This window comes from Streptomyces rectiviolaceus (genome assembly GCF_039533825.1).
Classification (GTDB): Bacteria; Actinomycetota; Actinomycetes; order Streptomycetales; family Streptomycetaceae; genus Streptomyces; species Streptomyces rectiviolaceus.
Window position 1 is genome coordinate 16,717 of record NZ_BAAAUG010000078.1, and the last position, 56,629, is coordinate 73,345.

A 56,629-nucleotide genomic window follows, 5' to 3' on the forward strand; every position below is an offset into this window, starting at 1 on the left:
GCCCGCCGCGATGCCGAGGGCGGCGGTGACCATGGGCAGGGAGTACTGCGGCATGAGGGCGTGGTGCAGGCCGTAGTTGCCGCGGGCCACGGCCAGTTGGGCGGCGGCTTCGGACACGTCGCCGCGGCCCAGGGCGATGCAGGCGAGCCGCAGGGCCGCGCCGCCCCGCGGTTTGACGCTGAGCGCACCACGGCGAGCCGCCTCGGAGGCGTCGACCGCCTCGTCCCAACGGCCCAGCGAGTCAAGGGTCTCCGCCTTGTTGACCTGGACCCAGCTCTCGGTGTCCGTGAGTCCGTACTTCCGGCAGAGCGCGAGGCCCTGGTCGCCGACCTCGAGGGCCTCCAGGGACCGGCCGACGCCTTCGAGCACGGACGGCAGGTTGACGTGGATGTGCGGGATCCGGGAGACCAGTCCTGGCGGCTCGACGCACCGGTCCCTGACCGCGTACATCTCCGCGAATCCCTGCTCGACGTCGCCCGCGTCGACCAGGAGACCGCCGTAGATGAGCCGGGCGTTGAGTTCGATCTCCTCGGCCTTGACCATCCGGGCGTACTCGACGGCTCGTCGGGCCGCCGCCAAGGTCTCCGCACCTGGGTTGTGGAGCATGCCCCAGGAGGCGACGTTGGTGAGGACCTCGGCGTGCACCTCGGACGGCGGGAGGCCGCGGACCAGATCCTGGGCTGTGGCGATCTCCGCCCAGCCGTCGCCCCGGCCGAGCGTCGAGGTGAGCCGGGAGCGCTGGATCCAGAACCAGGCGGCGCGCAGGGGATCCTGCTCGTCCTCGAGGATCCGCAGGGCACGCTTGGTGATCTTCAGGGCGCGTTCCCGCTCCCCGCAGAGGCGTCCCGCGACGGCGGCCTCCGCCATGAGGTCGAGGTAGCGCAGCGGGGTGGTGGCGGGGTCGCAGCCGCAGGGAGGGTAGACCTCGGCGTAGTCGAGGGGGCGCAGTTCGAGGCGTATGTCCTCGGGGGCGTCGTCCCACAGCTCCATCGCCCGTTCGAGGAGGCGCAGTTGCTCGGAGTACGCATAGCGGCGGCGGGCCTCGACGGAGGCCCGCAGGACGGCGGGCAGGGCCTTCGCCGCGTCGTGCGCGTGGTACCAGTAGCTGGCGAGGCGGGCCGCGCGCTGGTCGGCGGCGACGAGTGAGGGGTCGGCTTCGAGGACCGTGGCGAAGCGGCGGCTGATCCGGGAGCGTTCACCGGGCAGCAGGTCGTCGCCGACGGCCTCGCGCACCAGGGAGTGCCGGAAGCGGTAGCCGTCGCCGTCGGGCGAAGGCAGCAGGATGTTGGCGCCGACGGCGGCCCGCAGCGCCTCGATCAGGTCGTCCTCCGCGAGCCCGGCGACCGCCGCGAGCAGCGGGTACTCGACGGTCGAGCCGCCCTCGGCGACGATCCTGGCGACCCGCTGGGTGTCCTCGGGCAGCTCCTCGACGCGGACGAGAAGGAGATCGCGCAGGGAGTCGGTGAGGCTGGCGCAGCTGTCGCCGTGCGAGGCGACGGCGAGCTCCTCGACGAAGAAGGCGTTGCCGTCCGAGCGGTCGAAGACGTCGTCGACCAGGGTCTGCGCGGGCTCGGCGCTGAGGATCCCCGCCATCTGCCGGGCGACCTCGACCTTGCTGAAGCGGGCGAGTTCGATGCGCCGCACCGTGCGCAGCCGGTCAAGCTCGGCCAGGAGCGGGCGCAGCGGGTGGCGGCGGTGGATGTCGTCGGCGCGGTAGGTGGCGACGACGACGAGGCTGCCGCTGCGCAGCGTGCGGAAGAGGTAGGCGAGGAGGTGTCTGGTCGAGGCGTCGGCCCAGTGCAGGTCCTCCAGGGCGATGACCACCGGGCGGTCGGTGGCGAGCCGCTCCAGGAGGCGGGCCGTCAGCTCGAAGAGGCGGGCCATGCCTTCCTCGTCGTGCTGGGCGTCGGTGCCGCGGCGGCGCTGCGGGGCCTCGCCCAGTTCGGGCAGGAGCCGGGCGAGCTCGCCCTCCTGGTCGGCGGCCGCGGCGTCCACCTCGTCGGGGAGCTGGCGGCGCAGCGAGCGCAGGGCGCTGGAGAAGGGGGCGAAGGGGAGGCCGTCCGCGCCGATCTCGACGCAGCCGCCGACCGCGACGACGGCGCCTTCGGCGCAGGCCGCCGCGGTGAACTCCTCGATGAGGCGGGTCTTGCCGACGCCCGCCTCGCCGCCGAGCAGCAATGCCTGCGGCTCGCCCGTGCCGGGGGTCTTCCCCTTGGCACGGGCGAGCGCGTCGTTCAGAACGCCCAGCTCATCGGCGCGGCCGACGAACACGGGGCTTACGGACCTGGTCTCCACAGCCGTGAGCATCGCACAGGGTGCGGGCGTCGCGGCAGCGGATATCCCGGGGGCCGATGCCTTCGCGCTCATCAGGCGGCCCGGGTGAAGCGGCTCCTGCGCCGGGTCGTACTCACCCGCCCCTCGGATTCATGGCGGGCCGAGCGGCGGTCGGCGCGCGCCGCCTTCGCCTCACGTGCCTCGCGCAGGAGGCGGCGGCGGTCGGCCTCGCGGATGAGTTCGGCGGCGCGGAGCTGGTGCATCTCGTACTCGAACATTTCGACTCCCTGAGCTGGTGTGACGTCCGGTGTCCGGCTTCGCTTTCTGCGATGCCTTTACTTTCGTCTGCCAGTCAGGGGTGGCACATCGGGAGAGTGCCGCATCTTGAGGGTGCGAGATGCCTTAGGGGGGTGGGAGAGGCCCTTAGGCCTCTCCCACCCCCCTAAGGCATTGAACGCCGGTGGGGCTGCGCTGCCATCAACTAGTCGACGGCAGTCCGTAGATCAGGTCCGAGTACTTGGCGATGGCAAGGAGCAGGCCGATGACGCCCAGGGCGACACCCGCCCAGGCCACCGACTTGATCCACGGTGCCTGCACCTGGTCGGGCGCGCCGAACGCGGGCCTGACCAGGACGACGAACCCGACGACCAGCGCGGCGAGCGCGAAGGCTCCGGCGATCAGCGCCGTGACCTGCCAGGAGTCGCCGTACAGGGCCTGGATCTGGTCGGCGACGCTCGCCGACTGCTTGGTCTCGAGCTGCCCGACGATGTTCGAGCGGGCCGCGGCGACCGTGCCGAGCCAGCCGCCGGACAGGCCGATCACACCGAGAGCGGCGGAGACGACGGCCGCGGCGCCCTGGAACACACCGCTGGACTTGGCCGGGGCCACCTCGTCGACCACGACAAGCTCGTCGGCGTCGTCGTCAGCCGCGTCGTCGACCTCGACGGCGCCCTCGGCAACGTCGGCCTTCTCCACCTTGACGGCGTCCACCTTGGTGGCGTCCGTGGCGTCCGTGGTGTCCGCGGCCTCCGTCTCTGCGGGCTTTGCGGCCGCCTCGGCCGCGCTCTCGTCCTCTGTCTTAGTTCCCATGCTCCGCACCGTACGGACGGAGTCTGAGAAGTTTCTTAACGAGCGGCGTCCCCACGAACCGGGCCCCCGGAACGCTCCGCCTCACGCGCCTTGCGCCACTCCGGCGCGAGCACCGACCACACCTCCATGTCGTGCCGCACCCCCTGCCACGGGAAGCACTCCCGCAGCACCCCGTCCTTGGTCATCCCGAGCCTCTTGGCCACCGCCTTGCTGCGGTCGTTCGCCGTGGAGACCATCCACTCCACGCGGTGCATGCCGCGCACGTCCACGGCCCAGTCGATGAGGACCCCGCTCGCCTTGGTGATCAGACCGCGCCCCGCGGCCGATGGCTCGAGCCAGACGCCGACCTCGCAGGACTCCGTGGCCGTGTCGAAGATCCGGAAGAGCACGCCGCCGACGAGCGTGTCGTCCAGCCAGATGCCGTACAGGCGCCCCGTGTCGGCGGCCTGCCTGTCGGCGAACATCTGGAGCAGTTCCCGCGCCGATGCGAGGTCCTTCGTCCGCACGGTCAGGGGCACCCACGGCGCCGCGTACTCCCGCGCCCGATCGATGTGCGTGAGGAACTCCTGCGCCTGCCAAGGCTCGATGGGCCTCAGCTCAGCGCCCTCGCCCAGCGATATCGCGAACATCCCGCTCCTTCGATCCGTCCGGCTCCACGGCCGGTGCGTCGTGCGTGTCCCGGTGCATCGGGATCCTCGCACTCACGACGGCCGTGTTCGAACGACATTCCGGCGGCTCGATGCTGATGCGCGGCAGCCAGCGGTCGAGGCCGCGCGGCAGCCACCAGTTGGCGCCGCCCAGCATGTGCATCAGGGCCGGCACCAGCAACGTACGCAGGACGAACGCGTCGAGCGCGACCGCCGCCGCGAGGCCGATGCCGAACATCGCGATGACCCGGTCGCCGCTCAGGACGAAGGCGAGGAAGACCGAAATCATGATCACGGCCGCGGAGTTGATCACGCGGCTCGTCTCGGCGAGCCCGACCCGCACGGCCCGCCGGTTGTCGCCGGTCTCGAGCCACTCCTCGTACATCCGGCTGACCAGGAAGACCTGGTAGTCCATGGAGAGCCCGAAGAGGACGGACACCATGATCACGGGAAGGAAGGGTTCGATCGGTCCTGCCGCGCCCAGGCCGAGCAGCTCGCTCCCCCAGCCCCACTGGAAGATCGCGACGACCACCCCGAAGGCCGATGCCACCGCCGCAACGTTCATCGCCGCGGCCTTCAGGGGGATGCCGATGGACCGGAAGGCGAGCAGGAGCAGGACGCAGCCGAGGCCGATGACCACGCCCACGAAGAGCGGCAGCTTGCCGACGATGATCTCCGCGAAGTCGTCGTAGCTCGCCGTGACGCCGCCGACCTCCAGGTCGAGCGAGGTGTCGGCCTCGGCCATGGGAAGCACGTCGTCGCGCAGCCGGTCGACAAGGTCGCTGGTCCGCTCGGACTGCGGGGACGAGTCCGGTACGACGGTGATGTGGGCGGCCGTGCCGTCGGCGTCGTACGTGACGGGGCTGACGGAGGCGACGCCCTCGGTGGACTCGAGCGTGGGGACGAGGTTGGTGAGGGCGAGCCGGTCGCCCGCTCCCCCGACCTCGGTGACGAGCGTGAGGGGGCCGTTCACGCCGGGGCCGAAGCCGTCCGCGAGCAGGTCGTAGGCCTGCCGCGTGGTGGCCGACGCCGGGCTGTTGCCCTGGTCGGACGTGCCCAGGTGCAGGGAGAGCGTGGGCAGGGCGAGCAGCGCCATCACGGCGATGGCGACGCCGCCGAGCAGCTTCGGGTGCCGCTCCACGAAGGCGGACCAGCGGGCGGCGAGCCCGGTCGGCACCTCCGGGGCCGGGCCGTGCTCGGCGAGGGCGCGCCGTTCACGGCGGCTGAGCGCGCGCGGGCCGATCCAGGCCAGGAGGGCGGGGAGCAGGGTCACCGACGCGGCGACCGTGAGGAGCACGGTCAGCGATCCGGCGATCGCGACGCCGTTGAGGAAGCTGAGCCGCAGGATGAGCATGCCGAGCAGCGCGATGCACACGGTGGCGCCCGCGAAGACGACCGCGCGCCCGGTGGTGGCGACCGCGCGTTCCGCGGCGACGGCCACCGGCAGGCCCTGTTTGAGGCCCTTGCGGTGTCTGGTCACGATGAACAGCGCGTAGTCGATGCCGACGCCGAGCCCGATCAGGGTGCCCAGCATCGGGGCGAAGTCCGCGACGGTCATGAAGTGCCCGAGGAGCACGATGCCCGCGTACGCGGTGCCGACCGACACCAGCGCCGTGGCGATGGGCAGGATCGAGGCGGCGAGCGAGCCGAAGGCGAGGAAGAGCACGACGGCGGCGACGGCGACCCCGACGATCTCGGCGGTCTGCGCGCTCTTGGACTCGGTGAGGCCGACGGCGCTGCCGCCGAGCTCGACGTCAAGGCTGTCCGATTCGGCGGCCTTCGCGGTGTCGACGAGGGCCTGTGCGTCCGCCTTGTCGATGGCGTCGGCCTGCTCGCGGAAGGTGACGGTCGCGTACGCGATGCGCGCGTCGTCACTGATCTGTGCGGAGCCCTGTTCGTCGTACGGACTGCCGACGGAGGCGACCGCGGGCATGTCCTCGATCTTGTCGAGGGTGTCGGTCATCGTCTGTTCGACGTCGGCAGCGCGCACCGTCGTGCCCGCCTCGGTCCGCCAGACGACGGTGTTGCTGTCGCCGCCGAGGCCCTCGAAGCCTTCGTTCAGGAGCTGGGTCGCGCGGCCGGACTCGGTGCCGGGCACGTCGTAGTCGTTCGAGTACGAGGATCCGGCGACGGCCGCGGCGGTCGCCGCGCCGCCGAGGGTGACGAGCCAGAGCAGTACTGCCAGGAGGCGGTGCTTCACACACCACCGTGCGAGTGCTGCCACTGACCGGCTCCCTGATGTGGTTCGTGGATCTTTATCGGGAACAGTCTGGAATGAACTGAACAGCCCGCAAAGAACGCATGAGCGATGACATAAACGCCAGAGGTACTTTGACAGGAGCTGGAGATCGTTGGTCCGGTTCGTGGCTTTCCTCACAAGGGCACAAGAGGTGTGCGAGGCCCCATCGGGACCTCGCACACCCTGGGAACCGGTGGTTCAGCCCGATACGCTCGCGCGTCCGTTCTCTATGTGTCCCATCAGACGACGCCGGAAATCAGGCTCACCCGCCGCCGTCACCTGAACGTCGTACCAGCCGTGCTCGTCGTCCGTGTGCCAGGCGATCGTGCGGCTGCCGCCCCCCTTGACGCGGACGACTCTGGTCCGCTTCCTTACGTCGCCCTCATCCACGTATCCGACGGGCTTGACGGTGAAGACGAGTTCCTTGCGGCCCCGATTGGCCAGTGTGACGTGGATCTCGCGACGGGTGATCGCGGAGGCGAGCTGTGCGCTGCCGTCCTTGCCGCCCGCGAACTCGCGCCTAAAGCCGTTCGGCCCCGTGATCGTGAAGGCGTACGCGTCCTTGGCCACCGGAACGGTCCAGGAGCCCTCGCGCGCGACGTCCTGGTGCTGCGGGACCGCGAACTCACCGGCGTACGGATAGAGCGCGAAGTGCGCGCTGGAGCGGCCGCCGTTGCGCAGCCGCACCGAGAGAGCACCGCTCTCGCCCGGCTTCACGTACGCGTCGGGCTGGTAGGGCAGCGGGCGGGCGCGGCGGGTGCCGGGCTCCTGGACCGGCATGGACTGCTTCAGGGGCGGCTGCGGTGACCAGCGGCCGCTGAACTCCGGGATGGCGCCGGGCTTTTCGACCTCGGGCTGCCGGTGGCCGCGCTTGAAGTCGAAGGCCCCGGTGAGATCGCCGGTCACCTTGCGGCGCCAGGCACTGATGTTGGGCTCCTGCACGCCGGTCCACTTCTCCAGGAAGCGCACGACGGAGGTGTGGTCGAAGACTTCGGAGGAGACGTAGCCGCCGATGGTCCAGGGCGAGACGACGAGCATGGGGACGCGCGCGCCGAGGCCGGTGGGCTTCCCCTCCCAGCGCTCCTCCTTCGCCTCGTCGCTGTCGCCGCCGGGCACGGGCGGCGGTACGTGGTCGAAGAAGCCGTCGTTCTCGTCGTAGTTGATGAAGACGGCGGTGCGGCGCCAGACCTCGGGGTGGGACGCGAGCGCGTCGAGGACCTTGTAGACGATGGTCGCGCTGTGGATCGGCGAGGAGACGCTGGGGTGCTCGGAGTCCAGGGCGGACGGCACCAGATAGCTCACCTTCGCCAGCTTGCCGCCCGCGACGTCCTTGGCGAACTCATCGGCGAGCTTGCCGGTGGGCACGCGCCGCAGGCCGCGCTCGAAGAGTGACTTCTCCGTCTTGGTGAGGGTGGCGACGCCCTCCTCAAGGGTGGCGAGCAGCTTCTCGCGCTCGGCGTCGTCCTTGGCGTCGCGCACCTTCGCGTAGAACGCCTCCATGAAGGTGAGGCCGGTCTTGGCGAGGACCTTGCGGGCGATGGCCTTGAAGGTGGTGAAGAACTCGATCTGGTTGTCGGTGAAGTTCTCCCACTCCGTGTACGTCTGCCAGCTCACGCCCGCCTTCTCCAGGCGCTCGGCGTACGTCCCCCAGTCGTATCCGGGGTGCTTGCCCTCGTCGTACGCGTCGTTCTCGACGGCCCGCTTGCCGTTCGCCTCGAAGCCGGTCTTCCCGCTCCACAGGTGGTTGCGGTTGGGGCTCGTGGAGGTGTGGATGGACGAGTGGTAGGCGTCGCAGACGGTGAAGGTGTCGGCGAGTTCGTAGTGCAGCGGGATGTCGTCGCGCGTGTAGTACGCCATCGTCGCGGCGGTCTTGGCGGTGATCCAGCCGTCCATCCAGCCGTCGTGCCAGGCCTTGGCGCCGCCGCTCCAGGAGTGGTCGAGGGCGCCGATGTACTGCAGGTCCTTCTTCTGCGCCGCTGCGGCCTCGCGGACGGGGAAGGGCATGACGGTGCGCAGCACGCCCGGCTGCTCGAACACAGACTTTCCGCCCGGGAGTTGGACGGCGTTGCGGTCGCCGAAGCCGCGTACGCCGCGCAGGGCGCCGAAGTAGTGGTCGAAGGACCTGTTCTCCTGCATCAGGATGACGACGTGCTCGATCGAGTCGAGCCCGCCGCTGCCGGGTTTGTGCCGGTCCTGTGCCAGTGCCTGCTGCAACGACGGCGGCAGGAAGGATCCGACGGCGGCGGCGCCGAGTGCGCCACCGCCGACTGCCATCAGCCGCCTGCGCGAAATCTCCGGGGACACGTAACGACCTCCAGTCGACGGCCAATGGTTCTCTGCTGATCCATTGACCTCTCGGCCGGGACGCTAGTGAAGTCTGGTTTCCCTGTGAAGACTTGGGGACGAAGTCGACGTGAACGGATGTGCGGGGCATCGGACGCCGGTGCTCAGGAGCCGATCCGCAGTCCCGCCCAGAGGGCCACCGTCGACGCCGCGAGCGTGGCCGGCACGGTCAGCGCACCGAGGCGGGTGAAGGTCCCCAACTCGGCGTCCGTGCCGTGGTCGTGCAGGATGCGGCGCCACAGCAGGGTGGCGAGCGAGCCGACGTACGTCAGGTTCGGGCCGATGTTGACGCCGATCAGCGCGGCGAGGACGGGGCCGGGGCCCGCGGGGGCGACGGCGGGCAGCAGGGCGAGGATCGCGGGCAGGTTGTTGATCAGGTTGGCGAGCACGGCGGCGACGGCCGCCACGGCCAGCAGCGCGGGCAGCGACGCGCCGTCGGGCAGGAGCCACTCGATCCCGGAGCCGAGGCCGTTGTCGACGACCGCCTTGACGACGATGCCGAGGGCGAGCACGAACAGGCAGAACAGCGGGCTCGCGGAGCGGACGATTCCGGCGGCGGTCGTACGTTTGCGCAGCAGCGCACGGACCGCGAGCACCGCCGCCCCCGCGAGGGCGGCCCACAGGGGTTCGAGGCCCGCGAGGGAGGTCACGGCGAACCCGGCGAGCGTGAGCCCGAGTACGACCAGGGTGAACACCGGGACGTCGGTCGGCTCGGTCTCCTTGGGCTCAAGGGCGCCCGCGTCCAGATCGGCCGCGAAGTACCGCCGGAACACCGCGTACTCGATGCCGATGGCGACCAGCCACGGCAACGCCATCAGGAAGGCGAACCGCGTGAAGGTCAGCCCGCTCGCGGTGAGGGCGAGGAGGTTGGTGAGGTTGGAGACGGGCAGCAGGAGCGACGCCGAGTTGGCCAGGTGGGCGGTGGCGTAGACGTGCGGGCGCGGCCTGGCCCCGACGCGCGCGGCGGTGGCGAACACCACCGGGGTGAGCAGCACGACGGTGGCGTCCAGGCTCAGCACCGCGGTGATCGCGGCGGCGACGCCGAAGACCCCGCCGAGCAGCGCCCGGGTCCGTCCACCGCAGAGCCGGGCGACAAGATCCCCGGCGGCGGCGAAGAGGCCGTCGTCCGCGCAGAGTTGAGCGAGCACGAGCACGGCCGCGAGGAACCCCACGACCGGCAGCAGGCTCTGGACCTCCGCGAGCGCGTGCCGCGGCGAGACGGCCCCGAGCCCCACGACAAGCGCGGCAGCGGGCAGCGCGGCGGCGGCCTCGGGCCACTGCCGGGGCCGTATGACGGCGAACGCGAGCACGGCTAGCAGCAGGCCCACGGAGAGGATCTCGGCGGTGACGGTGTTCAGGGGGACGCTCCGTGGCCCGGGTGGGGCGTGGTTCGGCGGGACGGATGCTCCCCATGGAGCAACGACTGACAGCGCCCCGCCCACCTACTCGATCGCTCCGGGGCAATCGGGTGGGCGGGCGGGAAAGATCCGCCGCGAAGCGGCGGTTCAGGCCGGCGCACGCGCAGGGCGGCGCCCCCGCGAGAGGTGCGCCGCCCTGGATCCCGTACGAGCCGGAGGGGCTAGCCCTCCACGCCCAGCTTCTCCAGGATCAGTTCCTTGACGCGGGCCGCGTCGGCCTGGCCCCGGGTCGCCTTCATGACCGCGCCGACCAGCGCACCGGCCGCCGCGACCTTGCCGCTGCGGATCTTGTCGGCGATGGCGGGGTTGCCCGCGATCGCCTCGTCCACGGCGGTCGTCAGGGCGCCCTCGTCGGAGACGACCTTCAGGCCGCGCTTCTCGACGACCTCGTCCGGCGTGCCTTCGCCGGCCAGGACGCCCTCGAAGACCTGACGGGCCAGCTTGTCGTTCAGCTCACCCTTGGCGACGAGCTCGGCGACCCGCGCGACCTGCACCGGCGTGACCGGCAGCTCGTCGAGCGCCTTGCCCGTCTCGTTGGCGTTGCGGGCCATCTCGCCCATCCACCACTTGCGCGCGGCAGCCGAGTCGGCGCCCGCCTCGATGGTGGCGACGATCGGGTCGACCGCGCCCGCGTTCAGGATCGACTGCATGTCGTGCTCCGAGACACCCCACTCCTCGCGGAGGCGGTTGCGGCGCACGCGCGGCATCTCCGGGAGCCCGGCACGCAGCTCCTCGACCCACGTACGGGCCGGGGCGACCGGGACGAGGTCGGGCTCCGGGAAGTACCGGTAGTCCTCGGCGTTGTCCTTGATGCGGCCCGACGTCGTGGAGCCGTCCTCCTCGTGGAAGTGACGGGTCTCCTGGACGATCGTTCCGCCGCCGTTCAGGACGGCCGCGTGGCGCTGGATCTCGAAGCGCGCCGCACGCTCGACGGAACGGAGCGAGTTGACGTTCTTCGTCTCCGAGCGCGTACCGAACTCCTCGCGCCCGTGCGGGCGCAGGGACAGGTTCACGTCGCAGCGCATCTGGCCCTTGTCCATGCGGGCCTCGGAGACGTCGAGCGCCTTGATGACCTCGCGCAGCTCTGCGACGTACGCCTTGGCGACCTCGGGAGCCCGCTCGCCCGCGCCCTCGATCGGCTTGGTGACGATCTCGATGAGGGGGATGCCGGCGCGGTTGTAGTCCAGGAGCGAGTGCGACGCTCCGTGGATACGGCCCGTCGCGCCGCCCACGTGCGTGGACTTGCCGGTGTCCTCCTCCATGTGGGCGCGCTCGATCTGCACGCGGAAGACCTCGCCGTCCTCCAGCTGGACGTCCAGATAGCCGTTGAAGGCGATCGGCTCGTCGTACTGGGAGGTCTGGAAGTTCTTCGGCATGTCCGGATAGAAGTAGTTCTTCCGGGCGAAGCGGCACCACTCGGCGATCTCGCAGTTCAGCGCGAGACCGATCTTGATGGCGGACTCGACGCCGATCTCGTTGACGACCGGCAGCGCGCCGGGCAGTCCGAGACAGGTCGGGCAGGTCTGGCTGTTGGCGCCCTGCTTGAGCTCGGTGGAGCAGCCGCAGAACATCTTGGTCTTGGTGCCCAGCTCGACATGGACCTCAAGGCCCATGACGGGGTCGTACGTCGCGAGGGCTTCCTCGTACGACACCAGGTCAGTCGTGACAGTCACGGTGAAACTTTCCCTCTCAACCCAGCAGGACGTCGTCGTCGCCGAGCTTCTTCAGCTCACGAAGGAGCAGAGCGAGGCCGGTGGCGATGGCGGCGGCGGAGACAGCGGCGTCGATGAGCCGGAGCGTGTCGTTGTCCTTGCGGGCCATCCGGGCCTGCTTGACGACGGAGACCGCGCCGAAGGCGGTCGTGGCGATCGACAGGTACGCGCCGGGCTTGGACTTCTTGAAGCCCTTGGCCTTGGCAGTCATGGGACTCACAGTGACGGTGCCTCCTCAAGCAGCGGGTGACCCCACCTTTCCACGAAGGCGGCCTCTACGGCAGCGCCGACCTTGTAAAGGCGGTCGTCCTTCATGGCCGGGGCGATGATCTGCAGTCCGACGGGCAGGCCGTCCTCCGGCGCGAGGCCGCAGGGCAGCGACATGGCGGCGTTGCCCGCCATGTTCGACGGAATGGTGCACACGTCCGCGAGGTACATCGCCATCGGGTCGTCGGCGCGCTCGCCGATCGGGAAGGCGGTGGTCGGCGTCGCGGGCGAGACGATCACGTCGACCTGCTCGAAGGCCTTCTCGAAGTCCTTCGTGATCAGCGTGCGGACCTTCTGGGCGCTTCCGTAGTACGCGTCGTAGTAGCCGGAGCTCAGCGCGTACGTGCCCAGAATGATGCGGCGCTTGACCTCGTCGCCGAAGCCCGCCTCGCGGGTCAGCGCGGTGACGTCCTCGGCGGACTTCGTGCCGTCGTCGCCGACGCGCAGGCCGTAGCGCATGGCGTCGAAGCGCGCGAGGTTCGATGAGCACTCGGAGGGCGCGATCAGGTAGTACGCGGAGAGCGCCAGGTCGAAGGACGGGCAGTCGAGCTCGACGATCTCGGCGCCGAGCTCCTTGAGCAGCGCCACCGACTCCTGGAAGCGCTGGACGACACCCGCCTGGTAGCCCTCACCGGCGAACTGCTTGACGACGCCGACGCGCATGCCCTGTACGGAGCCGTTGCGGGCCGCCTCGACGACCGCCGGGACCGGGGCGTCGATGGACGTGGAGTCGAGCTCGTCGTGCCCGGCGATGACCTCGTGCAGGAGCGCCGCGTCCAGGACCGTACGGGCGCAGGGGCCGCCCTGGTCGAGGGAGGACGAGAACGCCACCATGCCGTAGCGCGAGACGCCGCCGTAGGTGGGCTTGACGCCGACCGTGCCGGTGACGGCCGCGGGCTGGCGGATGGAGCCGCCCGTGTCGGTGCCGATGGCGAGGGGGGCCTCGTACGACGCGAGGGCGGCGCTGGAGCCGCCGCCGGAGCCGCCGGGGATGCGGGTGAGGTCCCAGGGGTTGCCGGTGGGGCCGTACGCGCTGTTCTCGGTGGAGGACCCCATGGCGAACTCGTCCATGTTGGTCTTGCCGAGGATGACGACGTCGGCTGCCTTCAGCTTGCGCGTGACGGTCGCGTCGTACGGCGGGATCCAGCCCTCGAGGATCTTGGAACCGACCGTGGTCGGAATGCCCTCGGTGGTGAAGATGTCCTTGAGGGCGAGCGGGACGCCGGCCAGCGGGCCGAGCTTCTCGCCCTTCTCCCGCTTGGCGTCGACGGCGCGGGCCTGCGCGATGGCGCCCTCGCGGTCGACGTGCAGGAAGGCGTGGACCTTCTCGTCGACGGCCTCGATGCGGGCGAGGTGGGCCTCGGTGACCTCGACTGCCGTGAGCTCGCCGGAGGCGATCTTGGCGGCGATCTCGGCGGCGGTGAGCCTGATGATGTCGATCTTGCTGTCCGTCATGGTGGGTTAGTCCTCCCCCAGGATCTGCGGCACCTTGAAACGCTGCTGCTCTTGGGCCGGGGCTCCGGAGAGCGCCTGCTCGGGGGTGAGCGACGGACGGACCTCGTCCGCGCGCATGACGTTCGTCAGCGGCAGCGGGTGGGAGGTCGGCGGTACGTCTTGGTCGGCGACCTCGGAGACGCGGGCGACCGCGCCGATGATGTCGTCGAGCTGTCCGGCGAAGTGGTCGAGCTCCTCGTCCTTCAGCTCAAGACGTGCTAGGCGGGCGAGGTGGGCGACCTCCTCGCGCGTAATGCCAGGCATGCGGCGATCCTCTGGGGGTGAGTGTGTGGTTTGTGGCCCAATCCTATGGGGCCGCACCCCCTGCACGTGAAACGGATTCCCTCGGCGGTGGCCTTGGCGGCTCCCCGCGGGGTCCCCGCGGGACCGGCCGCCCGCCCGATCGCCCCGCGGCTACTTCGCGATGTCCGCCCCGGCCTCGGCCTCCGCCGCGGCAGCCGCCTCCTCCGCGGCGACATCGACCGGCCTGCGCCATCCACGCGAACCCCGCGCCCGCAGCCAGGCGGTCGTCTCGTCCGGCGGCATCGCCGCGGCGACCAGCCAGCCCTGCACCGCGTCGCACCCCAGATCGCGCAACCGCTCCCACGTCTCGTCGTCCTCGACGCCCTCGGCGACGACGAGCAGCCCAAGGGAGTGCGCGAGGTCGACCGTGCAGCGGACGATCTCCGCGTCTTCGTTGTCGATGGCGAGCCGCGCCACGAATGACCGGTCGATCTTCAGCTCGCTCACCGGCAGCCGCCGCAGATGCACCAGGGACGAGTACCCCGTGCCGAAGTCGTCGAGCGACATCTTGACGCCGTGGCCGGTCAGCCCGGCCAGCGTGTCCGCGGCCCGCTGGGGATCCTCAAGGAGGACGTGCTCCGTTATCTCCAACTGCAGCGCCCCCGCCGGGACGCCGTGCCGGGCGAGGCGTGCCGCGACCGCTCCGGCGAAACCGGGCGTGTGGACGTCACGCGGCGACACGTTCACCGCGACGGGGACCTTGAGCCCCATCGCCTGCCACTTCGCCACCTGGCCGAGCGCCGTCTCCAGGACGTACTCCGTCAGGTGCGGCATGAGCCCGGACGACTCGGCTATGGCGATGAACTCGTCCGGCGGCACCTTCCCGCGCTCGGGGTGCACCCACCGGACCAGCGCCTCGAGCCCCGCGACGCGCCCGTCGAACTGGACCTTCGGCTGGTAGTGGAGCTCGACGTCTCCCGCGTCCAGCGCCCGGCGCAGATCGCCCAACAGGCCAAGGCGGTCAGGGGTGTTGGAGTCGCGCTTGGACTCGTACACCTCGACGCCCGTGCGGTCCCGCTTGGCCTGGTACATCGCGACGTCCGCACGCCGCAGCAGGCCCTCGGCGTCCATCGCGTGGTCGGGGAAGACGGCGAGCCCGGCGCTGGCCTCCAGGACCAGCGTCAGGCCGTCGAGGTCGAGGGGCGAGCCGAGGGCGGCGACCAGCGACCGGGCCACGCGGGTGGCCGATGTGGTGGAGTCGGCGACCGGCAGCAGGACGGCGAACTCGTCACCGCCGAGCCGTGCGGCCTCCGCGCCGCGCGGCAAGGCGAGCCGCAGCCGGTCGGCGATCTGCAGGAGCAGACGGTCGCCGGCGAGGTGGCCCAGGGTGTCGTTCACCGAACGGAAGCGGTCCATGTCGATCAGCATCAGGGCGGATCGCGCCCCGATCCGCTCGGCATCGTCCAGGGCCGTCCAGGTCCGTTCGAGCAGCCACTGCCGGTTGGGCAGCCCGGTGAGCGGGTCGCGCAGCTGCTCCTCGGCCCTGGCCCGCGCGATCCACAGCGTCGAGTCGAGCGCGACGAGGGGGATCGCGAAGAGCGGAAGCAGGATGGGCGTCGAGGCCGCGACCACGCAGATCAGCGGGGCGATGCCGAGCAGCGCGATGCCGACGAGTCCCTGTCTGACCAGGGCGGTTCGGGTGACCGTGGGCAGGGCGCCGGTGCGCGGCGCGTGGACGTACCAGAGCAGGACGCGGGTGACGACGAGATAGGCGACCGCGGCGAGCGCCACCTCGGGGGCCGAGTACAGGTCCCAGGTCTCCGGCAGCCAGGGCGACTGCGCCGACGGCGCCGTGCCGAACGCGGCCATGGCGAGCGCGCCCGCGCCGAAGCCGAGGATGTCGACCGCGCCGTGCAGGATGCCCTGGCGCCAGCGGTGGCGGCGCGCGATGCCGACCAGGACGACGACGGTGAGGCTGACCATTCCCGCGGGCACCCAGCCGTACAGCAGGAGCACGGCGACGGTGAGCGCGCCGCCCGATCCTGTGCCGCCCCACCAGCGGTCGCGGCCGAGCGCGACGAGGTGGCCGACGATGAGGCCCGTGAGGACGGCGAGGGACCAGCCGACCGTGCCGGAGGGGAACAGCGCGTCGCGTCCGGTGAACGCGTGGAAGAAGCCGGTGCCGAGCACCACGGCGGCGATGGTCACGACGGCAACCGGAAGCACCGGCCAGGGGTCGCGCTCGCCGGACCCGTCGTCCGCGTCGTGCGCCTCGGCGCCGCGCCAGAGCGTCCTGCGCCGCCCGTCGGCGCCGGACTTGGCGGAATAAGACCCGGCCGCGTCCCTGGCGCCCGAGGCCTCGCCCACGCCGAGTTCCTGTGCGCCGTACCCGCCGACGGTGCTCCATGCGCGTTCGCGTCGCTCAACTGCGGTGCTCGGGACGGCGGGGAGCCTGCTCTCGGCTTCGCGTGCCTCCCGTGCCGCTCTGCGTCCGCTGAGCCACGCGCCCGGTCCGCGCCGCAGGCGCGCGCGCAGCCGGGAGTCCGGTGCGGCGCTCTCGGTCGGTTCCATTCCCGTCCCTCTCACAGCCGGCGGTGCCCACGCCACGCGGACTCGGTCCAGAAGTCAGCCGCGTCTGAAACTCCTTCCCCGTGCTCCCGGTGAGCAGGGGATACCCCAATCGCAGCGGGGCACGGCAGGCGCACACCTCAACAGTAGGCCGCAGAAGGCTTCTACGGGCAGCGGTCCACAACGGTTGCCCGAATGCGACCCGGCCACCCGTATGCATCTGGTATGCGCTGAACGGGTGGCCTTCAACCGCTACTCCTCGGTCGGAAGCGCGACTTCCGCTGCCGCGTCCGGCCCCTGTTCCAGCAGGACGGCGAAGCCTTCCTCGTTGAGAACCGGAACCTTCAGCTGCATCGCCTTGTCGTACTTAGATCCGGGATTGTCACCCACTACTACGAAAGCTGTCTTCTTCGAAACGGAACCGGTCACCTTTGCTCCCCGGCTCTGCAACGCATCTTTTGCGCCATCCCGCGTGTGGTGCTCAAGCGTTCCGGTCACGACGACGGTGAGGCCTTCGAGCGGTCGCGGCCCCTCGTCCTGCCCCCCGCCCTCTTCCTCCATGCGGACCCCGGCCGCGCGCCACTTGCGCAGGATCTCCCGGTGCCACTCCTCCTCGAACCACTGCTTCAGGGAGGCGGCGATGGTCGGTCCCACGCCCTCGACGGCGGCAAGCTCCTCCTCCGTGGCCTGCTCGATCCGGTCCACGGACCGGAATTCACGGGCGAGCGCCTCCGCGGCGACCGGGCCGACGTGGCGGATGGAGAGGCCCGTGATGATCCGCGCGAGCGGGCGCTCCTTGGCCGCCGCGATGTTCTCCAGCATCGACACGGCGTTCTTCCTGGCCTCGCCCTGCTGGTTGGCGAAGACCGTGGCGATCTTCTCCTCGCCCGTCTTGGGGTCCCGCTTGGGCAGACCGCTGTCCTGATCCAGTACGTACGCCTTGATCGGCAGGAGCCGCTCGATGGTGAGGTCGAAGATGTCGCCCTCGTCCACGATCGGCGGCTCGGACGGCTCCAGGGGCTTGGTGAGCGCGGCCGCGGCGACGTACCCGAAGTTCTCGATGTCCAGGCTCTTGCGGCCCGCGAGGTAGAAGAGCCGCTCGCGCAACTGGGCAGGACAGGAGCGGGCGTTGGGGCAACGGAGGTCGATGTCGCCCTCCTTCATCGGCCGCAGCGCCGTCCCGCACTCCGGGCACTCGGCGGGCATCTCGAACTCCCGCTCGGTGCCGTCGCGCAGGTCGACGACGGGGCCGAGGATCTCCGGGATGACGTCGCCCGCCTTGCGCAGGACGACCGTGTCCCCGATGAAGACGCCCTTCTTCTTCACCACGTCCTGGTTGTGCAGGGTGGCGAACTCGACCTCGGATCCCGCGACGGTGACGGGCTCCACCTGGGCGTACGGCGTGACGCGGCCGGTGCGGCCGACGCCCACGCGGATGTTGACCAGCTTGGTGTTGACCTCCTCGGGGGCGTACTTCCAGGCGATCGCCCAGCGCGGGGCCCGCGAGGTCGAGCCGAGGCGGCCCTGGAGCGGGATCTCGTCCAGCTTCACGACGACGCCGTCGATCTCGTGCTCCACGGAGTGGCGGTTCTCGCCGAAGTACGTGATGAACTCCCGCACGCCGTCGAGCCCTTGGACCACCTTGTTGTGCTGGGCGGTGGGCAGCCCCCAGTCGTGGAGGAGGTCATAGGCGTGGCTGAGGCAGTCGATGTCGAAGCCCTCGCGGGCGCCGATGCCGTGCACCACCATGTGCAGCGGGCGCGTCGCCGTGACGCGCGGGTCCTTCTGGCGCAGTGAACCCGCCGCCGCGTTGCGCGGGTTGGCGAAGGGCTTGTCGCCCGCCTCCACCAGGCGGGCGTTCAGCTCCTCGAACTTCTCCATGGGGAAGAAGACCTCGCCGCGGATCTCGACCAGGGCGGGGATCTTGTCGCCCTTGAGGCGGTCCGGGATGTCCGCGATGGTGCGGACGTTCGGCGTGATGTCCTCGCCGGTGCGGCCGTCGCCACGGGTCGCCGCGCGCGTGAGCTTGCCGTCCTCGTACGTGAGGTTCACGGCGAGGCCGTCGACCTTCAGTTCGCACAGGAAGTGGTGGTCGCTTGTGCCGACCTCCTTGGCGACGCGGTCGGCCCAGGCGGCGAGCTCCTCGTCGTCGAAGGCGTTGTCCAGGGAGAGCATGCGCTCGCGGTGCTGGACCGAGGTGAACTCGGTCTCGTACGCCCCGGAGACCTTCTGGGTGGGCGAATCGGGCGTACGAAGCTCCGAATACTGCTCTTCCAGGGCCTCGAGCGAGCGAAGGAGCTTGTCGAACTCGGCGTCGCTGACGACCGGTTGGTCGTTCACGTAGTACCGGAAGCGGTGCTCCTCGATCTGTTCGGCCAGCTGGGCGTGCTGATCCCGTGCCTCGGCGGGCACAGAGCCTTGCTGTTCGACAGCCACCGTTTCGTCCTCCCGTTACGTCATACCCAATTACTCAGGGTTGTCTGCGAGTGATCTCGCCGCCCTGGCGCAGTGGGCGAGCACCGCGCGCGAGTACGCGGGAGATGCCCCCGCGAGCCCGCACGACGGAGTGACCACGACCGACTCCGCGAGAGAACCCGGATTCAGCCCCAGCCTGCGCCACAACGTCCTGACACCCATGACGCTACCGGCAGGGTCTGACAATGGGCTGTCCACGCCGGGCACGACACCGACGAAGAGCTTCGTACCCGCCTCCACGGCCTCACCGATCGCCTCGTCGTCACGCTCGGTGAGCAGCGAGAAGTCGAACGAGACCGCGTCGGCGCCCGCACGGCGCAGCAGGGCGAACGGCACGTCCGGCGCGCAGGAGTGCACGACGGCCGACCCGCCGCGGTCGCCGCCGTGGACGCCGATGACCTCGCGCAGGGTGCTCTCCACGAGCTGCCGGTCGACGGCGCGGTGGGTGCGGTACTCGCTGGCCGTCTTGATGTGTCCGCGCAGTACGGACATGAGCGAGGGCTCGTCGAGCTGCAGCACGATCTGGGCGCCGGGGATCCTGCGGCGTACGTCCGCGAGATGGTCGCGCAGACCTTCGGCGAGCGATCCGGCCAGGTCACGGCAGGCACCCGGGTCGGAGAGCACGGCCTCGCCGTTCTTCAGCTCCAGGGCGGCGGCGAGTGTCCACGGCCCGACGGCCTGCACCTTGACAGGCCCTTCGTACCCCTGGGTGAACTCCTCCAGGGCGTCGAGGTCTTCGCCGAGCCATGCCTTCGCGCGGCGCGTGTCCCGTCCGGGCCGGTCGCCGATCCGCCAGCCGCTTGGCTCCACGCGCGCGTAGAGCTCGACCAGCATCCCGGCGGTCCGCCCGATCATGTCGGCGCCGGGCCCCCGCGCGGGCAGCTCGGCCAGGTACGGGAACTCCTCGAGGCTGCCGGTGACGGTCCTCGCGGCCTCACGGGCGTCGCCGCCGGGCATGGACCCGATGCCGGTGGCCGGGCCCCAATTGACCGCGTTCACTGTCCCGGCCGCACCGTCAGGTCGTTGACCTCCGCGTCGCGCGGCAGGTCGACGGCCATCAGGATCGCCGTGGCGACCGACTCCGGGTCGATGAAGCGTGAGGGGTCGTACTCCTTGCCCTCCTGCTGGTGGACCTTGGCCTGCATGGCGCTCGCCGTGCGGCCCGGGTAGACGGAGGTGACGCGGACGCCGTTCGCGTGCTCCTCGGCGCGCAGGGCGTCGGCCAGGGCCTTGAGGCCGTGCTTGGAGGCGGCGTAGGCGGACCAGTCCGCGTGGGCGCTCAGGCCCGCGCCCGAGTTGACGAAGACCACGTGGCCCTGGGCGACGCGGAGTTGGGGCAGGAAGTGGCGGGTCAGCTCGGCCGGCGCGATGAGATTGACGTTGAGCTGGTGGCGCCAGGACTTGGGGGTGAGGTCGCCGACCCGGCCCAGGTCGACGACGCCGGCGATGTGGAGCAGCGAGTCCACCCGGTCGGGCAGCGACTGGTGGCCGAACGCCCAGGAGAGCTTGTCCGGGTCGGAGAGGTCGCCCACGAGCGTGTCCGCCCCGGGGAATTGCGCCGCGAGTTCCTTGGCGCGGCCCGCGTCGCGTGCGTGCAGGACGAGGGCGTCGCCGCGTGCGTGGAGACGGCGGGCGACGGCAGCGCCGATGCCTGAGCCCGCCCCGGTGATCACATGTGTTGCCATGCGTCCATCGTCGCACCCCGGCATGCGCGGATCAGCGCGTGCCCATGCATTCCTCCAGGTAGGCGAGGGCGCCGACCGGCTCCTCGGCGAAGAAGACGAGACCGGTCAGCGGCACCGGCAGGAAGCCCTCGTCCTCCATGCGCTTGAACTGCTCCTTCAAGCCGTCGTAGAAGCCCGCCGAGTTGAGCAGGACCACCGGCTTGGTGTGCTTGCCGTGCTTCTTCAGTTCGAGGATCTCGGTGGCCTCGTCCAGCGTGCCCGTGCCGCCGACCATGATGACGACTGCGTCGGCCTTCTCCAGGAGCAGCGCTTTTCGCTCGGCGAGGTCGCGCGCGATCACCATCTCGTCGGGCGCGGAGACGGCACGGGCCTTGGCGGCGAGGAAGTCCACCGAGACCCCGACGAGGCGCCCGCCCGCCTCGGCCACCCCATCGGCGACGACCTTCATCAGACCGCTCTCCGAACCACCCCACACCAGGGTGTGGCCGCCCTTGCCGAGCAGCTCGGCGAATTCGCGCGCGGGGCGGGTGTAGCGGTCGGGGAGGTCGGCCGCGGAGAGGAAGACACAGATATTCATGGCTTCACCGTACGATCCGGCACAGACTGGGTGGGACGCGGCCGCTCACAGAAGGAGACCACGGTGACAGCAGGGCACAAGATCACCATCGAGCAGGGCACCGACCACGTACGGGTGGTGCGGGACGGCCAGGTCGTGGCCGAGAGCCGACGCCCGCTGCTGCTGCGCGAGACGGGCTACCCCGTGCGCTACTACCTCCCCCCGGAGGACGTACGCACCGATCTCCTGACGCCATCGGACACGACCACGTACTGCCCGTTCAAGGGAACGGCGTCCTACTGGTCGCTGCCGGGCGCCGAGAACGGCACGGACGGCAAGGACGGCAAGGACGCTGTCTGGGGCTATCCGGAGCCGAAGGACGCGGTGGCGCAGATCAAGGACCACTTCTGCTTCTACGAAGTAGAAGCAGCGTGAGGCGAACGCGGAGGGGCTAGGCCGCGGCCGTGGCCCGCTCCGTCGTGGCGATCGTCGCCGAGCCGACCACGCGCGTGCCGTCGTAGAGCACGATCGCCTGGCCGGGGGCCACGCCGCGTACGGGCTCGTCGAAGGAGACCCGCAGCTCCGAGCCGTCGATCAGCTCCGCGCGCACCGGCGTCTCGCCGCCGTGCGCCCGCAGCTGCGCGGTGTACGTGCCGGGCCCGGCGGGGGCCGCGCCGCACCAGCGGGGCTTGATGGCCGTCAGGCCCGTGACGTCCAGGTCGGCCACCGGGCCGACCGTCACGGTGTTGTTCACCGGGGAGATGTCCAGGACGTAGCGCGGCTTGCCGTCGGGGGCCGGGGTACCGATCCGCAGGCCCTTGCGCTGGCCGATGGTGTAGCCGAAAGCACCTTCGTGGGTGCCCAGCTTGTTGCCCTCGGCGTCGACGATGTCGCCCTCCGCCTTGCCGAGACGGTCGGCGAGGAAGCCCTGGGTGTCGCCGTCGGCGATGAAGCAGATGTCGTGGCTGTCGGGCTTCTTGGCGACGGCCAGGCCGCGCTCCTCGGCCTCCGCGCGGATCTCCTCCTTAGTGGTGAGCGTGTCACCGAGGGGGAACATCGCGTGGGCGAGCTGGCGGTCGTCCAGGACCCCGAGGACGTAACTCTGGTCCTTGGCCATGTCCGATGCGCGGTGCAGCTCACGCGTGCCGTCGTCGTTCACGACAACCGTGGCGTAGTGGCCGGTGACGACGGCGTCGAAGCCGAGCGCGAGGGCCTTGTCCAGGAGCGCCGCGAACTTGATCTTCTCGTTGCAGCGGAGGCAGGGGTTGGGGGTGCGCCCCGCCTCGTACTCGGCGATGAAGTCCTCGACCACGTCCTCGCGGAACCGCTCGGCCAGGTCCCAGACGTAGAACGGGATGCCGATGACGTCCGCGGCGCGGCGGGCGTCGCGGGAGTCCTCGATGGTGCAACAGCCCCTCGCGCCCGTGCGGAACGATTGCGGGTTCGCCGAGAGTGCCAGGTGCACTCCGGTCACGTCGTGGCCGGCTTCGGCGGCACGCGCGGCGGCGACGGCGGAGTCCACGCCGCCCGACATGGCGGCGAGTACGCGAAGGGGGCGGGGGCTCTGCGGGGTCCTGTTCTCAGTCATAGCTCTAACAGGGTACGGGCCCGCGGGAACCAGCCGCCCGTGAGTAAGCGTTGACGATCACATGGGGGAAGAACAGGACACGACGGCGGAGCAGCAGCGGGGGCGCCGGGGCGTCAACCGGCGGACACTCCTGATCGGCGGCGCCGCGGCGGCGGTCGGCACGGCCGTGCTGGCATCGGACGAGCTGGGCCGCCTGTGGTGGCGGCTGCCCGGCGTCGTCAAGAAGCGCAAGGAGGGCGAGGTCGACGCCCGGGGCGCGCAGTGGATCGCCGCGTCCGACTACAACTGGCGCCGCGCCGACCGCCCCGACGACTACGAGATCGACATGATCGTCATCCACGTCGTGCAGGGCGGGTACGCGACGGCGCTGAGGGTGTTCAAGGACCCGGCGCACGGCGCGGCGGCCCACTACGTGGTGCGCAAGGACGGGCACGTCGCCCAGATGATCCGCGAGCTGGACGTGGCGTTCCACGCGGGGAACAAGGGCTACAACGAACGGAGCATCGGCATCGAGCACGAGGGCTTCGTCGACAAGAAGTCCTCTTTCACCGATGCGATGTACGCGTCGTCGGCGCGGCTCACGGCGGGCATCTGTGAGCGGTACGACATCCCGGTGGACCGGGAGCACATCATCGGGCACGTGGAGGTGCCGGGCACGGACCACACGGATCCCGGGCCGCACTGGGACTGGGACCGGTACATACGGCTGGTGAAGAAGGCCCACGCCGCCCTCGGGTGACCCCCACAGCCGCTAGCGAAGGTGCACCGGCAGCGACTCCACCCCGTACACGATCGACAGCTTGCGGAACGCGAGTTCCTCGGGGGCGACCGCGAGCCGCATCTCGGGGAAGCGCTTCACCAGGGCGGGGTAGGCGGCGCGCAGCTCCATGCGGGCCAGTTCGGCGCCGATGCAGCGGTGGATGCCGTAGCCGAAGGCGAGGTGGCCCGATGCCTTGCGGTGCGGGTCGAAGCCGCCGCCGTCGGGGGTGTACTTGGCGTCGCGGTTGCCGCCGCTGAGGGAGCAGAGGACCAGGTCGCCCTTGGGGATGCGCACCCCCGCTATCTCGATGTCCTCGCGGGCGAAGCGCGGGAAGGCGACCTGCACGACGGTGAGGTAGCGCAGCGCCTCCTCGACGAAGGGCGCGGCCGCCGAGTCGTCATCGCGGAGGCGTGCGGCGGTCTCGGGGTTCTGCAGGAGGAGCAGGGAGCCGAGGGCCACCATGCTCGCGGTCGTCTCGAAGCCGCCGGTGAGGATGCCGTCGGCGAGACCGGCGAGCTCCTCGTCGTCGACCGTGTCACCGTGCTCCTTCACGATCATGCCGAGCAGTCCGTCGCCCGGGTTCTCGCGCTGCTTCTTGACGACGTCCCGGAAGTAGGAGAGGGAGGCGGATATGGCGCCGAAGGGAGCGGTCGCCCCGCCGAAGAGGTCGAAGCGCTCCATGGCCAGCTGCTGGAAGTCGTGGCGGTCCTCGTACGGCACGCCGAGCAGCTCGCAGATCGTCAGCGAGGGGATCGGCAGCGCGAAGGCCTGGACGAGGTCGACGGGCCCTTCCGCGGCCTCCATCGCGTCGAGCCGCTCCTCGACGATGGCCTCGATCCGGGGCGTGAGGCGGCGCAGCCTGCGCATCGTGAACTCGGGCGTGAGGATGCGGCGCAGATGCGTGTGGACCGGGGGGTCGCTGAAGCCGAGGCCGCCGGGGTTCTGCTCCTCGACCACGCCGGCGTTGCCCGCGAGGTTCGTGAAGTCGTTGCTGAAGCCGTCGGTCGCGCCGAGGACGGCCTTCACCTCGTCGTAGCCGGTGACCACCCAGGCGTCCATGCCGAACGGCAGCGGCACCTTGGAGATCGGCTGCTCCGCCTGCCGCTCGGTGAGCCGGGCCACCGGGTCGAGCCCGTCGCGGCGCATCGGTGCCAGCAGGGGCTCGGGAAGCCGCGAGATCGCGGAGGCACTGATCCCGTTCTTCTGGATCCTGGAGAGGTATATGCGCCCGAGCCGCGCGGCGATGCGAGAGCGGAGGTTCGCCTTCAATGTGAACTCCATGAGGGGGTTGTCGTACAGCCCCGAACGCGCGGAGCGGACTCGCGAGCGGCAAGCATAGATCGGCGGACTGTGGGCCTCGTAGCCCGCTCCTTTGCCTGTCCGCCCGATAGCGGCTGAAACCGGCATCAACTCCGGGTGAGATCAACCGAGTCGTGCGTCACCCTCGTCACCTACCGCCGCAAACCGGGACCAAATCGGTGCCGGACTCAGCTCAGCCCGGCCGTCCGCGCCCGTTCCACCGCCGGGCCGATCGCCTGGGCCACCGCTGCCACGTCCGCCTTGGTCGAGGTGTGCCCGAGGGAGAAGCGCAGGGTGCCGCGGGCCAGGTCGGGGTCGGTTCCGGTGGCGAGCAGGACGTGGCTCGGCTGGGCCACGCCCGCCGTGCACGCCGACCCTGTGGAGCACTCGATGCCCTGGGCGTCGAGGAGCAGCAGAAGGGAGTCCCCCTCGCAGCCGGGGAAGGTGAAGTGCGCGTTCGCGGGCAGCCGGTCGACCGGGTCTCCCCCCAAGATCGCGCCGGGGACCGCCTCACGCACGGCGGAGACCAGATCGTCCCGCAGCGCGCCGATCTCCCGGGCGAACCACTCGCGCTGCCCGGCGGCATGCCGCCCCGCCACGGCGAACGCGGCGATCGCGGGCACGTCGAGCGTCCCGGAGCGCACATGACGCTCCTGCCCGCCACCGTGCAGCACGGGCACGGGGCTGTACTCGCGGCCGAGGAGCAGCGCCCCGATGCCGTACGGACCGCCGATCTTGTGACCGGATACGGTCATCGCCGCGAGCCCGGAGGCGCCGAAGTCGACGGGCACCTGGCCGAAGGCCTGCACCGCGTCGGCGTGCAGCGGGATGCCGAACTCCCCTGCCACGTCGGCCAGTTCGCGGATCGGCAGGATGGTGCCGATCTCGTTGTTGGCCCACATGACGGTGGCGAGGGCGACGTCGTCGGGGTCGCGCTCGATCGCCTCGCGCAGCGCTTCGGGGTGCACGCGGCCGTAGGAGTCGACGGGGAGGTACTCGACGGTGGCGCCCTCGTGCTCGCCGAGCCAGTGCACGGCGTCGAGGACGGCATGGTGCTCGACGGGGCTGGCGAGGACCCGGGTTCTCGCGGGGTCGGCGTCGCGCCGCGCCCAGTACAGGCCCTTCACGGCGAGGTTGTCGGCCTCCGTGCCGCCCGCGGTGAAGACGGTCTCGCTGGGGCGCGCGCCGAGCGACGCGGCGAGCGTCTCGCGGGCCTCCTCGACAGTGCGTCGCGCCCGGCGCCCCGCGGCGTGCAAGGAGGAGGCATTGCCGGTGACGGCGAGCTGGGCGGTCATCGCCGCGATCGCCTCCGGGAGCATCGGAGTGGTCGCTGCGTGGTCGAGGTAGGCCATGGTGGACACGATTCTACGAGCCCCGCAGGGCCCCGCGTCCAAGCGGTGTCAGCCCGCGAGACCCCACGACACGGTGTTGTCCATGGACATCAGTACGGCGAGGACGACGAGATCGGCCACACCGAGCCCGAGTCCGAGGATCGCGCGGCCCTTTCGGCCGGTCCCGCGCAAGAGCGCGATGCTCGCGAGGACGATCGCGATCGGGCCGAGGAAGAGGTTCAGGACGAGCAGTCCGAGCAGGCCGAGGACGAACGAGGCGACGGCCATGCCGTCGGTGTCACGCCGGCCGGTGGGGACGGGGGCGGGCGAGGGCGCCGAAGAGGAGACGGAAGAGGAAGTGGAAGAGGAAGTGGTCCTGGACTTGGGAGCGAGGGTGCTGAGTCCCATGGCGCGACTCCTTTCAGGGGCTTTCAGGGGCCGTACGGATCAGTTGCGCAACAGCGGTGGCGCGCTCAGGACCGGCGGCGCGAGTGCCGTTCACGGACCGCGAACACCAGGAGCCAGACGCCGATGACGGCGGCGGCGACCAGGGAGACGGGGAGCGGCGCGTGCGCCACGGAGCCCATGGCTACACCGAGCAGCAGGAGAGCGGCGACGAGGAACAACATGGGATGCCTCTCGTTGAGAAATTTCAGTGAACGCTTGTGGTAACAACTGTTCACTGACATAGAGAGTACCGCGTCTCCGGCTTTCAAATCTCGGAGAACAGTTGTTAACTGCATGGCATGAGTCACACCCTCGGCATCCGGCAGGCCCAGAAGCAGAAAACCCGGCAGGCACTCCTCGACGCGGCGCTCCAGCTGCTCGAGGAGCAGAGCCTGAGCAGCCTGGGTCTGCGTGAGGTCACCCGCGCCGTGGGCGTGGCCCCCACCGCCTTCTACCGCCACTTCCGCGACATGGCGGACCTCGGCGTCGCCTTGGTCGAGGAGGCGCTGAGCAGCCTGCACACCACGCTCGTCGCACTCCTCGCGGCGACCGGCGACGGCGAGGAACGCATCGCGGCCACGGTCGAGTTGATCGTCGCCTATGTGCGCACGCACCCCGCCCACGTCCGCTTCATCGCCCGCGAGCAGCACGGCGGAGTACAGGCCGTGCGGTCCGCGATAGGCGATCAACTCGCCCTGTTCGCACAGGAGGTGGCGGACCAGTTCGCCCAGGAGTCCGAGTCCGCGGGCTGGGACGAGGACGATCTCCTGATGCTGGCCAGGATGTACGTCGACCACATGGTGATGACCGCGTCCGCACTCCTGGAGGCGGCACCCGACGCCGAGGAGCGGGTGGCCGCCGGCGCGCGCCGGCAGTTGCGCCTGGTGTCGCTCGGGCGGCGCCACTGGCTGGACGAGCGCTGACCGGCGAAGCGGCAAGGACCCACCGGCCCGGAGTCTCGACTCTCCCGTAAGGAGCTACTAGCCTTACGCTCATGACAACCGACCGCGAATGGACGCTCGACCAGACCTTCGCAGGACCGACCGGCGCCGTCCGCTGGGCCGCACTCGGCCCCGAGGACGCTCCGCCCGTCGTCCTGGTCCACGGCACCCCCTTCTCCTCGTACGTCTGGCGCGGCGTGGCCCGCGCGCTCTCCCGCGAACACCGCGTGTACGTATGGGACTTGCCCGGCTACGGAACATCGGAGATGCGCTCCGGGCAGGACGTGACCCTGGCGGCGCAGGCCCGCGTCCTCACCGAGCTGCTCACGCACTGGGGCCTTGACGAACCCGCCGTCGTGGCCCATGACTTCGGCGGCTGCGTCGCGCTGCGCGCCCATCTCCTGCACGGCGCCCGCTTCGAGCGTCTCGCCGTCGTCGACCCGGTGGCCCTCGCGCCCTGGGGCTCCCCCACCTACCGCCTGCTCGGCGCGAACGCCGACGTCTTCACCCAGCTGCCGCCCGCCCTGCACGAGGCGCTGGTGCGCGAGTACGTCGGCTCGGCGAGCCACCGCGGTCTGCACCCGGCGGTGCTCGACCGCCTGGTCGAGCCCTGGTGCACCGAGGAGGGCAGGCCGGCGTTCTACCGGCAGATCGAGCAGAACGACCAGCGGTTCACCGATGAAATCCAGGGCCGGTACGGGGAGTTGGCGCTGCCCGTCCTCATCTGCTGGGGCACGGACGACACCTGGATCCCGGTGGAGCGCGCCCACGAGCTCGCCAAGCTGATCCCCGGCGCCGGGCTGCGCCTGATCGAGGGAGCGGGACACCTCGTACAGGAGGATACGCCCGCCGAACTCACCGGCGAGCTGAGCCGCTTCCTGCGTACAGGCCGGTGACCGCGGCGGCGGCGTCCGCCAGTTCGGCGCGCACCTCGGGCGGCGAGAGCACCTCCACACTCGCGGCGAACGGAAGCAGTGTGCGGGCGTCACCGACGACGCCGAACCCGAGACGGACAGTGATCCACTCACTCTCCCCGTCGTCCTCGGGACGTGCCCTGAGGAAGTGGCCCTTGAGGCGCAGGAACTGGGCGAACCGGTCGCGCGAGACCCGTGCCGTCACGTCGACGCCGACCGGACGGTCCTCGACCTGACGCTTCAGCACGCCCCAGACGTCGGCGAGTTCGACCCCGGGCCGACGCTGCACGGGCAGGTCCGTGAGGGTGGCCACCTGCACACGGTCGGCCCGGAAGAGCCGCGGGGCGCCGCGCCGGTCGGCGACCAGGTACCAGACGCCCGCCTTGGAGACGAGGCCGTAGGGATCCACCGTGTACGTGCTCGGCTCCGCGTCGCCGCTGTGCCGGTAGCGCAGGCGCAGCCGCCGGTCGGAGAAGACGGCGTCCTGCAGTACGTCGAGATCGACGGTGACCGGATCCGATCCGCGGGGCCCCGGCATCCAGCGCGCCGAGTCGACGAGGATGCGCCGGCTCGTCAACTCGGCGGCGGGCCTGTGCGGTTCGGGCAGAGCCGCCATCACCTTGCGCAACGCGGAGCCGATCGCCTCGTCGAGCCCGAGCGCGGCGTGCGCGCCCTGCGCGGCGAGGATGAACAGGGCCCGCGACTCGTCCGCCGTGAGTCCCGTGACGTCCGTACGGAAGCCGGGCAGGAGCGCGATGCCCCCGTGCCGCCCGCGCTCGGCGTAGACCGGGACGCCGGATGCGGAGAGCGCCTCGATGTCGCGGTAGATGGTGCGTACGGAGACTTCGAGGCGGTCGGCCAGTTCATGGGCGGGGACCTGCCCGCGGGTCTGGAGGAGCAGCAGGATCGAGAGCAGCCGGTCGGATTTCACGCGACCAAGGATGACGGAGGAGGCTGACATCGAGCGTCAGCGTCCTCCGTCATTCCGGGAAGCCTGAAAGGTCACGCCGGGAAAGGGGACCTGTCGGCCCATCCCAAATCCTGCTTATGATTCAGGCGTGTTCGATTCCCGGCACATCAGGTCATTCCATGAAGTGGTCCGCACCGGCTCCTACTCCGCCGCCGCCCGCTCGCTCGGCTATACGCAACCTGCGATCACCCAGCAGATGAAGGCGCTCGAACGGTCCGTCGGCACGGTCCTGTTCACCCGCGTCGGCCGCAGGATGCGGCTGACCGAGGCGGGCGAGGCGCTGTCCCGGCACGCGGGGATCATCCTCGGGAACATCAACGCGGCCCAGCAGCAGATGAACGCCATCACGGGCCTGCGCACCGGACGCGTCCGCATCTGCGCCTTCCCCAGCGCCAACGCCACCCTCATCCCCGAGGCGCTGTCCCGGCTCGCGGCGAGCCATCCCGGCGTGCGCGTCGAACTCCAGGAGAACGAACCGCCCGAGTCGCTCCAGCGGCTTGTGGACGGCGACTGCGACATCACGCTCGCGTTCCACTACCCCGGCCTGCACGAGGACGTGCCGGACGAAGTGGTGGAGATCCCGCTGATGGAGGACCAGTTGACGGTCCTCATGCCGTCCCGCCACCCGCTGGCCCGGCGCCGTTCCGTCAAGCTGGTCGACCTCGCGGGCGAGCGCTGGATCGCAGGTTGCCTGCGCTGCCGCGCCAACTTCCTGCACGAATGCGCCGAGCAGGGTTTCGCGCCGGACATCGCCTTCACCACGGACGACAACCTCGTCATCCAGAGCCTGGTCGCCGAGGGGCTCGGCATCGCGATGATGCCGGGGCTCGTCCTCAACTTCCTGCGCCATCGGGAGGTGACAGGACGGGCCCTCGATCCGGCCTCGCGGCGGCAGGTCTCGGCGTACGCGCTCCGGGAGCACCTGCGGATTCCCGCGACGGCGCTGGTGCTCGACGAGCTCAAGGCGGTCGCGGCGGGCCGGGTGGGCTGCTGAGGCGTTCGGCGCGCGCCCCGGACCCTCCATCCATAAGCGGGAGTTGGGGCCGGGCATAGAAACTGTCGTTGGACGTGATGGAAGGGCAGCAGGACGCTGCCCTTATGAGTGCCTCCACCACCGCGTACCGCGCAGCCCGCATCACGGGGCGCCTGAACACCCTCGTCGCCGGCGTCCGCGAGGCGGTCGGCCGGGGCCTTCCGCCCGATCTGACGGCGTACCTGGTCGGCGAGCGGCTCGCGCCGCATCTGGGCGCGGCCGATCTGCTCACCGCCGAGCAGTGCGAGGGCGATCCCGAGCGCTACCGGCAGCATCTGCTGCACGCCGAGCACGACGGCAGCTTCTCGGTGGTCGGCCTCGTCTGGCTGCCCGGCCAGCACACGCCGGTCCACGACCACGTCTCCTGGTGCGTCACCGGCGTCCACGAGGGCGCGGAGCACGAGCGGCGCTACCGGCTGATCCCCGCGGCGTCCGGCGCCCCGGCGCGGCTCGTCGCCACCGAGGACCTGGTCAACGGGCAGGGCACGGTGTGCGGTTTCGCGCCGCCCGGTGACATCCACCGGGTCAGGAACGGCGGTACGGAGCGGGCGATCTCGCTCCACGTGTACGGCGCGGACATCTCCCGTCTCGGCACCAGCGTGCGCCGGGTGTACGAGCTGCCGGCCGACGACTGATGGCGCTGCTCGGACAGCGGCCACGCGTCGCGGCCGGAACGCCTCCCCGCCCTCGCCCGCTGCCGGGGCTCGCCCTCGCGGGCCTCGGTGTCGCGGCGGCCTGGGCGACGCACGCGCTGATCCCTGCCGTTCCGATGCTGACGGCGGCGGTGGTGTTCGGCCTCACGGCGGCGCACGTGCCGGGCGTGCGCGCTGTCGTACGAGGCCGGGGCAAGGCGGGGCTCTCCCTCGCCGGGAAGCGCCTGATGCGGCTCGGCATCGTCCTGCTCGGCCTGAAGCTGAGCCTGGACGACGTCCTGGGCCTGGGCTTGGCGACGGTGGCGATGGTGCTCGGGGTGGTCGCGGCGACGTTCTTCGGGACGTGGTGGCTGGGCCGCAGGATGGGACTGCCCGGCGACCAGCCGCTCCTGATCGCCACCGGCTACTCGATCTGCGGGGCGTCCGCGATCGGCGCGGTCAGCGAGGTGACCGAGAGCGAGGAGCGGGACGCGGCGGTCTCGGTGGCGCTCGTGACGCTCTGCGGGACGCTCGCCATCGCCGTACTGCCGCTGCTCCAGGGGCCGTTGGGGCTCGATGACGCGGAGTTCGGGCGGTGGGCCGGTGCGAGTGTGCACGACGTGGGGCAGGTGGTGGCCACCGCGCAGACCGCTGGGGCGGGGGCGCTTGGGGACGCGGTCCTGGTGAAGCTGATGCGGGTGGCGGTGCTTGCGCCGCTGGTGGCGGCGGTGGGGCTGTCCTTGCGGGCCCGCAGGTCCGCTGCGCGCGGGGCGGGCGGGGCGCGCGGGGCGGGGAAGCGGCGGCCGCCGGTGCTGCCGCTGTTTGTGGCGGGGTTCTTGGTGATGGTCGCGGTACGGAGTACCGGGTGGGTGCCTGGGGCTGCGCTTGGCGTGGCGGGGCACGTGCAGGAGCTACTGCTGGCGGCGGCCTTGTTCGGGCTCGGCGCCGCGGTGGATCTCCCCTCGCTGACCCGAACGGGTGGGAGGGTGGCGGTGGTTGGGGTGTGTGCGTGGGTGGTGGTGGCAGGGGTTTCGTATGGGGGTGTGCTGCTGGTGGGGTAAACCAGTTCTTTCCCCAACCCCACCCCTTCCCGAAAACCCGCTCGGCGCGGGGGCCTTGGGCAGCGTCAATCACCGGCTCCGCCGAGTTCGTCCTCAATCGCCGGACGGGCTGAAAGCTTCGCCGGGGTGGGCGGGCGACTGCGGGGCAATCGGGTGGGTGGGCGGGAAATCCAGCCCCTCCGGCGTTTGAGGAGCGGGGTCTGGGGCGGAGCCCCAGGAAACCCCGGCCGCGGCGACGCCCCGCTCAGCCCAGCCGCACGCGAGCCAGTTGCCGCGACTGGGCCACCAGGCGGTCCTCGCTGTCCCAGACCTCCGCGTCCTCCTCCAGGAAACCTCCCGCGAGGTTCCGCGTGGTGATCGAGACGCGGAGAGGGCCAGGCGCGGGCCTCGCCCGCACATGCACCGTCAGCTCCACCGTCGGCACCCAGCCGGAGAGGCCCAGCTCAAAGGCGGTCGGCGGCAACGCGTCCACCGCGAGCAGCAGCGAAAGCGGGTCGGCGTCACGGCCGTCCGCGAGGCCGAACCAGGCCCGCATCTCCCCCTTGCCGGACGGCTGGCCGAGGGCCCACCCCAGGGTGGACGGGTCCAGCTTCAGGAAGAGCCGGTCACTGATCGCCGAACTGCCGGGCACAGGGCGGTGGTCCGGCGCGTCCTGCGGACCGAAGCACTGCTCCAGTGGCGGCAGCCCCGGCGGCTTCGCCGTCGTACGCACGTCGTCGGGAAGCCCCGCGAGATCTCCGTACGAGGCGAGCACTCGGATCCGCTCGACCTCGCGCCCCTCATCGTCGTACTGGAAGAGCGAGGCCTGCCCGGTCGACAGGGTCCGCCCGGTCCGCGCCGTGTCGGTGCGGATCACGGCGGGCCCGGGGTGGGACGCCGTGAGGTAGTGCGCGGAGACGGTGAAGGGATCGGCGTGCGGCAGGGCGTCGGCCAGCGCGCGGCCGATGACCGCGAGGAGATAGCCGCCGTTGACGGCGTTGATGATCGTCCACCCTGCGGAGAGCTCGATGTCGTAGACACCGGGCTCCCGCCGGGTGACCGCGGTGTCGCGGTCGAACTCGCTGTCGCCGATGCTCGCGGGCACCGCTGCCGGTATGGATGCTGCCTCTGCCATACCAGCAACGTACAACATGTAATTACTGAGCGGTAGCTTTTTCTGCCGGCTGGCGGCTGCCCGCTGCCGCCTACGACGCGACCTCCTCCACCTCCACCGCCGTCGACCTCCGGTGCCAGGCCCTCGGCGCGCGCCAGTGGTAGCGCAGCGCGAGCAGCCGCAGGACGAAGGTCGTGACCACGGCGAGGCTGCTGGTGAAGGCGTTCACCATGTCGTAGTTGATGCAGAGCGCGACCATCGCGGAGCCGACGATCGCGGGCACGGCGTACAGGTCGCGGTCCCAGCGGACCAGCGACGGCACCTCGTTGGCGATGATGTCGCGCAGCACGCCGCCGCCCACCGCGGTGGCGAGCCCCAGGGCCGCCGACGCGGTGAGGCCGAGGCCGTATTCGTACGCCTTGGTCGTGCCCGTGACGCAGAAGAGGCCGAGGCCCGCAGCGTCGAAGACGTTCACGGCGAGCTGGGTGCGCTCCACCTCCGGGTGCAGGAAGAACACCAGGGCGGCCGCGAACAGCGGCGTGATGAAGTAACCGAGGTCGACGAAGGCGGCGGGCGGCACCGCCCCGATGACCACGTCACGGAAGATCCCCCCGCCCAGCGCGGTGACCTCGGCGAGTACGACGATGCCGAAGACGTCGAAGTTCTTGCGTACGGCGAGCAGGGCGCCGGAGATCGCGAAGACGAAGATCCCGACGATGTCGAGCGCGTGCTGGACGGAGGGACTGAACAGATCCTGGATCACGCGACATTCTTACCTGCCCGCCGCCGCGGCCTCATCAGGGCCGTACCGTGCCGGAACCGCGCCGGTACCGCGCCGCGACTACAGGGCGGGCTTGCCCTTCGTGAACAGCCATGTCCTGAAGAGACTGTCGAGCTGCTTGCCCGAGATCTTCTCGGCGAGCCGGACAAAGTCGGCGGTGTCGGCGTTGCCGTAACGGTGCTGCGTCGCCCAGGCCGGGAGCAGCTTGAAGAACGCCTTGTCACCGATGCGCTCGCGCAGGACCTGGAGCGTCATCGCGCCCCGCTGGTAGACGGCGGAGGCGAACATGGTGTCGCGCTGCGGATCGCCGACGACCGTCTGCCAGAAGGGCGCGTCGGCGGGGCGTGAGTTGTAGCCCGCGAGGAACGCGTCACGGGCGGACTGGGTGCCCTTGTGCTCGCTCCACAGCCACTGGGAGTAGGTCGCGAAGCCCTCGTTGAGCCAGATGTCGTTCCACTTCTCGGGCGTCACGGAGTCGCCGAACCACTGGTGGGCGAGCTCGTGGGCGATGGTCGACTCGCTGCGGATCGCGGAGTAGACCGGCTTGGTCTGGGTCTCCAGGGAGAAGCCCGCCTGCGGCATGTCGTCGACGATCGCGCCGGTCTCCTCGAAGGGGTAGGGCCCGAAGACCTTCGACCAGTAGTCGGTGACCTCGGCCGTGACGCCGTACACGTCGACGTTGTTGCTGTTCTCCAGGACGGGGTCGATGGCGACGTAGATCGGGGTGCCCCCCGGGGTCCTGCCGGACTTCACGTCGAACTTCCCGATCGTGGCGGTCGCGAGGTAGGTCGCCATGGGCTTGGACTCGCGCCAGTGGGCGACGGTCTGTCCGCCCTTGTCGTACGTGTCGACCAGACGGCCGTTGGAGACCCCGGTCAGGCCCTTGGGGGCCTTGATGCGGATGTCGAAGGCGGCCTTGTCGGAGGGGTGGTCGCTGGAGGGGAACCAGGTCGACGCGGCGTTGGGCTCACAGGCGACGAAGACTCCGTCGGTGGTCTTCATCCAGCCGTAGTCGGAGCCGAAGACGATGGGGCCGCTCAGCGGCTCGGGCACGCCGCCGTAGGTGACGGTCACGGTGAACGTCTTGTGCCCCCGAAGGTGGTCGCGCGGGCTGACCCGGATCTCGTCGCCGTCGCGGGTGAACTTCGCCCGTCTGCCGTTCACCTCGATTCTCGTCACCTCCAGCTTCTGGAGGTCGAGGTCGAAGGAGGAGAGGTTCTGGGTGGCGCGCGCGGTGATCGTCGTCTTGCCGTCGAGGCGGTCGGTGTCGGGGTTGTACGCCACCTCGAGGCCGTAATGGCGTACGTCGAATCCGCCGTTGCCGAGCTTCGGGAAGTACGGGTCGCCGACGCCGTCGGAGCCGGGGTGGGGCGCGGGTGCGGCGGCGATCAGACAGAAGGAGGCGGTGGCGGTGGCCAGTGCCCCCAGACGTGCCGAACGGGAGAGTGCCATGAGTCATCCCTTCGCGCATGTTCCGATGAAACGGACACGCAGACTCTGCACTCTCCCGTATGGGCGTGTACATGACTTGGTGCCTGATTTTTACCAAGTCATCAGGTGCTACTGGTCGGTTGACGCCTGACCCTTGGCTTCCGCTTCCGGAGCGTCCGTGTCCTTCGAGACGGCCTTCGCGACGGACTTCTTCGGGGACGCGGCCTCCTCGGGCGTCTCCTCCGCCTTGCTCACCACCGACACCACGTCGATCGCCTCCTTGGCGACCTGCAGCAGCTTGGTGTCGCCCGGCTGCTGGTCCTCGGCGTTCTCCGGGTGGTGGCACGCCACCTGGTGGCCGGACGCGAGGGCGATCAGCGGCGGCTCGGTCTTCGCGCAGATCTCCGTCGCCTTCCAGCAGCGCGTGTGGAAACGGCAGCCGGTGGGCGGGTCGATCGGCGAGGGGACGTCACCGCGCAGCAGGATGCGCTCGCTCTTGACGCCGCGCCGCTTGGGGTCGGGCACGGGCACGGCGGAGAGCAGCGCCTTGGTGTACGGGTGCATCGGCGTGGAGTAGAGGTCCTTGCGGTCCGCCAGCTCCACGATCTTGCCGAGGTACATCACCGCGATGCGGTCCGAGACGTGCCGGATGACCGAGAGGTCGTGCGCGATGATCACGTACGTGAGACCGAGCTCGTCCTGGAGGTCGTCCAGGAGGTTGACCACCTGTGCCTGGATGGAGACGTCCAGGGCGGAGACGGGCTCGTCGGCCACGACCAGCTTCGGCCGCAGGGCGAGCGCACGCGCGATGCCGATGCGCTGACGCTGACCGCCGGAGAACTCGTGCGGGTAGCGGTTGTAGTGCTCGGGGCTGAGCCCCACCCGCTCCAGCATCTCCTGCACGTGCTTCTTCAGGCCGCCCTCGGGCTTGACGCCCTGCAGCTTGAACGGCGCACCGACGATCGTGCCGATGGTGTGCCGCGGGTTCAGCGAGGAGTACGGGTCCTGGAAGATCATCTGCACGTCGCGGCGCAGCGGCCGCATCTTGCCGACGCTCAGGTGCGTGATGTCCACGCCCTCGAACTCCACGCGGCCCGCGGTCGGTTCGAGCAGGCGGGTGATCAGACGGCCCATCGTCGACTTGCCGCAGCCCGACTCGCCCACGACGCCGAGCGTCTCACCGGGCCGTACGTCGAAGCTGAGACCGTCGACCGCCTGCACGGCCGCCACCTGGCGCTGCAGCATCCCCTTCTTGATGGGGAAGTGCTTCACCAGGCCTTCGACCTTGAGCAGCGGCTCGGGTGAGCTCTCCTTCTGCGCCGGGATCGTCATCTCCTGGCCCTTCGCCTGATCTTTCGCATCGTCTTTCACAGCTTCGGCGCAATCTCTTCGGTCCAGATCCGGGTCCGCTCGTCCTGCGACATGTGGCAGGCGGAGAAGTGACCCGAGGCGACCTCGCGCAGGTCGGGGCGCTCGCGGCGGGTGATCTGATCCTTGGGGATGTCCGCGTAGGGGCAGCGCGGGTTGAAGGCGCAGCCGCTCGGCAGGTTGATCAGGCTGGGCGGTGAGCCCTTGACCGGGATGAGCCGGTCGGTCTCCTCGCGGTCGATGCGCGGCATCGACCCCAACAGGCCCCAGGTGTAAGGGTGCTGGGGCTCGTAGAAGACCTTCTCGGCGGTGCCGCGCTCGACGCAGCGCCCGCCGTACATCACGAGCAGCTCGTCCGCCATCTCGGCGACCACGCCCAGGTCGTGCGTGATCATGATGACCGCGGAGCCGAACTCCTTCTGCAGATCCCGGATGAGGTCGAGGATCTGCGCCTGGACGGTGACGTCAAGGGCGGTCGTCGGCTCGTCGGCGATGAGCAGTTCGGGGTTGTTCACCAGGGCCATCGCGATCATCGCGCGCTGGCGCATGCCGCCCGAGAACTCGTGCGGGTAGCTGTCGACCCGCTTGTCCGGCTGGGGGATGCCCACCCGGTCGAGCATCTCGATGGCGCGCTTGCGGGCGACCTTCTTGTCCACGTCGTTGTGGACCCGGTACGCCTCCATGATCTGCTTGCCGATGGAGTAGTACGGGTGCAGCGCGGACAGCGGATCCTGGAAGATCATCGCCATGTCGCGGCCACGCAGCTTGCGCACCTGGTTCGGGTCCGCACTGAGCAGCTCCGTGCCGTTCAGCCAGATCTCGCCGGACAGCTTCGCCCTGCGGCTGCCGTACTGCCCGGCGGTGTGCAGGCCGAGGATGCCCAGCGAGGTGACCGACTTGCCGGATCCTGACTCGCCGACGATGCCGAGGGTCTTGCCCTTCTCCAGCTGGAAGCTGAGCCCGTCGACGGACTTGACCAGGCCGTCGTCGGTCGGGAAGTGCACCTTGAGGTCGCGCACCTCGAGAAAGGCGGTGGGAGCGTCCGAAGCGGTGGCGACGGGTTCTCCGACGGCCGCTCCGGTCTTGTGCAGTTCGGTCATCCCAGCCTCACTCGCGGGTCGATGACGGCGTACAGAAGGTCGACGACGAGGTTGGCGAGCGCGATCGCGAGCGAAGCGCACAAGGTGACGCCGAGGATCACCGGTAGGTCCTTGTTGCTGATGGCCTTGACCGCTTCCAGGCCGAGCCCCGGCAGGTTGAACGTGGACTCGGTGAGGACGGCGCCGCCCATGAGCACACCGAGATCGAGGCCGAAGACCGTGAGGATCGGCGTCATGGCGGAGCGCAGCGCGTGCCGTCTGATGACCGCCGACTCGCCGAGCCCCTTGGCGCGCGCGGTGCGGATGTAGTCCTCACCGAGCACTTCCAGCATGGTGGCGCGGGTGAGACGCGCGTACATGGCGGCGTTGAGGAACGCGAGCACGATCCACGGCAGGATCAGCGTCTCGAACCAGATGTTGATCGGATCGTCCGTGGTGAGGGTGTCCTCGATCTTCACCCAGCCGAGCGTGTGGACGAAGAGCCCCATCGCGATCATGCCGGTGAAGAAGACCGGGAGCGAAACGCCGCCGAGGGCGGTGATCATCGCGGAGCGGTCCCAGATGGTGCCGCGCTTGAGCGCGGAGAGCACGCCGGTGGCGACACCGGCGACCAGCCACAGCACGCACGCGCCGGCGGCGAGCGCGGCGGTGACGGGCAGGGCGTCCTTGAGGGTCTCCCAGACGGGCGCCTCGGTACGGAAGGAGTAGCCGAAGCAAGGGGCCGGGCAGTGAGTGACGTCGGCCCCGTTGGAGTAGTCACGCCCCATCGGAATGCCCTTGACGAAGTCCCAGAACTGGACGAGCAGAGGGTCGTCCAGGCCCAGTTTGATCCGGATGCCCGCGAGCTGCTCGGCTCCGGACGACTTGCCGGCGAAGAGGACGGCGATGTCCTGTCCCGCCCACTTGGGCAGCATGAAGAAGACGGTGAAGGTCGCGAGCAGTACGACCAGCACCATGACGACAACGGCGATCAGGCGCCGGATGAGATAAGCAAGCACTGTGCGCGGCCCGGCGGTGGCCGGAGCCCCCTTGTGAGGAGCTCCGGCCACCGCCCGGGGCCATCACCTGCCCTTCGGACTGGCGGGATTCGGCGGTGGGACTGCCTTGGCGGCGGGGACTACTTCTTGTCGCTCACACCGAGCGAGATGTAGTCGTAACGACCGCTGTAAGCGGCGGACGAGTAGACGTTGGTCGCCCGCGAGGAACGCCAGCTGATGTTCTTCTCGTAGATGAAGGGCATCCAGTAGGCCTTGTCGACGATCTCGTGGGCCAGATCGGTGTAGATCTCACCGGCCTTGTTGGGGTCGACCGTGCCGATCGCGTCGTCGAAGTACTTGTCGACCTTCGGCTCGTCGATCTGCGACTCGTTGTAGTTGCCGTTCTCGTTGATGAAACGGCTGTCGAACAGCGGCTGGGCGTAGCCCTGGCCGGTCGGGAAGTCAGGACCCCAGCCCGCCATCGTCATGCCGATGCCGCGCTTCTTCACGACCGAGGGAGAGCCGGTGATGCTGGAGGAGTCGGCGCCGTCGATCTGGTCGACATCGGCGTTGATGTTGACCTTCTTCAGCTGCTCCTGGAGCGCCGTGGCGGCGTCCACCTCACCCGGCTGGTTGGTGCGGGCCGAGATCTTGGTCGAGAAGCCGCCGGGCTTGCCGCACTCCTTGAGCTGGGCCTTCGCCTTGGCGACGTCCGGCTTGCCCTTGCGCTCCTTGATGCCGTACGGGTCGTAGTCGTCGTGACCCTTGATCGACTTCGGGAAGACGTTGGTGGCGATCTCACCGGCGGCGAGCGGGCCACCACGGGTCTTCTGCAGGCTCGCGAAGTCCGTGGCGTAGAAGACGGCCTTGCGGCAGGCCTCGTTGTCGAACGGCTTCGTCTTGGTCACCAGGGCGACGTAACGGACGAAGTCCGTCTGCATGTTGTCGACGTTGCCCTTGTGGTCCTGAATGGCGGTGGTACGACCCGACTGGGTCATGCCGGTGCCATTCATGTCGATGTCGTAGTCGCCTTCCATCAGGCGCTTGTCGTTCTCTTCGAGGTTCGCCGAGATGGTGACCTGGATCTTGTCCGGCAGCGCGGGACGGACCGGGTCGGACGACTTCTTCCAGTTCTTGTTGCGGACGAGCGTGATGCTCTTGCCCGCGCTGTAGTTCTGGAACTTGTACGGGCCGGAGGAGAACGGGCGCTGGGTGTACTTGGCGCCGGTGTCCTCGGACTGCTTCACCGGGGTGCCCGACGGCATCGCGAGCATCTGCTCGAAGTCGCCGTTCTTCTTGGGCAGCTTGAAGATGATGGTGTTGTCGTCCGGCGTCTCGATCGCCTTCAGACCCAGCTTGTCCTTCGACTTGTCGTCGTAGGGGCCCTTGTACTCGCCCTTGGGGTCGAGCGTCGACTTCAGGTAGCCGGGACCACCGGTGATGACCTTGGTCGCCCAGATGCGCTCGATGCCGTACTTGATGTCCTTGGAGGTCAGCTTCGAGCCGTCCTCCCAGGTGAGGCCGTCACGCAGCTTGTACGTGTAGGTCTTGCCGTCGTCGCTGATCTTCGCCGTGGACTCGGCGAGGTCGGGGACGAGCTTGTTGGACGCGGCACCCGGCTTGGTGTCGTACGTGATCAGCGTGCGGGTGTAGTACCGCATGAAGTCCCACGTCATGCCGTAGTACGCGCGCTGCGGGTCGGCCGAGTCCAGGTCCTGCTTGGCGATGAACTTGAGCGTTCCGCCCTTCTTCGCCGACTCGTTCGCGACCTTGCCGATGGCCGCGTTGTAGCCGGCGCCCTTGCCGTCTTCTTCGTCGCTGCCGCCGCCGCACGCCGTGGTGGTCACCAGCGCCGCCACGACGAGGGCCGCGCCTGCGGTCAACCGTCGTTTAGAGGAACCTGTGGGCATTTCTCGCATCCTCCGAGATTCGCGGTCCTTGGCTTTGACTGCCTTAAGAACCATGGGAAGAGCCACCTGACGATGCGGCAGGGGCAAGCCAGTTGGAGCTGTTTACCGAGTTCCCTTGGGGTCCAGGGCGTCGCGCAGCCCGTCACCGAAGAGGTTGAAGGCAAGCACGGTCACGAAGATCGCCAGGCCGGGGAAGACCATGAACATCGGGTCGTGCTCGTACGTCGCCAGGGCGTCCCGGAGCATGCCGCCCCAGGAGGCCGTCGGCGGGCGTACACCTGCGCCGAGGAAGCTGAGCGCCGCTTCGGTGAGGATGTTGGTGGGGATCATGAGCGTCGCGTACACGGTGATCGGCGCGACCAGGTTCGGCAGCAACTCACGGAAGAGGATGTGCCGTTGACCGCCGCCGAGGCTGCGGGCCGCTTCCACGTACTCGCGTTCGCGCAGCGAGAGGGTCTGGCCGCGGACGATGCGCCCGACGTAGGGCCAGCCGAAGAAGCCGATCACCAGGATCAGTACCGCGATGCGGACGCCGCTGCCGGTGAGCCCGAGCAGGTCGTCGGGGAGGACCGAGACCAGGGAGATCACGAAGAGCAGCTGCGGGAAGGCGAGCAGCACGTCCATGACCCGGCTGATCAGCGCGTCGATCCAACCGCCGAAGTAGCCGGCGATGATGCCGAAGAAGGTGCCGAGCACCACGGCCACCACGGCGGCGAGGAACGCCACCAGGAGCGAGATGCGGGCGCCGTAGACGATCCGGCTGAAGACGTCGCGGCCCTTGTTCGGCTCGACCCCGAAGAGGAAGTCCGGACTCATGCCGCCGAACGCGCCCTTGGGCAGGTTCGTCAGGTCTTCCAGCTCGTCCTGATGGAACTCGTTGGGCGGGTGGCCCAGCAGGGAGACGATCAGGGGCGCGAAGACGGCGACAAGGACCAGGACGAGCACGGTGATGCCGCCGGCCAGGGCGACCTTGTCCCGCTTCAGGCGGCTCCAGGCGATCTGCTTGAGGGACCGCCCCTCGACCTTCTTCACCCCTGCATCAGCTGCGGGAGCGACGTCCGCTGTCGGGTCCGCGTCCGCAGGTGTGTCATGCAATGGTGCCGTCATCGTGGCAGGGACCCCTCTCAACCGGTGGTGACCGGCCCGCACTTGCCGCTGTAGCGACGTGATCAGTCCGTCGTACACAGGGGCGAAGCGCCCCTGGTGCGGGAGTCTTCATCGGGGTCGCGATCTGTTACCAGCCTTGACGGGGAATGGATGCGCAACCGTGATGCTGATCGAGGTGTTCCGTTATCCGGACGCAGGTGAACGAGGGGCGAACACGGGGCAGTTGGGTCGCAACGTGCCACGGGAGCCCATAGGGCCCCTCCACCATCAGAACGGACATCGTGACGGTCAGGGCAGGTATACGAGCCGCGGTGGCCGGTTCAGGGCCCTTTCGGTAAGGGGCGCAGCACTCGTTCAGTACTGCGCGGGGTAGCCGTATCCGCCCGCGGGCGCCGGGGCCGGCTGGGCCTCGCGGTCGTAGAAGGGCCGGGCGTTGGCGCGCAGCCACATGGCCACCGGGTCGTACACGTCCGACATGGCGACGGTCGACACGGGCAGGCCGTCGGGGACGGCGGCGATCGACTGCTGCATCATCGTGCGCACCCCGTCCACGGACGACGGCGACGTGTCGTACACATCGAGGCCGATGGCCAGGTACGGGGCGCCGAGCGCGGGCTGCACCCAGGCGCGGCGCAGCGAGCGGACCGCGGGGGTGCGGTGGGCGTTCTGCGTGAGCAGGGCGTAGAACTGCGGGATCTCGATGGCCGGCTCGGTGAGCCTGAGCGGTCCCGCGGGCAGCAGGTCGAGGCCCGACGCGATGCGCCGCAGGTCGAGCCAGGGGATGCCGACGCCGCCGCCGGGTGCGTGCGGATTGAGCCAGAGGCCGTAGTGGTCGGGGTAGAGGGTGCGGGCGATGTCGACTCCGCTGACCACTTCATAGGAGCGGTTCCAGCCACTGGCGGAGAGCTCCTGGGCGGAGGTCACGCACGGCGCGTACCCGAGGGCCTCGACCTCCATGTTTCCGTACTGCGCGTCAGGGGACCCGGCCTGGCCGTGCCAGAGCAGCATCCACACCTGGTCGGCGGCGAGCGCCCGCAGGAGCGCCTCGTAGGCGTCGTAGCGCCCCGGCGTCACCTGGCGCAGCATGTGCTCGACCTGCCCGGCCGCAGCCGTGCCCGACGCACTCACCCTTAACCGCCCCTTCGCGATGACCCGCTGACCCGGTGGCCCCGGGTCATGAAACCAGCTTAAGCGGCGATCCTGACACCGACTTGACGTACGGCACCCTCACACACGTACCTGCACATGTCCTTACACATGTCCGTGCCCGTGCCCCGGGCTCTGGCCGAAGAAGGGCCGCACCCGCTCGCGCATCCAGTCACCGACCGGGTCCTGGGCCACGTCGAGCAGCACCAGGTTCACCGGCCAGGCCACCGGTGCCTGGCCGAGAGCCCGGCCCACGGCCTCCATCGGCAGCTCGCGCGCGTTGCCCTCCCAGGAGGTCAGTTCGACGCCGATGAACAGCGACGGGTCCTCGCCCTCGACGCTCGCCAGGCAGCGGCGGGCGCTCAGGACGACCCCGGTGGCCTCGAACTCGCGGGCGGCGGCGGAGAGGAAGTCCACCGGGTCCTGCTGCCAGTCCGGTTCGAAGAGGCGTACGCGTCCGCCGGTCGCGGGCCCGTCGAGCGGGGTGCGCCCGGCCCGGCAGAGCTCGGCGACGGCAGGGGGCGGCAGCGGTACGCCGACCGTGCCGTCCGGGTTGACCGCGATGCCCATCTGCGGGGGGAGGCCGCGCGCGAACTCCACGGCGGGCGCCACCGTGCAGCCCATCCGGCCGCCGGTGGCCTGCTGGAACTGCTGCTCGGAGCTGAAGACGGGGACGTACGCCTGTCCTTCGATCTCCAGCGTGGGCAGGTCGAGGGTGCCGCTGTCCGGTGCCCCGCCGTTCGGCAGCGGGACCCAGAGGTGGCTGCGGCCGAGCACCTCGACGATGCGGGCCCCCGCGGACGCCTGAGGTGCGCCGGGCGTGCCCAGGGATGCCGCGAGCACCTCTTCGAGTTCGTTGCCCGGCCATCCTCCATAGGGATGGGCGTGTGCCTGCGCCGGAATGTTCATCTGTCTGTCCAACCCCTGCTCTGTCCCGCTCCGCCTGCGGCACGACCCTAACGTGACGGGCGGCCCCCGACGCGGCGGGCGGCTCAGTCCCCGAAGCCGATCCCCCGCAGCACGCCGGCCGCCGTCCGGTCGAGCAGCACCGCCGAGCCGCAGCCGCGCGGCAGATCGCCCCGCTCGGCGGCGCCCACCAGACGGGCGACCGTCCTGCGGTGGCGCGCGAAGGCGTACCGCGACACGCCGCGGCCGCGCGAGAGCTGGCCCTCTATGGCGGTGTCCGGCGGCACGTCCAGCAGCAGCAGGTGCAGCGTCGTGCCGCGCCGCACGGCCTCGCGGGCCAGCCAGCGGCGCACCCACGCCTGGGTGCCGCAGTCGTGCACCACGACACTCTCGCCGGAGCGCAGGGCCCTGCGCAGGCCCGCGTAGTGCGCGAGGCGGACCAGGGGGCGGTACACCGCGTACGGCAGCAGGGTCGGCATGCGCCGGGCCCAGCGGTCGCGGGTGTCCTGCGAGTCGATGCGCGGGCCCGCGACGGCTCTGCGCATCAGCGTGGACTTGCCGCTGCCCGGCAGCCCGGAGACGACGATCAGGTCGCCTTCGCCGAACGTGAGCCGGTGCGGACTGTGGCCGGTCCGCTGCCGCAGGTCGCGGACGACGGCCGCCGGCAGGGGGCCGCAGCTCTCCCTGGTGGGGGCGGCGGCCTGTTTGGGCAGGGCCACCCCTGTGTTGGTCGCGTAGACGCTCGTCCTGCGCACCGTGATCGGCCTCCCCATAGCGGTCACGTACCTGCTTACCGCAGCTTCCCCGGCAAGTGTAAAGAGAAGGTAATGCGGCACAAGGGCATTACTCGACTGGCACTGCCCTGTGACGGAGCCCCGTGCAATGATGTGCGCGCAAACTCCATACAGGCCGTTTGAATCCGCGCGGGAGAGTTCCCGGTGAACCGTCGTACGACATGACGACGCACCGGGGCGCCGAAGGAGCAAGTCCCTCCCTTGAATCTCTCAGGCCCCGTACCGCGCGGGCGAGGCACATCTGAAAAGCGGGCCGCCCACGCGGCTCCACCCAAGGTGCAAGTCATGACCCCTTATACGGACGGGTCGTGGTGAACCTCTCAGGTTCCGATGACAGATGGGGAGGATCGACCTCGCCCGTCATGCCCTGGGAGTTCCACGTATGAGTACCGCCCCCCGTCTGACCGCCCTCGACGCCGTGCACCGTGCGCTCGGCGCGACGATGACCGACTTCGCGGGCTGGGACATGCCGCTCCGCTACGCCAGCGAGCGCGACGAGCACATCGCCGTCCGCACCAAGGCCGGTCTCTTCGACCTCTCCCACATGGGCGAGATCACGGTCACAGGCCCTGAAGCCGTGAACTTCCTGAACTTCTCGCTGGTCGGCAACATCGGCTCCGTCGGCGTCGGCCGCGCCCGCTACACGATGATCTGTGCCGAGGACGGCGGCATCCTGGACGACCTGATCGTCTACCGCCTCGGCGAGACCGAGTACATGATTGTCGCCAACGCCTCGAACGCGCAGGTAGTGCTCGACGCGCTCACCGCCCGCGCCGACAGCTTCGACGCCGAGGTCCGCGACGACCGCGACGCGTACGCCCTGCTCGCCGTCCAGGGCCCCGAGTCCCCCGGCATCCTGAAGTCACTCACGGACGCCGACCTGGACGGCCTGAAGTACTACGCGGGCCTGCCGGGCACCGTCGCGGGCGTCCCCGCGCTGATCGCCCGCACGGGCTACACCGGCGAGGACGGCTTCGAGCTCTTCGTCGCGCCCGGTGACGCCGAGAAGCTGTGGGGTGCGCTGATGGAGGCGGGCGAGCCCGTCGGTCTGGTCCCGGCCGGGCTCTCCTGCCGCGACACGCTGCGCCTTGAGGCGGGCATGCCGCTGTACGGGCACGAGCTGACCGCGGAGCTGACGCCCTTCGACGCCGGTCTCGGCCGGGTCGTGAAGTTCGAGAAGACCTCGCAGTCCGACACCTTCGTGGGGCGCGAGGCGCTCGCGGCCGCCGCCGAGCGCGCCGAGACCGCTCCCCCGCGCAAGCTGGTGGGCCTGATCGCTTCCGGCCGCCGCATTCCGCGGGCGGGCTTCTCCGTGGTCGCCGACGGCAAGATCATCGGCGAGGTCACCTCTGGTGCGCCCTCCCCGACGCTGGGCAAGCCGATCGCCATCGCGTACGTCGACGCGGCGCACGCGACCCCCGGGACCAAGGGTGTCGGCGTGGACATCCGGGGCACGCACGAGCCGTACGAGGTCGTGGCGCTGCCGTTCTACAAGCGCCAGAAGTGACACTTCCGCCCCAGTGGTAACCCGGAAGTGACCCCACGCACATCTTTCTCGTTCCGCAGCACCCACCCGCGTACAGGAGAATTCAGGTCATGAGCAACCCCCAGCAGCTGCGTTACAGCAAGGAGCACGAGTGGCTCTCGGCCACCGAGGACGGTGTGGCGACGGTCGGCATCACGGAGCACGCGGCCAACGCGCTCGGTGACGTCGTCTACGCGGACCTTCCCGAGGCCGGCGCCGCGGTGACCGCGGGCGAGACCTGCGGCGAGCTCGAGTCGACGAAGTCGGTCAGCGACCTGTACTCGCCGGTGAGCGGCGAGGTCGTCGAGTCGAACCAGGACGTCGTGGACGACCCGTCGAAGGTCAACTCCGCCCCGTTCGAGGGTGGTTGGCTCTTCAAGGTACGGATCACGGAGGAGCCGAAGGACCTGCTCTCCGCGGACGAGTACACCGAGTTCTCCGGCAGCTGAAGCCCCCCGAAGACCCTTAGGGACCACCTGATGTCGCTTCTCAACACCCCTCTCCACGAGCTGGACCCGGACGTCGCCGCCGCCGTCGACGCCGAGCTCCACCGTCAGCAGTCCACCCTGGAAATGATCGCCTCGGAGAACTTCGCTCCGGTCGCGGTCATGGAGGCCCAGGGCACGGTCCTCACCAACAAGTACGCCGAGGGCTACCCCGGCCGCCGCTACTACGGCGGCTGCGAGCACGTCGACGTCACCGAGCAGATCGCGATCGACCGGATCAAGGACCTGTTCGGCGCCGAGTACGCCAACGTCCAGCCGCACTCCGGCGCCTCCGCCAACCAGGCCGCCCTCTTCGCGATCGCCAAGCCCGGCGACACGATCCTCGGCCTTGACCTGGCGCACGGCGGCCACCTCACCCACGGCATGCGCCTGAACTTCTCCGGCAAGCAGTTCAACGTGGTCGCGTACCACGTCGACGAGGCCGGTCTTGTGGACATGGCCGAGGTCGAGCGCCTGGCCAAGGAGAACAGCCCGAAGGTGATCATCGCGGGCTGGTCCGCCTACCCGCGCCAGCTGGACTTCGCCGAGTTCCGCCGGATCGCCGACGAGGTCGGCGCCTACCTGTGGGTCGACATGGCGCACTTCGCCGGGCTCGTCGCCGCAGGGCTGCACCCGAACCCGGTGCCGTACGCGGACGTGGTGACCTCCACCACGCACAAGACGCTCGGCGGCCCGCGCGGCGGCGTCATCCTGGCCCGCAGCAAGGAGTTCGCGAAGAAGCTGAACTCCGCGGTCTTCCCCGGCTTCCAGGGCGGCCCCCTGGAGCACGTGATCGCGGCCAAGGCCGTCTCCTTCAAGGTCGCGGCCTCCGAGGAGTTCAAGGAGCGCCAGCAGCGCACCCTGGACGGCGCCCGCATCCTGGCCGAGCGCCTGGTGCAGGACGACGCGAAGGCCGTCGGCGTCGACGTCCTGTCCGGCGGCACGGACGTGCACCTGGTCCTCGTGGACCTGCGCAACTCCGAGCTCGACGGCCAGCAGGCCGAGGACCGCCTCCACGAGGTCGGCATCACGGTCAACCGCAACGCGGTCCCGAACGACCCGCGCCCCCCGATGGTGACCTCGGGCCTGCGGATCGGTACGCCCGCGCTCGCGACCCGTGGCTTCCAGGAGGACGACTTCCGTGAGGTCGCCGACGTCATCGCCGAGGCCCTGAAGCCGGACTTCGACGCGGAGTCGCTCAAGGCCCGCGTCTCGGCCTTGGCAGCAAAGCACCCGCTGTACCCCAACCTGTAGCATTTTCGTACGCTTTCCTTCGTACGAATCTTCGGGGCACCGCGCACACTGGACAGTGAAGACAGTGAATGCGGTGCCCCGGCTCATGCCCCGCTTGCGTAGGGCTCTTCCGTAGTTCTTTTCCGTAGTGCTCTTCCGTAGTGCTCTTCCGTAGTTCTCTGCACCACCCCGGCAGACAACGGCGTCTACCAACCACCATTGGAGTTCCTCGTGGCCCTCTCGGTCTTCGACCTGTTCTCGATCGGCATCGGCCCGTCCAGCTCCCACACGGTCGGTCCCATGCGCGCCGCCCGCATCTTCGCGAGCCGCCTCAAGAACGAGGGCCTGATGGCCCACACCACCGCCATACGCGCCGAGCTCTACGGCTCACTCGGCGCGACCGGCCACGGCCACGGCACCCCGAAGGCGGTCCTGCTCGGCCTGGAGGGCGAGTCCCCGCGCTCGGTCGACGTCGAGTTCGCCGACGACCGCGTCGAGCAGATCAAGAGCACCGGACGCCTCAACCTCCTCGGCATGCACGAGATCGACTTCGCCTTCGACGAGGACCTGGTCCTGCACCGCCGCAAGGCCCTGCCGTACCACGCCAACGGCATGACGATCTTCGCGTACGACCGTGAGGGCGCCCTCGTCCTGGAGAAGACGTACTACTCCGTGGGCGGCGGCTTCGTGGTCGACGACGACGCGGTCGCGGGCGAGAACCCGATCGTGCCGGACGACACGGTCCTCAAGCACCCCTTCCGCACCGGCGACGAGCTGCTGCGCCTCGCCGACGAGACCGGCCTGTCCATCTCCGCCCTGATGCTGGAGAACGAGAAGGCCTGGCGCACCGAGGCGGAGATCCGCGAGGGCCTGCTCGACATCTGGCGCGTGATGCAGGCGTGCGTGTCCCGCGGCATGTCCCGCGAGGGCATCCTGCCGGGCGGCCTCAAGGTCCGCCGCCGCGCGGCCAACTCCGCACGCCAGCTGCGCGCCGAGGGCGACCCGCAGGCCCGCGCCATGGAGTGGATCACGCTGTACGCGATGGCGGTGAACGAGGAGAACGCCGCGGGCGGCCGTGTCGTGACCGCCCCGACGAACGGCGCCGCGGGCATCATCCCGGCGGTCCTGCACTACTACATGAACTTCGTGCCCGGCGCCGACGAGGACGGCGTGGTCCGCTTCCTCCTCTCCGCGGGCGCCATCGGCATGCTCTTCAAGGAGAACGCCTCGATCTCGGGCGCCGAGGTCGGCTGCCAGGGCGAGGTCGGCTCCGCCTGCTCGATGGCGGCGGGCGCCTTCGCCGAGGTGCTCGGCGGCAGCCCCGAGCAGGTCGAGAACGCGGCCGAGATCGGCATGGAGCACAACCTCGGCCTGACCTGCGACCCGGTCGGCGGGCTCGTCCAGATCCCGTGCATCGAGCGCAACGGCATGGCGGCGGTCAAGGCGGTCACCGCCGCGAAGATGGCGATGCGCGGCGACGGCAGCCACAAGGTGTCCCTCGACAAGGTCATCAAGACCATGAAGGAGACCGGCGCCGACATGAGCGTGAAGTACAAGGAGACGGCGCGGGGCGGTCTGGCGGTCAACATCATCGAGTGCTGATGGTGTTGGTGTGGCCGGTGAGGATGCCGGCCGCCGCTCCTGTCGTACTCAGCGGCGGGGACGCCTTGGGGCGGTCGACGGTGAAGTACTCGCGGAAGTCGTCGCTGGGCTCGGCGGCCATGAGGCGCAGGGTGCGCTTCCAGTCGCCGGTGTCCCACCCCGGGGTGGCGGCGTCGTTCTCCAGGCTGGTTTCGGCGCCGGTGTCCGCGGTGGTCGTACTTCAGGGTTCCGCTCAGGCAGGTGGCGGCGCGGTGTCCGCCGTGCTCGCCGTGCCGGCGAGTTGCTAGCAAGTGGCGCCGGGGCGGACCGGCTTCAGGTCGGTGAGGTAGGCGTCGACGGCGTCCGTGACGCAGGCGTTGCTGCGGCCGTATGCCGTGTGGCCGAGGCCCTCGTACGTCAGGAGCATGCCGCCGGGGAACTGGTCCGCCAGGCTCTCGGCCTCCTCGTACGGAGTGGCCGGGTCGCCGGTGGTGCCGATCACCAGGACCGGGGGCACGCCGTCCGCACGGACCTTGTGGGGGCGCTGGGTGCCTGCGGGCCAGTCCTCGCAGGTGAGTTCGTCGGTCACGCTCGTCGTGCCGTAGACGCCCGCGGCCTTGTCGGCGCGGTCCAGGGCCTTCCAGTAGGGGGCGTCGCCTCGGGGGTGCGGGGTGTCGAGGCAGCTGACGGCGAGGATGGCGGTGTCGCTGTTGTCGGTGTTGCCGTTGTCGGTGCCGCGCGCTCTGCGGCTGGACTCGGTGGTGGGTTCGTCCGCCGACGCGAGGTCCGCCAGCTTGGTGCCGTCGCCGCGAGCCGCGTCGCTCAGTGCCTCGGACAGGCCCTCCCACTCGTCTTCCGGCGTGTACATCGCGGTGGTGACGACGTCGAGCAGCGTCCGCGCGTCGACGCCGTACTCGTCGCCGTACTCGTCGCCGTCGACCGGCAGGGGTTCGCGGGCCGCCTGCTCGTAAAGACCGTCGATCAGGCCGGATATCTCCTCCGGTGTGCGGCCGGGGCAGCTGTCGCCCGCGACATCCGCGCAGTGCTCGGCGTAGTCGTCGACGGCCCTGCGGAACCCCACGGCCTGGCTCACGGCACGTTCCGACCAGCCGAGCGACGGGTCGACGGCGCCGTCTAGGGCCAGTGCGCGGACGCGGTGCGGGAAGAGTTCGGCGTACGAGGTGCCGAGGCTTGTTCCGTACGACCAGCCCAGATAGGTGAGTTCGACGTCGCCGAGGGCCGCGCGCAGTACGTCCATGTCGCGGGCCGCGTCCTCGGTGCCGACCTGCCGCAGGATGCCGCCGCTTCCCTTCACGCAGGCCGCGGCGGTGGCCCGTGCCCCGGCGAGCGCACGGGCGCGGTCGTCCGCTGTGCGCGGGCGGAGCGGCTGAACCTCACCCTCCGCGTCCTCGTCCGCGCACTTCACGGCGGGTTTGCTGCCTCCCACGCCCCGCGGATCGAAGGAGACGATGTCGAAGCGGGCGCGCACCTTGGTGCCGAAGGATTCGCCGCCGTCCGACTTGAGGTCGTCCACGCCACCGGCTCCCGGGCCGCCCGGGTTGTAGACGAGCGACCCGATGCGCCGGTCCGGATGCGGGGTGGCGGCCTTGGCCACCGGCAGGACGAAGGTCTTGCCGTTCTCGGGGTGGGCGTAGTCCCGGGGGACGGTCAGCCGGGCGCACTTGAGGTCGCCGCAGTCCTTCCACTTCAGCTTCTGCCCGTAGAAGGCCTTCAGCTCGTCGGACCGTTCCGCGGCCGTACAGCCGACGAGCGAGGTGGCTCCGAGGACGGCCAGAGCGAGGGCGAGAAGGAGAGGGCGACGGCGGACGGCGCGGTTCAACGGGTTGCTCCCAAAGATCGGTTCAGGCCAGCGTGCCTGGACCATGCTGAGGATTTGATGAGGGGGGCCGGGGGGTGCGGGGCCGCGCCGGTATGTCCGTCCTCGCTATCGTCCGGTGACCGCGGGGCTACTTCGGCTGGGGAGTCCTGCGAACCGTGCTCCGGGCAGACATACCGGCCCGTCCCCTCGCGAGCGCTGCCGACTGCAGCCAATCGATGGTCGCTGCGGGGCAATCGGGCGGGTGGGCGGGAAAGCTTGTTCGTGCAGGGGCGGATGCGGGGTGAACGGGCGGGTGGGCGGGAAAGGTCTGTTCGGCGCCGGGCAGCGGGCTGCGGGCGGGAACCGTCAGGGCTAGCTCGGCAGCTTCAGGGCGAAGTGGGCGCCGCCCCGCTGCCCCGGGAGAACCGTCAAGGTGCCTCCGTGTGCGTGGGCCACCCAGGCCGCGATCGAAAGGCCCAGGCCCGTGGACCCCGCCCCGCTGCGGAAGCGTTCGAAGAGGGCGTCCGCGACGCGGGGCGGCAGGCCGGGGCCCGCGTCGTCGATGGTCACCGTGCCGTCGCGGGTGACCGTGACGCGGACGTCGGCGGACTCACCGGGCGCATGGCCATGGGCGAACGCGTTGCCCAGCAGGTTCGCCACCGCCCGCCGGACAAGGTCGGGGTCGGCCACGACCACGGTGTCCTGCGTCTCGACCGTCACCCGATGCCCGGCCCCCGGGGTGTCCTCGACGACCCCCTCCACCAACTGGTCGAGCCGCAGCGGCTCCCGCGCGAGCGTCTCGACGCCGGACATCAGCCTGGCCCGGGTCAGCAGCCCGTCGACGAGGCCGCCCATCCCGTCCGCGAGACGCAACGTACGGCGCAGCACATCCGTACGGTCCGTCTCGCCGCGCAGCGCGGTCTCGGCGAGCGTACGCAGCGAGGCGGCCGGCGTGCGCAGGTCGTGCGCGGCGTCGGCGAGGAACGCCTCCTGCTGGCGCAGGGCCGCGAGCGCGGGGCGGATCGCACGGCCGGAGAGCAGGTGGCCGACCGCCGCCGACAGGCAGACAAGGACGGTGCAGGCCCCCGCCACGAGCCACGTCAGGCGGCGGTGGTCGGCCCGCTGGTCCGACGTCTCGGCCATCGTGACGATGGCGCCCTGCGGGCCTTCGCCCGCCACCGCGTCGGGAGCGTAGAAGGGCTCGGAGAGCAGCCGGACCGGGCGGCCGTCCGTCGTGCGCCGGTCGGAAGCCGCCGTGTCCTCGGCGTGGATCGCGGCCTCCCCCGCCGCCTGTATGTCGGCGGGTCCGACAGTGAGGCAGGGGCGGCGCGGTGCGTGGTCGACCTGGAGGCCCGCGTCGTCGGCCGACGGCACCGAAAGGACCGTCAGGGGCGGGCAGCCCGTACCCATCGTCTCGGCCAGCTCACGCGCGTCGAGGCGGTCGTCCTCGTCCGTCACGAGGAGACCGATCGCCCAGCTGGTGTCCTGGCCCATCGTGCCGTCGAGCTGCTGGCGCCAGCGCCGGTCGTCGCTCTGGACGGCGAACACCGCCATGCCCACCAGGCCCACCGCGCTGGTGAGCGCGAACAGCGCGGTGATGCGCCGGCGCAGCCTGCGTACGCGAGCGGTGGGAGTGAGCGGTCGCGACGTCATGAGCCTTCGGGGGCCAGGCGGTAGCCGACCCCGCGCACGGTGCGGATCAGCGGCGGGTCCCCCAGCTTGCGGCGGAGCTGGGAGACGAGCACCTCCAGGACGTTGGACTGCGGCTCGGTCATCTCGTCCCAGCAGCTCTCGATGAGTTCGGCCCGGGACACCGCCTGGTCGGCGCGCGCCGCGAGGACCTCGAGAACGGCGAACTCCCTGCTGGTGAGCGTGAGCAGCAGTCCGGCGCGGCGGACCTGCCGGCGCGCGGTGTCGATCTCGACGTCGGCGACACGGTGGACGGGCGGCCGTACGACCCCGGCGCGGCGGCACAGGCTGCGCACCCTTGCGACCAGCTCCGGCACGGCGAACGGCTTGACCAGGTAGTCGTCGCCCCCGCTCGCGAAGCCCTCGACGCGGTCGGCGACGGTGTCGCGCGCCGTCAGGAAGAGCACGGGGACGGCGCCGCCCGTGCGGCGCAGTTCCTCCACGTAGGGGGCGGCGTCGCCTGACGGCAGCATCCGGTCGAAGACGGCGCAGTCGTAGGCGGTGACGAAGAGGGCCTCGTCGGCCTGCGGGAGGTCCACTGTCTCGTCGACGGCGAGACCGGCGGCGCGCAGCGCTGCCGCGACCCCGAACCGCAGATTGTCGTCGTCCTCGACCAGCAGCACTCGCACGCCGCCCACCCTATAGAGCGGGTGAGGGGGGCGGTTCTTCCGCGCCACGGGCCGTGCGGCTGGCCCTCACAGGGCCTCACCGCGCGAAGAACAACGCCTCCGCCCCCACCGGTCGGTACCCCGCTGCCTGAAAGACCCGCACACTGCGCGCGTTCCCCGGTGACTGCTGGGCCCACACCGGGCACCCGTCGGGCACCAGATGCCGGGCCGCGAGCGCGAGCGACCGGCCGAGCCCCCGGTGTCGTACGTCCTCGTCGACCTCGATCGCCGCCTCCCAGCGCCCGGCGAGCCCGCGCCCGAGCACAAGCACTCCGCCGCCCGCGGACGCCCACACCCGCACGTCGTCGCGGCGCTTGCGGGCCCGCACCACCCGGGGGTGGTCCGGGTCGTCGATCTCGCGGAGCCCCAGGGCCGGTTCGGGCCCGCCCGGCAGGGCGTCGGCCACGGTCAGGAGGTCGGTGGTGTCCGCCGCGCGTCCCGTACGCCGCAGGAAGGCGGCGAGGAACAGGGGGTTCATCGTGGCGGCCAGCGGATCGCAGTCGAGCGCGGCGAGGGTGGTGTGCACCCACTGCGGGTCCTCGTCCGTGAAGACGACGGAGTGCGCGGTGAAGGCGATCACGCCCGCGTCGCGGTGGCAGGGCTGCGGCACGACGGTGGTGGTGCCGTCGGGCGGCGGGAACTGCCCGTGGGCCGCCGCGTCGAGGATCGACCCGAGCGTGGCAGGGGTGCTGGCCATGGGCGTACTCCTTGTGATCGCGTCCCCCGGACGGCCGATACCCTAATCCCCGTCAGTAGTGCACGAAGAAGGGGTGGATCCGGTGGCGGACATCGAGGAAGCGCGTAAGACGTTCGAGCAGTTCGACGCGGACGGCGACGGCTTCGTCACGGCGGCCGAGTGGAAGTCGGCCATGGCGAAGATGGGGGACTTCTACGTCACCGAGACGGTGGCCGAGGCCGTGATCGGCACGAAGGACACCGACAAGGACAAGCGCCTCTCGTTCGACGAGTTCTGGGCGAGTCTGAACAAGTAGCGGGAGTACGACGCGGAAGGGGCCCGGCACGCGCGAGCGCCGGGCCCCTTCCGCGCAGTCGGTGAGGTCCTGATACTCAGGTACTCAGGTACTCAGGTACTCAGCGGGGGCGGCGCGCCGCCCGCACGCTCCACCGTCCCTCCGTTCGCTCCAACCGCACCGGGTGGTCGAAGCACTTGGTGATCTGGTCGCTGGTCAGTACGTCGTCCACGGCGCCGGATGCGAGCGCGCGGCCGTCGCGCAGCAGCAGCGCGTGCGTCGTACCGGCCGGGAGTTCCTCCAGGTGGTGCGTGACCAGGACCGTGGCGAGCTCGGGGTGGGTCTCGCGCAGGGTGTCCAGGCTGTCGAGAAGGCGTTCGCGGCCCGCGAGGTCGAGGCCGGTGGCCGGTTCGTCGAGCAGGACAAGCCGGGGGCGCGGCATCAGCGAGCGTGCGATCAGGGTCCGTCCGCGTTCGCCCTGGGAGAGCGTGGGCCAGCGCGCGTCCGTGCGGTGCGCGAGGCCGAGCATCGCGATCAGGCGGTCGGCCTGCTCCTCCTGCTCGGGCGTGGGGCGCCAACGGGGCAGCGGTTCCACGCTGTTGGTGAGTCCGGTGAGGACCACGTCGCGGACCCGCAGGGGCGAGCGGAGCGGATGGCGCGGGTTCACATGACCTACGTATGCGCGCAGGTCACGCAGGTCGACGCTGCCCAGGCGGCGGCCGAGCACCTCGACCGTGCCGTGCGTGGGGTGGGTGACGGCGCCGCAGAGGCTGAGCAGGGTCGACTTGCCCGCGCCGTTCGCGCCGAGCAGCGCCCAGTGCTCGCCGGGGCGGACGGTGAGGGTGACCTCTTCGAGGATGGGCCGGTCGTCGCGGACGACGGTGACGTTGTCCGCGTGCAGGACGGTGGTGACGTTGTCGGCGCGCGGGACGCTGGCGGCGTGCGGGGCGGTGGTGACGCCGTCGGCGTGCGGGACGGTGGTGACGCCGTCGGCGTGCGGGGCCGGGATCATCGGGCGGCCCCCACCCGGTTCACCGCGGCGAGCACGGCCTGCACGGACGCGGTCAGGACCGAGGTGTCCAGGCCTGCGCCCCAGCGCACGACATCGCCCACCCTGCACTCCGCGTACGCGACCGCCTCGCTGGCGCCGCCCGCCCCGGTGGCGTGTTCAGAGTAGTCGAGGATGTCGACGGTGATCCCGGCGGCGGCGAGCGCCTCGGTGAACGCGGACAGCGGGCCGTTGCCCACGCCCTCGAAGTCCCCTGTCCGGTCGCCGACTTGGAGGGTGCAGACGAAACGGTGGGCGCCGTCCGGGGCCCGGTCGGTGGTCCAGGAGCTCAGCTCCACCTCGCCGCCGCCCTGCCCCGGCGCGACGTAGGTCGCGCGGAACAGCTCGTACAGCTCCTTGGCTGTCGCCTCCTGGCCGCTGTCGTCGGTGGCATCCTGCACCACGCGCGAGAAGTCGGGCCGCATGCGCCGCGGCAGGTCGAGACCGTGCCGGGTCTGCAGCAGGTACGCCATGCCGCCCTTGCCCGACTGGGAGTTGACGCGGATGACGGCTTCGTAGGTGCGCCCGATGTCGGCGGGGTCGATGGGCAGATACGGCACGTCCCACGGCGCCTCGCTCTCGGGGACCCCCAACTCGGCGGCCCTGCGGGCGTGATGGGCGAAGCCCTTGCTGATGGCGTCCTGGTGAGTGCCGGAGAAGGCGGTGTGGGTGAGGTCGCCCGCGTAGGGGTGGCGGGGGTGCACGGGCAGCTGGTTGCAGTGCTCGACGACCTCGCGCACGGCGTCGATGTCGGAGAAGTCGACCATGGGGTCGACACCTTGGGCGTACAGGTTCAGGGCCAGGGTCACCAGGTCCACGTTGCCGGTGCGCTCGCCGTTGCCGAAGAGGCAGCCCTCGACGCGCTGGGCCCCGGCCAGGACGGCGAGCTCGGCGCAGGCGACGCCGGTGCCGCGGTCGTTGTGGGGGTGGACGGAGAGGATGACGGATTCGCGCCGGGCGAGATGGCGGTGCAGGTACTCGATCTGGTCGGCGTACACGTTCGGGGTCGCG

The 56,629-nt window shown here is 70.4% G+C and carries 51 protein-coding genes, 1 pseudogene and 2 riboswitches (1 of these 54 cut by a window edge); of the genes and pseudogenes, 12 read left to right on the forward strand and 40 right to left on the reverse strand.

All coding sequences use genetic code 11. The features are described 5' to 3' along the window. The 16 genes and pseudogenes from ABD378_RS22545 to ABD378_RS22620 all read right to left on the reverse strand — a co-directional run. A pseudogene (locus tag ABD378_RS22545) lies at positions 1-2,367 on the reverse strand (ATP-binding protein); the annotation flags it as partial. Next, positions 2,367-2,552: a hypothetical protein gene (locus ABD378_RS22550; protein WP_344522974.1), complete on the reverse strand. Its 186-nt coding sequence runs from the start codon at positions 2,550-2,552 to the stop codon at positions 2,367-2,369. The gene ABD378_RS22550 and the pseudogene ABD378_RS22545, both read right to left, overlap by 1 nt. A gap of 199 nt (positions 2,553-2,751) precedes the next feature. After that, positions 2,752-3,363: a hypothetical protein gene (locus tag ABD378_RS22555; RefSeq protein WP_344522976.1), complete on the reverse strand. Its 612-nt coding sequence runs from the start codon at positions 3,361-3,363 to the stop codon at positions 2,752-2,754. A 35-nt stretch (positions 3,364-3,398) separates the two neighbouring features. Next, on the reverse strand, positions 3,399-3,992 hold the full coding sequence (locus tag ABD378_RS22560; RefSeq protein ID WP_344522978.1) for a GNAT family N-acetyltransferase: 594 nt from the start codon (positions 3,990-3,992) through the stop codon (positions 3,399-3,401). Further along, on the reverse strand, positions 3,961-6,234 hold the full coding sequence (locus ABD378_RS22565) for an MMPL family transporter (protein ID WP_344522980.1): 2,274 nt from the start codon (positions 6,232-6,234) through the stop codon (positions 3,961-3,963). The genes ABD378_RS22560 and ABD378_RS22565 overlap by 32 nt, the downstream gene beginning before the upstream one ends. 213 nt (positions 6,235-6,447) lie before the next feature. Then, positions 6,448-8,553 (reverse strand): phosphocholine-specific phospholipase C, encoded by a 2,106-nt coding sequence (locus ABD378_RS22570; protein WP_344522982.1) that lies wholly within the window; start codon positions 8,551-8,553, stop codon positions 6,448-6,450. A 143-nt stretch (positions 8,554-8,696) separates the two neighbouring features. Then, complete coding sequence (locus ABD378_RS22575; protein WP_344523084.1) at positions 8,697-9,950, reverse strand: SLC13 family permease; 1,254 nt, start codon at positions 9,948-9,950, stop codon at positions 8,697-8,699. 221 nt (positions 9,951-10,171) lie between these two features. Continuing rightward, a complete protein-coding gene (gene gatB / locus ABD378_RS22580; protein ID WP_344522984.1) occupies positions 10,172-11,683 on the reverse strand; it encodes an Asp-tRNA(Asn)/Glu-tRNA(Gln) amidotransferase subunit GatB in 1,512 nt (503 codons plus the stop codon). A 16-nt stretch (positions 11,684-11,699) separates the two neighbouring features. After that, complete coding sequence (locus ABD378_RS22585; RefSeq protein WP_160507363.1) at positions 11,700-11,933, reverse strand: hypothetical protein; 234 nt, start codon at positions 11,931-11,933, stop codon at positions 11,700-11,702. Positions 11,934-11,938: 5 nt separating this feature from the next. Beyond that, the gene (gene gatA, locus ABD378_RS22590; RefSeq protein WP_344522985.1) at positions 11,939-13,444 is read right to left on the reverse strand and encodes an Asp-tRNA(Asn)/Glu-tRNA(Gln) amidotransferase subunit GatA; all 1,506 of its coding nucleotides are present in this window, start codon (positions 13,442-13,444) and stop codon (positions 11,939-11,941) included. A 6-nt stretch (positions 13,445-13,450) separates the two neighbouring features. Then, entirely contained in the window at positions 13,451-13,747 is a 297-nt protein-coding gene (gatC, locus tag ABD378_RS22595) for an Asp-tRNA(Asn)/Glu-tRNA(Gln) amidotransferase subunit GatC (RefSeq protein WP_016642027.1), read from the reverse strand. 150 nt (positions 13,748-13,897) lie between these two features. Beyond that, positions 13,898-16,297, reverse strand: coding sequence for a putative bifunctional diguanylate cyclase/phosphodiesterase (locus ABD378_RS22600; RefSeq protein WP_344522987.1), 2,400 nt, complete (start codon positions 16,295-16,297; stop codon positions 13,898-13,900). A 249-nt stretch (positions 16,298-16,546) separates the two neighbouring features. Further along, a complete protein-coding gene (gene ligA, locus ABD378_RS22605; RefSeq protein WP_344522989.1) occupies positions 16,547-18,730 on the reverse strand; it encodes an NAD-dependent DNA ligase LigA in 2,184 nt (727 codons plus the stop codon). A gap of 30 nt (positions 18,731-18,760) precedes the next feature. Beyond that, positions 18,761-19,768, reverse strand: coding sequence for a methionine synthase (locus ABD378_RS22610; RefSeq protein ID WP_344522991.1), 1,008 nt, complete (start codon positions 19,766-19,768; stop codon positions 18,761-18,763). Beyond that, entirely contained in the window at positions 19,765-20,454 is a 690-nt protein-coding gene (locus ABD378_RS22615) for an SDR family oxidoreductase (protein ID WP_344522993.1), read from the reverse strand. Before ABD378_RS22615 ends, ABD378_RS22610 begins: the two co-directional genes overlap by 4 nt. A gap of 31 nt (positions 20,455-20,485) precedes the next feature. Beyond that, complete coding sequence (locus ABD378_RS22620; protein WP_344522995.1) at positions 20,486-21,031, reverse strand: LOG family protein; 546 nt, start codon at positions 21,029-21,031, stop codon at positions 20,486-20,488. 63 nt (positions 21,032-21,094) lie between these two features. Here ABD378_RS22620 and ABD378_RS22625 point away from each other — a divergent pair, with 63 nt between their 5' ends. Beyond that, positions 21,095-21,445, forward strand: coding sequence for a DUF427 domain-containing protein (locus ABD378_RS22625; protein WP_344522997.1), 351 nt, complete (start codon positions 21,095-21,097; stop codon positions 21,443-21,445). A gap of 16 nt (positions 21,446-21,461) precedes the next feature. Here the strand turns inward: ABD378_RS22625 and mnmA are convergent, their stop codons facing one another. Next, on the reverse strand, positions 21,462-22,598 hold the full coding sequence (gene mnmA / locus ABD378_RS22630) for a tRNA 2-thiouridine(34) synthase MnmA (protein WP_344522999.1): 1,137 nt from the start codon (positions 22,596-22,598) through the stop codon (positions 21,462-21,464). Positions 22,599-22,659: 61 nt separating this feature from the next. On the opposite strand from mnmA, the gene ABD378_RS22635 reads away from it, so the two are divergent. Further along, complete coding sequence (locus tag ABD378_RS22635; protein WP_344523002.1) at positions 22,660-23,337, forward strand: N-acetylmuramoyl-L-alanine amidase; 678 nt, start codon at positions 22,660-22,662, stop codon at positions 23,335-23,337. Positions 23,338-23,349: 12 nt separating this feature from the next. On the opposite strand, the gene ABD378_RS22640 is transcribed toward ABD378_RS22635, so the two are convergent. From ABD378_RS22640 to ABD378_RS22655, 4 genes are all read right to left on the reverse strand, one after another. Beyond that, the gene (locus ABD378_RS22640; protein ID WP_344523004.1) at positions 23,350-24,639 is read right to left on the reverse strand and encodes a cytochrome P450; all 1,290 of its coding nucleotides are present in this window, start codon (positions 24,637-24,639) and stop codon (positions 23,350-23,352) included. 206 nt (positions 24,640-24,845) lie between these two features. Beyond that, the gene (locus ABD378_RS22645) at positions 24,846-26,009 is read right to left on the reverse strand and encodes a cysteine desulfurase family protein (protein WP_344523006.1); all 1,164 of its coding nucleotides are present in this window, start codon (positions 26,007-26,009) and stop codon (positions 24,846-24,848) included. A 48-nt stretch (positions 26,010-26,057) separates the two neighbouring features. Beyond that, entirely contained in the window at positions 26,058-26,396 is a 339-nt protein-coding gene (locus tag ABD378_RS22650; RefSeq protein WP_344523008.1) for a DUF4190 domain-containing protein, read from the reverse strand. 65 nt (positions 26,397-26,461) lie between these two features. After that, entirely contained in the window at positions 26,462-26,617 is a 156-nt protein-coding gene (locus ABD378_RS22655; protein WP_344523010.1) for a hypothetical protein, read from the reverse strand. 117 nt (positions 26,618-26,734) lie between these two features. Here ABD378_RS22655 and ABD378_RS22660 point away from each other — a divergent pair, with 117 nt between their 5' ends. Both ABD378_RS22660 and ABD378_RS22665 read left to right on the forward strand, forming a co-directional pair. Further along, entirely contained in the window at positions 26,735-27,358 is a 624-nt protein-coding gene (locus tag ABD378_RS22660) for a TetR family transcriptional regulator (protein ID WP_344523012.1), read from the forward strand. 71 nt (positions 27,359-27,429) lie between these two features. After that, positions 27,430-28,272 (forward strand): alpha/beta fold hydrolase, encoded by an 843-nt coding sequence (locus tag ABD378_RS22665; RefSeq protein WP_344523014.1) that lies wholly within the window; start codon positions 27,430-27,432, stop codon positions 28,270-28,272. Here ABD378_RS22665 and ABD378_RS22670 read toward each other — a convergent pair. Then, entirely contained in the window at positions 28,232-29,221 is a 990-nt protein-coding gene (locus tag ABD378_RS22670) for a helix-turn-helix transcriptional regulator (RefSeq protein ID WP_344523016.1), read from the reverse strand. The two genes, ABD378_RS22665 and ABD378_RS22670, sit on opposite strands and share 41 nt — an antisense overlap. Before the next feature lie 127 nt (positions 29,222-29,348). Between ABD378_RS22670 and ABD378_RS22675 the strand changes: the two genes are divergently transcribed. From ABD378_RS22675 to ABD378_RS22685, 3 genes are all read left to right on the forward strand, one after another. Beyond that, entirely contained in the window at positions 29,349-30,254 is a 906-nt protein-coding gene (locus ABD378_RS22675) for a LysR family transcriptional regulator (protein WP_344523018.1), read from the forward strand. Positions 30,255-30,358: 104 nt separating this feature from the next. Beyond that, a complete protein-coding gene (locus ABD378_RS22680) occupies positions 30,359-30,928 on the forward strand; it encodes a cysteine dioxygenase family protein (RefSeq protein WP_344523020.1) in 570 nt (189 codons plus the stop codon). Then, on the forward strand, positions 30,928-31,986 hold the full coding sequence (locus tag ABD378_RS22685; protein WP_344523022.1) for a YeiH family protein: 1,059 nt from the start codon (positions 30,928-30,930) through the stop codon (positions 31,984-31,986). Before ABD378_RS22680 ends, ABD378_RS22685 begins: the two co-directional genes overlap by 1 nt. A gap of 244 nt (positions 31,987-32,230) precedes the next feature. Here ABD378_RS22685 and ABD378_RS22690 read toward each other — a convergent pair whose 3' ends face one another. From ABD378_RS22690 to ABD378_RS22740, 11 genes are all read right to left on the reverse strand, one after another. Next, on the reverse strand, positions 32,231-33,100 hold the full coding sequence (locus ABD378_RS22690; RefSeq protein ID WP_344523024.1) for a thioesterase family protein: 870 nt from the start codon (positions 33,098-33,100) through the stop codon (positions 32,231-32,233). Between the two features lie 70 nt (positions 33,101-33,170). Next, a complete protein-coding gene (locus ABD378_RS22695) occupies positions 33,171-33,842 on the reverse strand; it encodes a trimeric intracellular cation channel family protein (RefSeq protein WP_344523026.1) in 672 nt (223 codons plus the stop codon). Between the two features lie 78 nt (positions 33,843-33,920). Beyond that, positions 33,921-35,312, reverse strand: coding sequence for a M1 family metallopeptidase (locus ABD378_RS22700; RefSeq protein ID WP_344523028.1), 1,392 nt, complete (start codon positions 35,310-35,312; stop codon positions 33,921-33,923). Positions 35,313-35,420: 108 nt separating this feature from the next. Continuing rightward, positions 35,421-36,623, reverse strand: a complete 1,203-nt coding sequence (locus ABD378_RS22705) for an ABC transporter ATP-binding protein (RefSeq protein WP_344523030.1) — start codon at positions 36,621-36,623, stop codon at positions 35,421-35,423. A gap of 35 nt (positions 36,624-36,658) precedes the next feature. Continuing rightward, positions 36,659-37,759 carry an ABC transporter ATP-binding protein gene (locus tag ABD378_RS22710; RefSeq protein WP_344523032.1) on the reverse strand — a complete coding sequence of 367 codons (1,101 nt, stop codon included), beginning with the start codon at positions 37,757-37,759 and terminating at the stop codon, positions 36,659-36,661. Further along, on the reverse strand, positions 37,756-38,757 hold the full coding sequence (locus tag ABD378_RS22715) for an ABC transporter permease (RefSeq protein WP_344523087.1): 1,002 nt from the start codon (positions 38,755-38,757) through the stop codon (positions 37,756-37,758). The genes ABD378_RS22710 and ABD378_RS22715 overlap by 4 nt, the downstream gene beginning before the upstream one ends. Before the next feature lie 119 nt (positions 38,758-38,876). Next, positions 38,877-40,646, reverse strand: a complete 1,770-nt coding sequence (locus ABD378_RS22720) for an ABC transporter substrate-binding protein (RefSeq protein WP_344523034.1) — start codon at positions 40,644-40,646, stop codon at positions 38,877-38,879. Positions 40,647-40,748: 102 nt separating this feature from the next. Beyond that, positions 40,749-41,753 (reverse strand): ABC transporter permease, encoded by a 1,005-nt coding sequence (locus ABD378_RS22725; RefSeq protein WP_344523036.1) that lies wholly within the window; start codon positions 41,751-41,753, stop codon positions 40,749-40,751. Between the two features lie 354 nt (positions 41,754-42,107). Continuing rightward, a complete protein-coding gene (locus ABD378_RS22730; protein ID WP_344523038.1) occupies positions 42,108-42,881 on the reverse strand; it encodes an enhanced serine sensitivity protein SseB C-terminal domain-containing protein in 774 nt (257 codons plus the stop codon). Between the two features lie 123 nt (positions 42,882-43,004). Next, the gene (locus ABD378_RS22735) at positions 43,005-43,808 is read right to left on the reverse strand and encodes an enhanced serine sensitivity protein SseB (protein ID WP_344523040.1); all 804 of its coding nucleotides are present in this window, start codon (positions 43,806-43,808) and stop codon (positions 43,005-43,007) included. 83 nt (positions 43,809-43,891) lie between these two features. Next, positions 43,892-44,578 (reverse strand): AAA family ATPase, encoded by a 687-nt coding sequence (locus tag ABD378_RS22740; RefSeq protein ID WP_344523042.1) that lies wholly within the window; start codon positions 44,576-44,578, stop codon positions 43,892-43,894. 141 nt (positions 44,579-44,719) lie between these two features. After that, a riboswitch (glycine riboswitch) is annotated at positions 44,720-44,834 on the forward strand. Next, positions 44,835-44,946: riboswitch (glycine riboswitch) on the forward strand. A gap of 35 nt (positions 44,947-44,981) precedes the next feature. Here ABD378_RS22740 and gcvT point away from each other — a divergent pair. The 4 genes from gcvT to ABD378_RS22760 all read left to right on the forward strand — a co-directional run bounded on the left by gcvT (position 44,982) and on the right by ABD378_RS22760 (position 49,444). After that, positions 44,982-46,106, forward strand: a complete 1,125-nt coding sequence (gcvT, locus tag ABD378_RS22745; protein WP_344523044.1) for a glycine cleavage system aminomethyltransferase GcvT — start codon at positions 44,982-44,984, stop codon at positions 46,104-46,106. 89 nt (positions 46,107-46,195) lie between these two features. After that, positions 46,196-46,573, forward strand: coding sequence for a glycine cleavage system protein GcvH (gcvH, locus tag ABD378_RS22750; protein WP_344523046.1), 378 nt, complete (start codon positions 46,196-46,198; stop codon positions 46,571-46,573). Positions 46,574-46,603: 30 nt separating this feature from the next. Beyond that, positions 46,604-47,863, forward strand: coding sequence for a serine hydroxymethyltransferase (gene glyA / locus ABD378_RS22755; RefSeq protein ID WP_344523048.1), 1,260 nt, complete (start codon positions 46,604-46,606; stop codon positions 47,861-47,863). A 210-nt stretch (positions 47,864-48,073) separates the two neighbouring features. Further along, positions 48,074-49,444 (forward strand): L-serine ammonia-lyase, encoded by a 1,371-nt coding sequence (locus ABD378_RS22760; RefSeq protein WP_344523089.1) that lies wholly within the window; start codon positions 48,074-48,076, stop codon positions 49,442-49,444. Here the strand turns inward: ABD378_RS22760 and ABD378_RS22765 are convergent. The 5 genes from ABD378_RS22765 to ABD378_RS22785 form a co-directional block, all read right to left on the reverse strand. Next, positions 49,431-49,565, reverse strand: a complete 135-nt coding sequence (locus ABD378_RS22765; protein ID WP_344523050.1) for a hypothetical protein — start codon at positions 49,563-49,565, stop codon at positions 49,431-49,433. The genes ABD378_RS22760 and ABD378_RS22765 overlap by 14 nt on opposite strands. A 162-nt stretch (positions 49,566-49,727) precedes the next feature. Beyond that, positions 49,728-51,263, reverse strand: coding sequence for an alpha/beta hydrolase (locus ABD378_RS22770; RefSeq protein WP_344523052.1), 1,536 nt, complete (start codon positions 51,261-51,263; stop codon positions 49,728-49,730). A gap of 351 nt (positions 51,264-51,614) precedes the next feature. Then, positions 51,615-52,895, reverse strand: coding sequence for a sensor histidine kinase (locus ABD378_RS22775; protein WP_344523054.1), 1,281 nt, complete (start codon positions 52,893-52,895; stop codon positions 51,615-51,617). Next, on the reverse strand, positions 52,892-53,554 hold the full coding sequence (locus tag ABD378_RS22780) for a response regulator transcription factor (protein WP_344523091.1): 663 nt from the start codon (positions 53,552-53,554) through the stop codon (positions 52,892-52,894). Before ABD378_RS22780 ends, ABD378_RS22775 begins: the two co-directional genes overlap by 4 nt. A gap of 82 nt (positions 53,555-53,636) precedes the next feature. Beyond that, positions 53,637-54,296, reverse strand: coding sequence for a GNAT family N-acetyltransferase (locus ABD378_RS22785; protein WP_344523056.1), 660 nt, complete (start codon positions 54,294-54,296; stop codon positions 53,637-53,639). Between the two features lie 82 nt (positions 54,297-54,378). Here ABD378_RS22785 and ABD378_RS22790 point away from each other — a divergent pair, with 82 nt between their 5' ends. Beyond that, entirely contained in the window at positions 54,379-54,591 is a 213-nt protein-coding gene (locus tag ABD378_RS22790) for an EF-hand domain-containing protein (protein ID WP_344523093.1), read from the forward strand. A 100-nt stretch (positions 54,592-54,691) separates the two neighbouring features. On the opposite strand, the gene ABD378_RS22795 is transcribed toward ABD378_RS22790, so the two are convergent. Both ABD378_RS22795 and leuA read right to left on the reverse strand, forming a co-directional pair. Then, positions 54,692-55,582, reverse strand: coding sequence for an ABC transporter ATP-binding protein (locus ABD378_RS22795; protein ID WP_344523058.1), 891 nt, complete (start codon positions 55,580-55,582; stop codon positions 54,692-54,694). Next, positions 55,579-56,629, reverse strand: partial view of a 2-isopropylmalate synthase gene (gene leuA / locus ABD378_RS22800; RefSeq protein ID WP_344523060.1) — the 3' portion only. It continues 725 nt past the right edge of the window; the window shows 1,051 of its 1,776 coding nt (coding positions 726-1,776); its start codon lies beyond the right edge, outside the window; its stop codon occupies positions 55,579-55,581. Before leuA ends, ABD378_RS22795 begins: the two co-directional genes overlap by 4 nt.

Bases quoted from the DNA above. Each gene is read 5' to 3' on its own strand.
- ABD378_RS22550 (WP_344522974.1), bottom strand. From the start codon at position 2,552: ATGTTCGAGTACGAGATGCACCAGCTCCGCGCCGCCGAACTCATCCGC.
- ABD378_RS22555 (WP_344522976.1), bottom strand. From the start codon at position 3,363: ATGGGAACTAAGACAGAGGACGAGAGCGCGGCCGAGGCGGCCGCAAAG.
- ABD378_RS22560 (WP_344522978.1), bottom strand. From the start codon at position 3,992: ATGTTCGCGATATCGCTGGGCGAGGGCGCTGAGCTGAGGCCCATCGAG.
- ABD378_RS22585 (WP_160507363.1), bottom strand. From the start codon at position 11,933: ATGACTGCCAAGGCCAAGGGCTTCAAGAAGTCCAAGCCCGGCGCGTAC.
- gatA (WP_344522985.1), bottom strand. From the start codon at position 13,444: ATGACGGACAGCAAGATCGACATCATCAGGCTCACCGCCGCCGAGATC.
- gatC (WP_016642027.1), bottom strand. From the start codon at position 13,747: ATGCCTGGCATTACGCGCGAGGAGGTCGCCCACCTCGCCCGCCTAGCA.
- ABD378_RS22600 (WP_344522987.1), bottom strand. From the start codon at position 16,297: ATGGAACCGACCGAGAGCGCCGCACCGGACTCCCGGCTGCGCGCGCGC.
- ABD378_RS22615 (WP_344522993.1), bottom strand. From the start codon at position 20,454: ATGGCAACACATGTGATCACCGGGGCGGGCTCAGGCATCGGCGCTGCC.
- ABD378_RS22620 (WP_344522995.1), bottom strand. From the start codon at position 21,031: ATGAATATCTGTGTCTTCCTCTCCGCGGCCGACCTCCCCGACCGCTAC.
- mnmA (WP_344522999.1), bottom strand. From the start codon at position 22,598: ATGACTGAGAACAGGACCCCGCAGAGCCCCCGCCCCCTTCGCGTACTC.
- ABD378_RS22635 (WP_344523002.1), top strand. From the start codon at position 22,660: ATGGGGGAAGAACAGGACACGACGGCGGAGCAGCAGCGGGGGCGCCGG.
- ABD378_RS22640 (WP_344523004.1), bottom strand. From the start codon at position 24,639: ATGGAGTTCACATTGAAGGCGAACCTCCGCTCTCGCATCGCCGCGCGG.
- ABD378_RS22645 (WP_344523006.1), bottom strand. From the start codon at position 26,009: ATGGCCTACCTCGACCACGCAGCGACCACTCCGATGCTCCCGGAGGCG.
- ABD378_RS22650 (WP_344523008.1), bottom strand. From the start codon at position 26,396: ATGGGACTCAGCACCCTCGCTCCCAAGTCCAGGACCACTTCCTCTTCC.
- ABD378_RS22655 (WP_344523010.1), bottom strand. From the start codon at position 26,617: ATGTTGTTCCTCGTCGCCGCTCTCCTGCTGCTCGGTGTAGCCATGGGC.
- ABD378_RS22660 (WP_344523012.1), top strand. From the start codon at position 26,735: ATGAGTCACACCCTCGGCATCCGGCAGGCCCAGAAGCAGAAAACCCGG.
- ABD378_RS22665 (WP_344523014.1), top strand. From the start codon at position 27,430: ATGACAACCGACCGCGAATGGACGCTCGACCAGACCTTCGCAGGACCG.
- ABD378_RS22680 (WP_344523020.1), top strand. From the start codon at position 30,359: ATGAGTGCCTCCACCACCGCGTACCGCGCAGCCCGCATCACGGGGCGC.
- ABD378_RS22685 (WP_344523022.1), top strand. From the start codon at position 30,928: ATGGCGCTGCTCGGACAGCGGCCACGCGTCGCGGCCGGAACGCCTCCC.
- ABD378_RS22690 (WP_344523024.1), bottom strand. From the start codon at position 33,100: ATGGCAGAGGCAGCATCCATACCGGCAGCGGTGCCCGCGAGCATCGGC.
- ABD378_RS22700 (WP_344523028.1), bottom strand. From the start codon at position 35,312: ATGGCACTCTCCCGTTCGGCACGTCTGGGGGCACTGGCCACCGCCACC.
- ABD378_RS22705 (WP_344523030.1), bottom strand. From the start codon at position 36,623: ATGACGATCCCGGCGCAGAAGGAGAGCTCACCCGAGCCGCTGCTCAAG.
- ABD378_RS22710 (WP_344523032.1), bottom strand. From the start codon at position 37,759: ATGACCGAACTGCACAAGACCGGAGCGGCCGTCGGAGAACCCGTCGCC.
- ABD378_RS22720 (WP_344523034.1), bottom strand. From the start codon at position 40,646: ATGCCCACAGGTTCCTCTAAACGACGGTTGACCGCAGGCGCGGCCCTC.
- ABD378_RS22725 (WP_344523036.1), bottom strand. From the start codon at position 41,753: ATGACGGCACCATTGCATGACACACCTGCGGACGCGGACCCGACAGCG.
- ABD378_RS22735 (WP_344523040.1), bottom strand. From the start codon at position 43,808: ATGAACATTCCGGCGCAGGCACACGCCCATCCCTATGGAGGATGGCCG.
- ABD378_RS22740 (WP_344523042.1), bottom strand. From the start codon at position 44,578: ATGGGGAGGCCGATCACGGTGCGCAGGACGAGCGTCTACGCGACCAAC.
- gcvT (WP_344523044.1), top strand. From the start codon at position 44,982: ATGAGTACCGCCCCCCGTCTGACCGCCCTCGACGCCGTGCACCGTGCG.
- gcvH (WP_344523046.1), top strand. From the start codon at position 46,196: ATGAGCAACCCCCAGCAGCTGCGTTACAGCAAGGAGCACGAGTGGCTC.
- glyA (WP_344523048.1), top strand. From the start codon at position 46,604: ATGTCGCTTCTCAACACCCCTCTCCACGAGCTGGACCCGGACGTCGCC.
- ABD378_RS22765 (WP_344523050.1), bottom strand. From the start codon at position 49,565: ATGGCCGCCGAGCCCAGCGACGACTTCCGCGAGTACTTCACCGTCGAC.
- ABD378_RS22775 (WP_344523054.1), bottom strand. From the start codon at position 52,895: ATGACGTCGCGACCGCTCACTCCCACCGCTCGCGTACGCAGGCTGCGC.
- ABD378_RS22785 (WP_344523056.1), bottom strand. From the start codon at position 54,296: ATGGCCAGCACCCCTGCCACGCTCGGGTCGATCCTCGACGCGGCGGCC.
- ABD378_RS22795 (WP_344523058.1), bottom strand. From the start codon at position 55,582: ATGATCCCGGCCCCGCACGCCGACGGCGTCACCACCGTCCCGCACGCC.